A 56,441-nucleotide genomic window follows, 5' to 3' on the forward strand; every position below is an offset into this window, starting at 1 on the left:
CCGGATCGCCCGCTCCGGCTACCGGACCCGGGCGGGGGCCAGCCCGTTCCGTCAGGAGCAGACGGCGGACGGGGTGCGCGGGACCTGGGAATCCTGGAGTGAGCAAGAGGGTGCGAGTGGTGAGATCGCCGAGCGCCTCGGCATCGAACCGGGCGACCGGGTGATGCGTACGAGATACACCTTCCGGGAGGCGGGGGAGCCGATGATGCTCTCCACATCCTGGGAACCCCTCGCCGTGACGGGGCGTACGCCGGTGATGCTGCCGGAGGAGGGCCCATTGGGCGGCTGCGGGGTGGTCGAGCGGATGGCCGCGATCGATGTCGTCGTGGACAACGTGGCCGAGCAGGTCGGCGCGCGCCCGGGACTGGCGGAGGAGCTCCTGGCGCTCGGCGGCGTACCGGGGCATGTGGTGATGGTGATCGAGCGTACGTATTACGCATCGGGTCGCCCGGTCGAGACGGCGGACGTGGTGGTGCCCGCCGATCGTTTCCGGATCGCCTACCACCTTCCGGTCAGGTGACCGGTACCCGGAGGGTGCCGTCCGGCGTCGGCGACGACAAATCAAGGCCCGGTCGGATCCTGTGATCGAGGGGCAATCGTCGACCCTCATGGCTTGTCATGTCCCGCTCCTGCCCTCCCGTTCGTACCCGCACGCCGGAGGGTGAGCGGGCCCCGGTCTCGGGCCGACGTCGACGGTGCATACGGCGACGGGCCGGGGAAGTAACTGCCGCAGGGGGCGCATCCAACCGGGTGCGCCCCCTTTCTCCTGGCCGGATCGGTATCTCTTTGTGTAATTACGTATCCGTTGAGTGAAGGTCAGGCGTAGGCTCCGGCATATGCGTACTGCGGTTTCCTGGGGATCCTTAGAGACGTGCATGCCGTTCGAGGGAGGGGCGCAATGCTGGGGAGGGGCGCGATGAGCGACAACGGTGCCGAGCTCCCCTGGCTGGTGATACGGCAGGACGACAACGGCAATCGCTACCGCGTCGGCAGGTATGCCACACAGGGCGAGGCCCAGAAGACTGCCGACAAGCTCGACAGTCACGGCCACAAGCAGCTCTATTGGGTGGAGCGCATCGGGCAGAGCGCCCGGCCGTAGAGCGTCCGCAAGGAGTCGGGCGGGGCGTTACGCTCCGGCTCATGAACGATCGTGTGGTGGTGGCCGGAGCCGTCTACGACCGGGGCCGCCTGCTGGCCGCGCGCCGCAGCGCTCCGCCCGAGCTGGCCGGCCGGTGGGAGCTGCCGGGCGGGAAGCTGGAGCCGGGGGAGAGTGGCGAGCAGGCGCTCGTACGGGAACTCCGCGAGGAGCTCGGCGTGGAGACGGAACCGCTCGAGCGCATCCCCGGTGAGTGGCCGCTGAAACCCGGGTACGTGCTCCGGGTGTGGACGGCCCGTCTGGTGTCCGGGGTGCCCGCACCGCTCCAGGATCATGACGAACTGCGCTGGCTCGGGCCCGGCGAGAGCGACGCGGTCGACTGGCTGGACCAGGACCTGCCCGCGGTCGCGGAGGCGATGCGCCGCCTGCCGGACGGTGCGCCCCGCTGAGCGGAACGCTGCGGCGAGCGCTGCCGGCGTGGATACCGGTGGCGCGCGCCGATTGCCCCGTGCGCCCCTCTCTCGGCGTGCGCCTGTTCGTGCGCGCGGCCATACACCCGTACGCCCCACGTGTCGACCCCGGCGATAGTTCGCCCCGAATATCGGGTATGTCCTGATTAACCCCCGTAAACAGGACGCTCCTCGTTGCTGGTGTTGGGAAGTGAACGGCGTGATCGACACCGAAGGCGACTGCGCCGAGTGGACCTTTCCGGCTGTGCCGGGCGCCGTGCGTTCCGCGCGGCATGCCGTCCATGAGGCGTTGCGCGGCTGGGGGCTCGACGCTGCCGTCGGGGATATGACGGTTCTGCTGGTCAGCGAGTTGGTGACCAACTCCATGCAGTACACATCGGGCCCCATCGGCGTACGGCTGGTGCGCCCTCATCTCAACGGTCACGCCCCCGCCGCCCGTCCCGGACTGCTCGTGGAAGTCTCCGATCCGCTTCCGGATCCGCCCACCGAACGTATGGCGGGACCCGATGACGAGGGCGGCAGAGGACTGCAACTGGTGGCCTGTTCCGCTCGCCGCTGGGGGACCAGACGCGGAAAGACCGGCAAGACCGTGTGGTTCGAGCTGGCCCTGCCTGGTTAGGAGTGGGGTGGGACGCACAGCGATCACCAGAGGTCGGGCAGAACCTGGCTGAAAGGGACTGAGACCGTGCTGTGATCGTGAACGCCGTGTCGGTAGGGGCCGCAGTGCTGAATACTGCGGGCAGGACCGGTCCGGTGTGTGAGCTGGAGGGGACGGTCGCGTGAGCGAAATACCTGGGACGGCGGGCGGCATTGTGTGGCAGAGCAGCCCGCCTGGCTCGATCTATGACTACATCAGGGTCGCCTCCTTCTCGATCGGCCCCGACGGCCTGATCGAGCAGTGGAGCCGGCGGGCCGCCGGTCTCTTCGGCGTTCCCGCAGAAAAAGCGGTGGGTGTGGATCCGGTCGAGGCGTTCATGCCTGCCGAACTGCGCAGGGACGGCCACCGCCGCGTCGGCGAGATCCTCGACGGCAAGGAGTGGACGGGTCTCGTCCCCTTCCGGATACCGGGCGGGGATCCCGTGCACGGGCTTGCCGAGATCTATGTGATGCCGAGCGAGACCGGGACCGGGGAACGCGCCGCGCTCTGCATCGTCGTGGACGTCCGCGCGCTGCGCCGCATCGAGACGGACCTTGCTGCGTCACAGGCCATATTCGGCCAATCTCCCTTCGGTTTCGTGCTGTTCGGTACGGATCTCACGGTGATACGGGCCAACCAGCGCTTCGCCACCGTCTTCGGCGGCCAGGCCGCCGACCACCGCGGCCGTACGGTCGACGACTACCTCTCCCGCCCCGAGGCGGACCGCCTCACCGCCACGCTGGAGCGCGTTCTGGAGACCGGCGCGTCCGTCACCGATCTCCAGCTCGTCGGCACCGCGCCCGGCGACAGCGACAACCGCCACTGGTCCATGAACCTCTACCGCGTGCACAGCGGATCGGGCCGCCCCATCGGCATCGCCGGACTGGCCACCGATGTGACCCGACGGCACATCGCCGCCCGCGAGGCCGCCAGCGCCCGCCGCAACCTCGCCCTGCTCAACGAGGCCAGTGCCCGTATCGGCAACTCCCTCGACCTGGAGACCACCGCCCGCGAACTCCTCGATGTCGCCGTGCCCGGCTTCTGCGACCTCGCCTCCGTCGACCTCTACCAGGGGCTGCTCACCGGCGACGACGCGCCACCCGGCAGCTGGGATTCGCTCCGTCAGGAGTCCGTCGGCGGCTCCGCCGAACTGCGCCGCGTCGCCCTGGCCAGTGCCGTGTCGGACGCCCTGCCCGCCACCTCCGCACCCGACACGGCCGACACGCCCGCGCTCGGCGCCGTACACCGCTTCTCGTACAACTCGCCCTGTGCCATTGCCCTGCGCACCGGTCGAGTCGAGGATGTGCCCGGCGACGGCCGGGGCTTCGTCCAGTCCACGCTCGCCGTACCGATGGTCGCCCACGACACGGTGGTCGGTCTCGTCCAGTTCTCCCGTACGAAGGGCAGCGAACCCTTCGGCGAGAGAGACCGTGCACTGGCCACCGAACTCGCCGCCCGCGCCGCGGTCTGTATCGACAACGCCCGCCTCTACCGGCGCGAGCACGAGCGCGCGCTGATCCTCCAGCGCAGCCTCCTGCCACCCGGCGACCCCGTGGCCGCCGGCCTCGACATCGCCTGCCGCTACCTCCCCGGCAACACGGCCACCGAGGTGGGCGGCGACTGGTTCGACGTGATCGAACTCCCCGGCCACCGGACCGCCCTCGTCGTCGGCGACGTCATGGGCCGTGGTCTGCGGGCGGCCGTGGCCATGGGTGAACTGCGCACCGCCGTGCGGACCCTGGCCCTCCTGGACCTGGAACCCGCCGAGGTGCTCTCCGCACTCGACGAGGTCGCCCGCGGGCTCGGCACCCCCGGCGGCGGCACCTTCTCGTCCGACGGTTTCGGCGGCGGCACCCAGTGGCCCTCAAGGGCCGCCCACAAGTCCCGCGAGGCAGACCTTTCCGAGGTCTACCTGGCGACCTGCGTCTACGCGGTCTACGACCCGGTCACCCGGCGGTGCACCTTCGCCAACGCCGGCCACCTTCCCCCTGCCGTGGTCGAGCCGGGCGAACCGGCCATGCTGCTCGACGTCCCGCCCGGGATGCCGCTCGGCGTCGGCGGCGAACCGTTCGAGGAGGTCGAGGTCGAGCTGAAGGAGGGCGCCCTGCTCGCCCTCTACACGGACGGCCTCGTCGAGTCCCGCGACCATCCGCTCGACGAAGGACTGGATGCCCTGCGCGGTGCGCTCATCGAACCGGAACGGCCGCTCGAAGACGTCTGCGACCACGTACTGACCACCCTCGACACCCGGCACGGCGAGGACGACATCGCCCTGCTCATGGCCCGCATCCGGGGGCTGTCGGCCGACGCCGTCGGCGACTGGCGGCTGCCCCGCGAACCCCGCTCCGTCGGCCGTGCCCGCGAACTGGCCCGTGGTCAGTTGCTCGCCTGGGACCTCGGGGAGCTGGTGGACACCACCGAACTACTGGTCAGCGAACTGGTCACCAACGCCTTGCGGTACGGGGAGGGCGAGATCCGGCTCAGGCTGCTGCGCGACCGTACGCTCGTGTGCGAGGTATGGGACGCGGGTCTCGTCCAGCCGCGGCGGCGGCGGGCACGCGACACCGATGAGGGCGGGCGCGGGCTGCAGCTGGTCGGGCTGCTGAGTGTGGCCTGGGGGTCGAGGCGTACACCGCGCGGCAAGACCGTCTGGTTCGAACTGGCGCTGCCCGACGGGGAGCCGGCCGCCGAGCGCACGGTCGAGCAGCTGCTGAGCATGTTCTGAGCGGTTCGGGAGGCCGCCGAGGGCTCCTGCCCGCCATGGAGCCGCCGGCGGCGCCGCCCGTCACCAGCCCGCCCGGACCGCGGTCACGAGGCCGTTTTCAGGGCGGCGAGACGGGCCTCGACCTCGGCGCTGTCGCCCAGGCTGTCCAGCTGCTCGAACTGGGCGTCCAGGGACGACGCGGCGAGCTCCTGCTTGCCCAGCGCCTTCGCCTCCTCGCGCCGTACCTTGTCCTCGAAACGGCTGAGTTCACTGGTCGGGTCGAGCACATCGATGTTCTTGACGGAGTCCATCATCCGGTTCTGCGCCTGGGCGGACCTGGCGCGTGCGACGAGCTCGTCACGCTTGGACTTCAGCTCCGTCAGCTTGGTCTTCATCTGGTCCAGGCCGGACTTGAGCTTGTCCACCACCTCGGTCTGCGAGGCGATGGTCGGCTCCGCGGTCTTCGCCTCCTTCTCCGACCGGAGCTGGCGGCCGAGCGCGACCTTGGCCAGGTTGTCGAACTTGTCCGCCTCCGCGCCCGCCCCGCCCGCCCGCAGCTCGTCGGCCTTGCGACTGGCGGCGAGCGCCTTGCCGCCCCACTCCTTGGCCGCGTCCACGTCCTCCTGGTGGTCCTGTTCCATCAGCCGCAGATTGCCGATGGTCGCGGCGACCGCCTGCTCGGCCTCCGAGATATTGGCCGTGTAGTCGCGGATCAGCTGGTCCAGCATCTTCTGCGGATCCTCCGCCTGATCCAGCAACGCGTTGATGTTGGCCTTCGCCAGCTGGGTGACGCGGCCGAGGACGGTCTGCTTGGTCATGGCACCTCTCCTGTGTGTGAACGCGTACGAATGAAGCCTTGAGCCGGTGTCCGCGCCGTCGGCTCAGAAGCGGCCGCCGCCGCCCCGCCGGCCGCGCGTGCCCCCACCGCCGAAACTGCCCGGCCCGCCGCCCCCTCCGAAGCCTCCTCCGTAACCCCCGCCGCCGCGGCCGCCCCCGCCGCCCAGGAGTCCGCCGAGGATGATCCCGCCGAGCACCGCGCCGCCGACCCCACCGCCCCCACCCTGCATACCGCCCGGACCGCTTCGGCCCCCGTACGACCCCACATCCTGTTCGGCCAGGCTCCGGGCCTGCCCGGCCAGGGAATCCGCCTGCTGCGCCTGGGCCAGCGCGCCCTGGGGATCGCCGGTCCCGGCCAGCTCACGGGACCGGTCGAGCCGCCGCTGGGCCTCCGCGAGGCGGGTCCGGGCCTGGCTGCCCACGGCTCCACGGTTGGTGGTGATGCAGTCGACTGCGGCGGCGATCGCCGAACGCGCGGTGAGCGTCGCCTGGTCGAGAAGGGAGCGGGCCCGCCGGTCGCCCTGCTCCTGCTCGCGCGCGCCGGCCAGCGCCTCGTCGAGCGCCGCATCGGCCTCCTCCACCCTGCGCAGTGCGTCGATGGGGTCGTACGGACCCGCCTGCATCTCCCCCTTCACGTCACCGAGCACCGACTCCGCGCGCGCGATCCGGCCCCGCAGGTCCGCCGTCGACACACCCTCCGCGGTGCCTTCGAGCAGCCCGCCCGCATCGGCCAGGTCGGTTTCCGTCTCGGTGAGGGCGGCAGTCAGTCTGCCCGCTGCCTCCGCGAGTTCCCGGCTCCGCCGGTCCACGGCATCGACGAGAGTGGTCGCCTGGTCGACAGCGCCCTCGGTGGCCCGTACATACACTGCCGCTGCGGCGTTGTTCCCGCTGTCCACCGACTGCCGGGCCCGGTTGAGACCGGACGTGGCGAAGACGAGCCGGTCCTTGGCCTGTTCGACGGCGCCGGCGACCGGCGCGGAGGCCGACTCCGCGTACCCGCTGCGCATCGCGGTCAGCGCGGCCTCGGCAGCGCCGACGCGGCCGGCGAGAGCGCGGAAGGCGGTCTCGGCCGTGACCAGGGCCTGCGGAGCGTTATGTTCCAGGGCGCGCAGCCGGTCGAAGTCCTCGGAGACGGCGTCGAGGCGGTTGTTGGCGTCCGTGCAGCGGCTGATGATCTCGTCCAGCATCCGGCGCCGCGTCGCGTCGTCCTCGGGAAAGGCGTCGTCCAGTTGCTGGCGCAACCGGAACGCGGCCGTCAGCTCGCCCTTCGCGTAGGTGACGGCCTCGGTGAAGGGGGCTGCGGCCTCTTCGCCGAACTGGGCGGTGGCAAAACCCAGTTCCTCCTCACTCGTGCGGACCGCGTCGTCGGTGTCCACCAGCAACTCCTTCGCACGGGCATCGAGCTCCGGCAACGGAGTCGGCGGCCGGGACGGCGGGCCCGATCCGGCGGAGCCCGGACCCCAGCCGGTCGCACCGGGCGTGGTGCGGGTCGTGGCTCGCCTCCTGCGCCGGGTGTACGCATAGCCGGCGACCGCTGCCGCCCCGACGACGACGACCACCGGCAGAATCAGGTCCGTGGCACTCGTCCCGCCGGAATTCCCGGTTCCGGGATCGGCGACGCCAGGAGTGATCGTCGGGGTGGGCACGGCCTTGTCGGCCAGCACGGCGGAGTACCCGTTCGCGGCGCCGATCGCCGCGCCGGCCCAGTCGTGCTCCCTGAGCGCGGGCTCGATCGCTGTATTGGCCACGTCCTGGAGCTGGACGTCGGTGAGGCGTGAGCCCTGTTCGACGGTGTACGCGTACTGCCGGTCGTGGGTGGCGACGGCGAGCAGGACGTCCTCGCGGCCGAGGCCGTTGCGGTTGGCCGTCTCATCGGCCCAACTCTGCGCGGACCGGCCGGAGAAGTCCCGTACGTAGACCACGAAGAGCTGGATGCGGCGGTCGGCGTACAGCCGGTCGAGCGCGGCCGTGACCTGGTCCCTGCGGTCCCCGAGCGCCCCCACCTTGTCGGTGATCTGCCCGTCCCTGGACAGGGTGACGGGACCGTCGGCGTGAGCGGTCGGCGCGGTGGGAAGGGCCGGCCCGCACACCGTCAACAGCACGGCGAGAAGGGCCCGGCCCGGTATGGATATCCGGGTACGGCTCACGAGCGGCATCACCTTTGTGAGGCTATGTCCACCCATCGTCACCCGCGACCGGGCGATCGGGCCGGGAGCCGGGAACGATGCCGTTCATACTGCGACGGCACACCGACATCAGGCATTCAGGGGGACGGACGTGCGAACGCGGATGAAGCGCATGACTCAGGCCGTACGGAACCGGGCGGCCCGGTTCCGCTGGAGCGGGCTGTGGGGGACCTGGCCGAGACGGATCGCTCTGGGAGCGGTCCTGGTGATCGTGGTACCGGTCCTCACCGCTGGGATCGCCCTGCGGCTCAACTATTCAGGTGACCCCGGTGACGGCACCCGCACCCGTGGCCGCGATGCCATCTGGCTCGGCCACGCCTGGGTCGACGGGCGCAAGGACGACGCAGACCTCGCCGCGTTCGCCGCCCGGATCAAGGGGACCGGGATCAAGGACCTGTACGTCCACGCCGGGCCGCTGGAACACGACGGCACCCTGCCCGCCACCCGCTACCCCCGGGCGCGGTGGCTGCTCGACGCCGTACACCGCACCCTGCCCGGCATCCGGGTCCAGGCCTGGCTCGGTGACAAGCTCGCCACCGAAGGACCCGACGGGCTGCGCCTGGAGCGGGCCGCGTCCCGAAGCGCTGTCGTCGCATCGGCCCGGCAGATCCTGGACGCCGGGTTCGACGGCGTCCATTTCGACCTGGAGCCGCTGCACTCCGGCGACGGCCACTACCTCTCACTCCTCGACGACCTGCGCGGGCTCACACAGGCCCGCAAGGTTCCCCTGTCGGTCGCCGCCCACCAGATAGACCCGCTGCCGGCGGCGCACAGGGTGGTCGGGGCGCTCAGCGGCCGCCAGAAATGGTGGTCCCAGAAGTTCTTCGCGCAGGTCGCACGCCGGGTCGACCAGATTGCCGTCATGTCGTACGACACCTGGATGCCGCTGGAGGGCATGTTCGGCGGTTACGTCGCCGAGCAGACCGCGCTGGCCCTGGAGGTGACGCCCCCGGAGACCGATCTGCTGATGGGGCTGCCGTTCTTCCACGAGAACGATCTCGGACACCACGAGTCGGCGGAGACGGTCGCGGCCGCGGTCCGGGGCACCAGACTGGGGCTGGGGCGCACGGACCGCGGCCGGGAACGGTTCGGGGTCGCGCTCTACGTCGACTTCGCGGCGCGGGACGGCGACTGGGCGGCGTACCGGAAGGGCTGGAACTGACCTCCGCGCACGCCGCCACGGGGCGGATCAGATGGAGAAGCGCTCCTTGACGAGAAGCGGACGCACCTTCGACTGGAACCCACCGGTCCGGAACGGCCGCTGGTTACGGCTCCGAGGGACAGGGCGGCAGCCCCTGTTCCCGCGGCGGTGAGAAACGTGCGACGGTCCATCAGAACCGTTCCTAACCAGTGTGCATGAGTGAGTCCTGGACCCACTGCTGCGTACTGGGCGCATCCCGAACGGTTTTGGATGCGCTGGGTTCCCGCTTTCTCGTCCCGTTCGGCGGCACGCCTCCAGGGGCGTGATCCGTTGCGGGTGGGCGGGTTCCCTCACGTCCTCGGGTGCCTGGCCCGGCCTGGGCGGTCCGATGCCCCGCACGATCACTCCGGTCGTGCGGGGGCGGTGCCGTCCGACGCCGGACCGGGTGCCCGAGGGCGCGTCGTCCGATCGCGATACCGGCGGCATCGTGACGGGACATCTTTCGCTTGGGGGCGGCCAGCGGTTTCTGCCAGTGCTGGGCACCCCACAGGGAGGTGTAGGCGGGGTCGACCGCGACAATGGCCAGGCCCTGTTCGGCTGCCATGGAGACCAGCCGGGCCTTGAGTCTGCCGGTCGGGATGCCGGAGATCAGCTGCCGGAATTGTTTCCTGCGGCCGTGTTTCTCGCGGGTTTTCTCGGTGGTGAAGTCGAGGTCCTCGATGCCGATCGCGGCGGCACCGGTCTGCTTGGCCCAGTGGATCAGGCGGGTCAGGGCGTGGCGGATCTGTGCGTCGCGGTGCGCGGCGGTGCCGGAGAGGTCGTAGGGGAAGCGGTGCGGGTCGCCGACGGGGTTGCCGTGCCGGTCGAGGTGGTAGGCGGCGAAGTGGTCGGCGTTGGTGTCGACGCCGATCACGCCCCGGGCGCGGGCGGCCTCCAAAGGGATGGTCTGGACGGCGGGGCGTTGCCAGGACGCGGTGAGGTACCAGCGGCCGCGGTCGGTGTCGAGGTGGATGCGGTAGGCGACGGCCCGGTTCGTGGTGATGCGGTCGGCCCACTCCTGGCCCCGGTGCGCGAAGCCGATACGGGCGGTGAGGGTGTACCGGCCGTGTTTGGCGTTGGCCAGGTGGGTGAGTGGGGCGGGCAGCTTGATGGACACTTCACCGTCCGGGGTGACGCGGATCGTCTCGTTCCCGAACCGCTTGCCCGACTCGCCGTCGGCGGCGATGAACCAGCGTTCCGCATCCCAGCGTTCCCGCCACTTGCCTTCGGTCAGCCGGGCCTGGGTGAGGTGGTGGCGGGTGTTGAGGAGACGTCTGCCGCCCCGTACCACCCGGACCCGTCCGGCCTGCCGGTCGGCGACAACGGCCGCATGCCGTGCCTCCAGTGCGGCGAGGCGGCGGGACTTGTGGAACCACTCGCTTTTGGAGCGGTAGCCACCGGCTGCCCGCTTCGTCCCGGGTTCACCGATCGGGAGGGACAGGCGGTGCCGCAGCGTCCTGATCCCGGCTTCCAGCGTCTGGATGTGTGCGGCCTGGCAACGGCGGGCGAGCGCCCACTGGTCGTGCGTGGCCTTGGTGATCGCACCCGCGATCCGCGACGACGACTGCGCGGTCAGGTCCCGCTTGCGCGAGGCCCAGGTGTCCGCGCTGTGCTCCAGAGCATCCGCACAGCGAGCCCTGAGATCACGGGAAGCCAGACGGCCCTGATGCTCACCGACCAAGCGGAGCACGTTCTCGTCCTGGGGCGTGAGGTGCTTCAGACGGTCCCGGACCGCCACCCCGCAAGGCCCCGGCACCACGAACGGTGCCGCCAACTCCCGCAAACCACCCACCACATCACCCCCCCCACCCCAGCCCAACGAGCAGCAGCCGTCAAGGTCACTCATTCGGCCCCAGAACCCCCGTTCCCACCCCACGAACCCACCGACAGGACTCACTCCCGCTCACTACAACTCACTTCAGTGCAGCAAACCAGCAGCAGCTCGCAACCCTCGAAGAAGAGCCACCGACTGTGGGCGGTGGGCGGATTTCGTTCGTCGGTCGTGACTGAGGGCGTGGGGCGCCGTGATACGTGCGGCACCCGCGCGGGCGCCGCACGTGGGCGGGGCTGGAAACGTGCGGCGCCCACGCGGGCGGAGCTGTACGGGAACCGGCGTCCGTCAGGTACCGCCGGTTCCCGTACGGGCGGGAGCGGTCAGGTCGCTCCCGGTCGGGGGGCCGACGTCAGTCGGCGATGCGCGGCAGCGCGCGTGTGCGGCCCATCTCGCCCAGCCAGACGGCGGACGGCTTGGGCAGGCGCTCGAAGGTCTCCGGGTTCCAGCCGATCAGACCGAAGGTCGGCTTGTAGGAGCCCCACTCGTAGTTGTCGAGCGCGCTCCAGGCCAGGTAGCCCTGGATGTTCAGGCCGTCCTCCAGCGCGGACGCGACCTCGTTCAGCGCGCCGGTGTAGTAGTCGATCCGGCGGCTGTCGTCGTCGGTCGCGATGCCGTTCTCGGTCACGATCAGCGGCACGTCGTTGCCCAGCACCTCGGCGGTGTGGCGCAGCGCGTAGCCGACCGCGGAGGGGTAGTACTCCCACTGCGTGAGGGTGCGCTCGGCGTCGTCGGGCGTCGGGATGGGGCCCTCGGGGCCGATCTTGGTCCGGGTGTAGGACTGCACCCCGATCCAGTCGTCGCCGCGCGCGGCCTCGATGAAGACGTCCTCGCGGGGGTGACGGTAGGCCGCGGTGACCTCCTCGGCACCGGGCAGGGCCTGGTAGACCTGGTTGGCGATGGTCCAGCCGACCTTGATGTCCGGGTTGATCGCGCGGACCTGCTCGACGGCCGCGTGGTGCGCGGCGATGACGGCCTCGGTGGTCTCGTCGTCGGGGGTCGGGAGCCCGGCGGGCGGGAAGCTGTTGTCGCCCCGCTTGGCCTGGCCGGCCATCACGGCGATCATGTTCGGCTCGTTGATCGTGCAGACGTGGCTGACGCCCTCGGCGATCACCGGCGCGCAGGCCGCGACGTAGCGGGCGAAGAGCTCGACCGCGCCCTCGGCGGTCCAGCCGCCGCGCGCCTCGAACCACTGCGGCACGGTGAAGTGGTGCAGGGTGATCATGGGGCGCAGGCCGCGCTCGATCGCGCCCTCGACCATCCGACGGTAGTGGGCGAGCTCGGCCCGGGAGAACTGCCCCTCGGCCGGTTCGATCCGCGCCCACTCGATGGAGAACCGGTAGTCGGTGAAGCCCAGACCGGCCAGCGTGTCCATGTCCTCGTGCCAGCGGTGGTAGCTGTCGCAGGCGTCCAGGCTGGGCTCCTGGATGTGGGTGCCCGCGGCGTGCTCCTTGACCCACCAGTCGCTGTTGGTGTTGTTGCCCTCGATCTGGTGGGCGGCCGTGGAGGCGCCCCACAGGAAGCCTTCGGGGAACGGGACCTGGGTGTGAGTCATCGCAAACTGTCTTTCTGGTGCGTGAAGGGGTGTGGCCGGCGGGGTGTGGGGCGCGCGGCCTCGTACGTTTCGGTGGGGCGGCCGGGACGGGCCGGCCTGTCCAGGGGGACGGCTACTTCATGCCGGCCGTCGCGATGCCCTGGGTGAAGTGCCGCTGGAGCGCGATGAACAGGACCACGACGGGCAGGACGACCAGCAGGGACCCGGCCATCAGCATGCCGTTGGATCCGCCCGCCTTGTTGGGGTCGGTGGCGAAGGTGGCCAGGGCGACCGGGAGGGTGTATTTGTCGGGGTCGTTGGTCGCGATGAGCGGCCAGACGAAGTTGTTCCAGGAGCCCAGGAACGTGAAGATCGAAAGCGTCGCCAGGGCGGGCTTCACCAGCGGCATCACGATCCGCCAGAAGATGTACCACTCACCGGCGCCGTCCATCCGGGCCGCTTCCAGCAGCTCGTCCGGGATCGACTGCATGAACTGCCGCATCAGGAAGACGCCGAAGGCTCCGGCGGCGAACGGCAGTACCAGACCGGCGTACGAGTCGATCAGGTGCAGCTTGCTCATCAGCACGAAGAGCGGCAGCAGCATCAGGTTGCCGGGCACCATCAGGGCGCCGAGAACCAGGCCGAAGATCTTGTTGCGTCCGGCGAAGTTCAGCTTGGCCAGGGCGTACCCGAGCATCGAGCAGAACACCAGGTTCGAGACGGTGACCAGCACCGCCACGATGACCGAGTTCATGAAGTACAGCGGCAGATCCAGCTTGTCGAGCAGGTTCCGGAAGTTCTCCAGGGTCCAGTCGGTCGGGATCCACACGGGCGGGCTGGCCGTCAGCTCCGCTTGCGTCTTGAAGGCCGAGAGCGCCATCCACAGGAACGGCGCCGACATGATCAGCAGACCGACCGAGAGCAGGACGTAGACGAGCGGGCGCTTCGGATTGCGGGCCTTCTTCGGCCGGGACGGCTGCATGTCCCCGGGCTTCTGCGACGGCGCCGTCGAGACGGCGCCCGGTGCACTGGTGGCGCTCATTTCGTGTTGTCCTTCAGCAGTCGGAGCTGCAGCACCGTGATGCCCATGATCACTACGAAGAGGACATACGCCATGGCGCTCGCATAGCCCATGTGGAAGAAGTTGAAGCCCTCGCGGTACATGTTCAGCGAGACCGTGAGCGTGGAGTCCGAGGGACCGCCCTGGGTCATCACGAACGGCTCCTCGAAGACATTGAGGTAGCCGATGGTCGTGATCACCGTGGCGTAGAGCAGTGTGGGCCGCAGCAGGGGCACGGTGATGCCCTTGAACTCCTGCCAGACACCGGCACCGTCCAGCCGTGCGGCCTCCCGTACCTCGGTGGGAATGGCCTGCAGACCGGCGATGAAGAGCACCATGACCGTGCCGAGGTTGCGCCAGACCGCCATCGCGATCATCGAGGGCATGGCGAGCGTCTCGGAGCCCAGGAAGTCGGGCGAGGTGAGGCCCACTTCGGAGAAGAGCCCCGCGACCAGCCCGTCGCTCGGGTCGAGCACGAACCGCCAGACCACGGCGACCGCGACGATGGTCGTGACCACCGGGGCGTAGAAGCCGACGCGGAAGAAGGTCCGCGCCCGGTCGATGCCGTTGTTCAGCAGCACGGCGACGACCAGCCCGAGGAAGATCGTCAGGGGAACGCCGATCACCACGAAGTACGCCGTGTTGAAAAGCGACTTGAGGAACTTGTCGTCGCTGAACAGGTTGACGTAGTTCTCGAAGCCGATGAAGTTCGCGTCCATCGGGTGCGTGACATTGCGCAGCCCGAAGTCGGTGAAGCTCATCACCAGCGTCGCGAGGATCGGGAACGCCATGAAGACGAGGAAGAGGACGAGGAAGGGAGTGGAGAACAGCCAGCCGGCCAGGTTCTGCACGCCCATCGAGGACTTCTTGCCACCCCGGCGACCTGCGGGCCCGGTGGCCGGGGACTCGGAAGCCCCCGGCCCGGCCTGCACCTTGGCCGGCTGAGCGGCCTTTGAGGTCATGGTGCGCATGACTCCTACTTCACGAGGCCTTCGATTTCGGACTGGGCCGTCTTGAGGGCGTCCTCGGCGGATGCCTTGCCCTGGGTGACCTTGGCGATGGCCTGGTCGACCTTGTCGGTGATCTCCGTCCACTTGGCCAGCGACGGGGAGGACTTGGCGGTGTCCATCTGCTTCTTGAAGACCTGAAGGTTGGCGTCGTCGGCGAGGTCGCCGGAGGTCCAGGCCGAGGTGTTGGCCGGCAGGTCCTTGGTGCGCTTGTACCAGTCGGCCTGGCCCTTGGTGTCGGTCAGGTACTTGATGAACTCCGTGGCGGCCGCCTTGTGCTCACTGTCCTTGGAGATCACCAGGGAGGAACCGCCGGCCATGGAGACGGAGGACTTGTCGGCGGGCACATTGGCGACCGCCCACTTGCCCTTGATCTGCGGCTGGCCCTCGTTCAGCAGGGTGACGTGCCAGGGGCCGCCGAAGAACATCGGGACGCGGCCGTTGCCGAAGTCCTTCACCACGTCGTAGCCGGGCTGCACGGACTTGTTGGAGAGCCCCTTGTCGAAGTACGAGCCGTACTCCTTGAGCGCCTTGACGGCCTCGGGGCTGTCGATGACGGCCTCGCCCTTGTCGTTGACGATCTCGCCGCCGGCCGAGTACAGGAAGGAGTAGAAGTTCTGCACCGTGTCCAGGCCACTGGGCTGGATGGACAGGCCCCACTTGGTCCCGGCCTTCTTCTGGTAGGCCGAGGCGAGGTCCTGCATCTCCTTCCAGTTGGCCGGAGCCTTGGTGACGCCGGCCTTCTCGGCCAGGTCGGTGCGGTAGTAGAGGACGCGGGTGTCGACGTACCACGGCACGCCGTACGCCTGACCGTCCACCTCGCCCTGCTTCCAGCCGGACTGGAAGAAGTCCTTCTCGTTGAACGTCTTGGTGTCGACCGGCTCCAGAACGCCGAGCTCGGCGAACTCGCCCATGTAGCTGCCGCCCATCTGCGCCACGTCCGGCAGGGTGCCGGCGGCGGCCGCGGAGACCAGCTTCTGGTGGGCGACGTCCCAGCCGACCGGCGTCACCTTGACGGTGATGTTCGGGTTGGCCTTCTCGTAGACCTTGGCCACATCGGCGAGCTTCTCGCCCTCGGCCCCCATGGCCCAGACGGTGATCGTCTGCTTCTTGTCCGCGGCGACGTCGTCGCCACCGGAACTGCCGCACGCGGTGAGACCGAAAGTGAGCGCGCCTGCGACTGCGATACCGATCGAGGCGTTTCTGGCGGTGCGGGGCATGGAGGGCTCCTCCTCGAGCAATCCGAATGTATGCGCTGCCTGTAAGCGCATACATCACTCTGCGACAGAGATTCAGGAATCCGCAAGAGGGTGCTAGGTCACACTCGTGCAACGTGCCGGACATCTGAATGTTCAACTTGGCACGGTAAGCATGACGTTTGTGAAATTGGGAACGATGTGACCTATTTCGCGGCGTTGATCCGCGTGCTCAATGGTCTGCACCGGCATGGGCGGGGGCGATATTGTCGTGATCATGGCTCCGTTCGAACATGGCTTCCCCTTCGATCCGGCATACGGGCGCACGCTCGACGACCTGCTGCTCATTCCCGCCCCCGCCGCCCCGGACGACTTCGACGCCTTCTGGCGGGCCCGGTACGAGGAGGCTCGCAAGGTCGCCACGGAGCCGGAGATCGGCCCGCTGGAGGACGAGCGTGACGGTGTACGGATTCACGGCGTGACGTTCACATCGGTGGGCGGGGTGCGGCTCGGGGGCTGGGTCGCGCTGCCCGCCGAGGGGAGCGCGGAGTACGGATTCGTCGTCGGGCACGGTTACGGAGGCCGGCAGGAGCCGGGCCCCGACGTGCCGCTGCCGTTGCCCCGGGCGGCGGCGATCCTGCCGTGCGTACGGGGCATGGGAGCGCGTGGCCTGCGTCCGGGTATCCCGGACACGGCCGGTGGTCATGTGCTGCACGGCATCGAGTCGCGCGACAGCTATGTCATCGGCGACTGCGTGGCGGACCTGTGGTGCGCGGCGTCGGCGCTGCACGAGCTGGTGCCGGAGCTGACGCCCGGGGAGGGCGACCCGCGGCTCGGATACCTCGGGGAGAGCTTCGGCGGCGGGCTCGGTGCGCTGGCTCTGCCCTGGGACGGCCGGTTCGGGGCCGCGCAGCTGACCGTGCCGACCTTCGGCAACCATCCGTTGCGGCTCACGCTGCCGTGCGTGGGCAGCGGGGAGGCGGTGCGGGGCCATTACCGGGAACACCCCGAGGTCGCTCAGGTGTTGCGGTACTTCGACGCCGCCACGGCCGCGACGCGGCTGGAGCTGCCCACACTGGTGGCTGCGGCGCTCTTCGATCCCTCGGTGCCGCCGCCGGGGCAGTTCGCCGTGTACAACGCGCTGGCCGGTGAGCGCGAGCTGCGGGTGCTGAGCGCGGGGCACTTCGAGTACGAGGGGCTGGCGACGGAGGTGGCGGAGCTGCGGGCGGCCCGGCGGGGGTTCTTCGGGGCGCGGCTGGGGCGGTGACGTGGGCGCGGGTCGGTGACCGGCGGGTGTTTCGTCCTCAATTGCCGGACGGGCGTGATCTGCCCGCGCCTGCGTGTGGCGTCCCCGTCAGCCGCAGCCGCAGCTCGCGCGGCGGATCAGGGATACTGGGAGCATGAGCGACACCGGTTCGCGCCCGCTGTTGCCCAGGCGTTGCACCAGCAACTCGACGGCCTGTTCGCCGAGTTGGCGGATCGGCTGGCGTACGGTCGTCAGCGGCGGCCGTACGATCCGGCTCAGCGGAATCCCGTCGAAGCCGGTCACCGCGATGTCCTCGGGCACCCGCACCCCGCGCCGCTCCAGTGCGCGCAGTGCGCCCACCGCCATCTGGTCATTGGCGAACAGCACGCCCTCCGGCCATTCGGTCTCCCGGTCGAGCAGTGCCTCCGCGGCCCGCGCGCCCTCGGCCTGCGTCATCATCTCGGCCCGCAGGTCCGGTTCGTCCGGCACCGGCAGCCCGGCGTCGCGGCACGCCTCCTGGAAGCCGCGGAAGCGCGCCTCGGCGTCCGGCGAGTCGGCTTCGCCCCCGACGAACGCGAGTCTGCGCAGCCCGTGGTCCTCGATCAGATGGCGGGCGAGCTCACGCTCCCCGTCGGCGTTCGCGACGACGATGTGGTCGAGGTGGTCGATCTCGCGAGGTCCGGCGAGCATCACCACCGGCAGCCGGCGCGAAATCACTTCGAGGTCCTCGGTCGGCACCGTCCGCGCCAGTACGGCGAAGCCGTCGACCCGTCCCGCGACCTTCGCGACGCTCTCGGGTCCGCCCTCCAGCGAGGCGGCGATCAGCAGTGCGTAGCCGTGTCGGCGTGCCGCCCGTTCCATGCCCCGGATGATCTGGTCGGAGTAGAGCATCACCGCGTCGTCGGCGTCGCTGTCGGCCTCCGCGTCGGCCTCGGCATCGGGATCGGCCATGTCGGGGAAGCAGAGACCCAGCACGCCGGTGGTCCGGCTGGCCAGGCCCCGGGCGTTCCCGCTGGGTACGTAGCCGAGCTGGCGGGCGGCTTCGAGGACCCGCTCGCGGGTCTGGGCGCGTACCGAATCGGGAGTGCGGTAGACCCGCGAGACCGTGGCAATGGAGACGCCCGACCGCTCGGCGACGTCGTACACCGTTGGGGCGCTCACTCGACCGACCGTCCGCTTCTTCTTCCGTACCGAAGCACCTGCTGTTGCATGTACCGATCCTCTTTTGAAAGCGCATTCACCCTAGATCGCGGGCCGCGTGACGGGCAAGACCGCCCCAAAAATAGACAGGCAACCTTGCAAGATGGCCTGTGCATCTTTACGCTGGAGGCATGCCGGAACCTACCGAAGCCACCCCCGCCGACCCTCGCGCCGAGCTCTCCGACGAGCCGGGCGCCGAGCAGCTGGCGACGCAGCTCACCGCTGTGGTCAGCCGACTGATCCGGCGGCTGCGCACCACCTCGTCGGACAGCCTGCTCACGCCGACGCAGCGCTCGGTGCTCGCCAGACTGGAGCGTGAGGGTCCGGCCACCACGGCCACGCTGGCCCGTGCCGAGTACGTGCGTCCGCAGTCCATGCGGCTGACTCTCGGCGCACTGGAGAGCCAGGGGCTCGTCGAGCGGGCACCCGATCCGGCCGACGGCCGGAAGTCGGTGATGTCGATGACGGAGGCCGGACTCACGACGCTCGCCGCGGTCCGGGCCGCCAAGCACAACTGGCTCGCCGAGGCCATCGCCGCCGAGCTCGACGGGGCCGAACGCCGCACGGTCGCCGAGGCCGTCGATCTGCTCGACCGACTGGTCGGGAAGTGACCGGCCAACCGCCCGGCCGGGAGACGCCCGGCCGGGCGGCACCCCCGGAGGCGATACGGGAGGCGCCGCCGCCTCCCGTACCCGCACAAGTGACGGCATTCGCACCCGCCCCGCCCGCAGGGGCACCCCTGCCGGACCCCACGGAAAAGCCCGCTCCCGGATTCAGCGCCCGCCTCACCGCCCCGCTCCTCATCGGCTCCCTGCTCAATCCGCTCAACACCACGATGATCTCCACCGCCCTGGTGGCGATCGGACACCACTTCGGCATCGGCGCCGCCGACACCGCCTGGCTGATCTCGGTCCTCTATCTCGCCAGCGCCGTCGCTCAGCCCGTACTCGGCAAGCTCGCCGATGTCCTGGGCCCCCGGCGCGTCTTCCTCGCCGGCCTGGTCGTCGTGATGGCATCCGGCCTGGTCGGGACATTCGCGCCTGACTTCGGGTGGCTCCTGGTGTCCCGGCTGCTGCTCGGTATCGGTACGTCGGCGGCCTACCCGGCCGCCATGGCGGTCCTGCGCGACGAGTCCCGGCGGATCGGCCGCGCAACCCCGCGGCCCGTCCTGGCCCGGCTCTCCTTCGCCGCACTCGGCAGCGCCGCCGTCGGGCCCACCCTCGGCGGACTGCTCGTCATGGTCGTCGGCTGGCGCGGCATCTTCGCCGTCAATGTGCCCGTCGCGCTCATCGCGTTCGGCTCCGCGCTGCTCTGGATCCCGGCGGACCCGCCACGCGGGCGCGCCGCCGACGGCAGTACGCCGAGGCTCGACCTGGACCCGCTCGGCATCGGCCTCTTCTCGACCGCGCTCACCGTGCTCGTCGTCTTCCTGCTCGATCTCTCCCACCCCATGTGGTGGCTCCTCGCACCGTTCGCCGTACTGACCGCCGTCCTCCTGTGGTGGCAACTGCGCAGTCCGCGGCCCTTCATCGATGTGCGGATGCTGGCGGGCAACGGAGCGCTCGCCCGGACGTATCTGCGGCACGGGGTGAGCTATCTGCTGATCTACTGCGTCATGTACGGATACACGCAGTGGCTGGAAGAGGTACGGGGCTACTCCTCCGGGCACACCGGACTGCTGATGCTGCCGATGTCGCTCGCCGCACTGGTCTGCTCGCTGCTCGGTGCCCGTACGAAGGGCATCCGCGGACCACTCGCGCTGGCCTGCGTGCTGCTCACCGTCGGCGCCGGGACGCTGGCGTTCTTCTCCGGCTCCACGCCGCTGGCCGTACTGCTGCTCGCCGGGGCCTGCTTCGGCATCCCGCAGGGGCTGATCGGTACGAGCAACCAGGCCGCCGTCCAGTCGTACGCCCCGCCCGAGGCCATCGGCGCCGCCGCCGGACTCCAGCGCACCGCCCAGTACATCGGGGCCATCACAGCATCCAGCCTGATCGCCCTCGCCTACGGCCGGTCAGCGAGCGACGGCGGACTCCACCTCATGGCCGCGGTCTCCGTCGTGCTCGGCCTGCTGCTGATCGTCCTGACCGTCACCGACCGCGCCCTGCGCATCCGCAACTGAACCCGTTTCCCCCCCCCGTTTACAGGAGCACCACCATGACCGCCACCACTCTGGACCCGAAGACCGCCCTGGTCGTCGTCGACCTGCAGAAGGGCATCGTCGGACTGCCCACCGTCCACCCCGCCGCCGACATCGTCGCGAACTCCGCGACCCTCGCCGACGCCTTCCGCGCCAAGGGCCTCCCGGTCGTCCTGGTCCGCGTCACGGGCGGCGCCCCCGGCCGCACCGAGACTCCCAGGCACTCCGGCACGCCCGCCGCCGACTGGGCCGAGATCGTGTCCGAGCTCGGCCCGCGCGAGGGCGACATCGTCGTCACCAAGCAGCGGTGGGGGGCCTTCTACGGCACCGACCTCGACCTCCAGCTGCGCCGCCGGGGCGTCACCCAGGTCGTGGTGACGGGCGTGGCGACCAGCATCGGCGTCGAGTCCACCGCCCGCTGCGCGTACGAGCACGGCTACCACGTCACCGTCGCCACGGACGCGGTGACCGACATGGACGGCGACGCCCACCGCAACAGCGTCGAGAAGATCTTCCCGCGCCTCGGTGAGACGGACACCACCGAGGCGATCGTCAAGCTGCTCGGCTGAGCGGGATCAGGGAGTCTCCCGCCGCCGGATCTTGTTCCCCAGCCACACCAGCGGGTCGTACGTGCGGTCCACGGCCCGTTCCTTCAGCGGGATCAGCGCATTGTCGGTGATCTTGATGTGTTCGGGGCACACCTCCGTACAGCACTTCGTGATGTTGCAGTACCCCAGCCCGTGCTCCTCCTGGGCCGTCGCCTTCCGGTCGAGTCCCGACTCGGCGGCGGCGTCCAGGGGGTGCATGTCCAGCTCGGCGATCCGCATCAGGAAGCGCGGTCCGGCGAACGCCGTCTTGTTCTCCTCGTGGTCGCGCACCACATGGCAGGTGTCCTGGCACAGGAAGCACTCGATGCACTTGCGGAACTCCTGCGAGCGGTCCACGTCGACCTGTTGCATCCGGTAGTCGCCCGCCCTCATCCCCTGCGGGGGCACGAAGGCGGGTACTTCCCGTGCCTTGGCGTAGTTGAACGTCACATCCGTCACCAGATCGCGGACGACCGGGAAGGCCCGCAGCGGGGTGACGGTGACCGTCTCCTCGCGGCCGAACACCGACATACGTGTCATGCACATCAGCCGCGGCCTGCCGTTGATCTCCGCGCTGCACGAACCGCACTTGCCCGCCTTGCAGTTCCAGCGCACCGCCAGATCGCCCGCCTGGGTGGACTGGATCCGGTGGATGATGTCGAGGACGACCTCGCCGTCGTTCACCTCGACCGCGAAGTCCTCCAGGTCACCGCCGTCCGGGTCCCCGCGCCACACCCTGAACTGCGCCTTGTAGCTGCTCACTCGTACAGCTCCTCTTCGGCCAGGTACTTGACCAGCTCCTCCTTCTCGAAGAGGGAGAGCAGATCCGGACGGATGGGTTCGGTCGTCTTCCGTACGAGTTCGATCCGGCCGTCCGACGCACCTTGGGCAGCCTCGTCGGCCAGCCGGCACAGCAGATTGGCCGGGCGCCAGGAGCGTTCCATCGTCGGACAGTCCTCGCGGGTGTGACCGCCGCGGCTCTCCGTGCGTTCCAGGGCCGCCCGGGCGATGCATTCGCTGACCAGCAGCATGTTCCGCAGGTCCAGGGCGAGGTGCCAGCCGGGGTTGAACTGCCGGTGCCCCTCGATACCGGCGCGCCGTGCCCGTAGCCGCAGTGTGGCCAGTTTCTCCAGGGCCTGTTCCATCTCGGGCGCCCGCCGGATGATGCCGACCAGGTCGTTCATGGTCTGCTGGAGTTCCTGGTGGAGGGTGTACGGATTCTCCGCGGGCTCCCCGGCCGTATCCGGCTCCCCGGCGCTGAACGGACGCAGGGCCTCCGCTGCTGCCGCGTCGATCTGCTCGTTGTCCACCACCGGCGGGGTGCCGATGGCGCCCGCGTACTCGGCGGCGTGCAGTCCGGCCCGCCGCCCGAAGACCAGCAGGTCGGAGAGGGAGTTCCCGCCGAGCCGGTTGGAGCCGTGCATGCCGCCCGCGACCTCGCCCGCCGCGTACAGACCGGGCACGGCGACCGCGGCCGCGGTGTCGGAGTCGACGGCGATCCCGCCCATCACGTAGTGACAGGTCGGGCCGACCTCCATCGCCTCCGCCGTGATGTCGACATCCGCCAGCTCCTTGAACTGGTGGTACATCGAAGGCAGCCGCCGCCGGATCGTCTCCGCGGGCATCCGGGTCGACACATCCAGGAACACCCCGCCGTGCGGCGAGCCGCGACCCGCCTTCACTTCGGAGTTGATGGCACGGGCGACCTCGTCGCGCGGGAGCAGCTCGGGCGGGCGGCGGTTGTGGTCCGGGTCCTCGTACCAGCGGTCGCCCTCCTCCTCCGACTGCGCGTACTTCTCCTTGAACACATCGGGGACGTAGTCGAACATGAACCGCTTGCCCTCGGAGTTGCGCAGCACCCCGCCGTCGCCGCGCACCGACTCGGTGACGAGGATGCCCTTCACCGACGGCGGCCAGACCATGCCGGTCGGATGGAACTGCACGAACTCCATGTTCAGCAGCGGTGCGCCCGCCAGCAGGGCGAGGGCGTGGCCGTCGCCGGTGTACTCCCAGGAGTTCGACGTCACCTTGAAGGACTTGCCGATGCCGCCGGTGGCGAGGATCACCGCCGGGGCTTCGAGCACGAAGAAGCGCCCGGACTCGCGCTCGTAGCAGAAGGTTCCGCAGACCCTCCCCCCGAGCCTTCGGCCGGGGGCGACCCCCACCTCGCCTCGCTCCCCTTCCTTGAGGACGCGAGTCACGGTGCACTCCTGGAAGACCTTCAACCGGGCTTCGTAGTCGCCGTGTTCGCGGTGGTCCTCCTGTTGCAGCGAGACGATCTTCTGCTGGAGAGTCCGGATCAGTTCGAGGCCGGTACGGTCCCCGACGTGTGCGAGCCGCGGGTACTCATGGCCGCCGAAGTTGCGCTGGGAGATCTTTCCGTCCGGCGTACGGTCGAAGAGCGCGCCCCAGGTCTCCAGCTCCCAGACCCGGTCGGGCGCCTCCTTGGCGTGCAGCTCCGCCATCCGCCACTGGTTGAGGAACTTCCCGCCGCGCATGGTGTCGCGGAAGTGCACCTGCCAGTTGTCCCCGGAGTTCACATTGCCCATGGACGCGGCGATTCCGCCCTCCGCCATGACCGTGTGCGCCTTGCCGAAGAGCGATTTGCAGATGACCGCGGTACGCGCCCCGCGCTCCCGCGCCTCGATGGCGGCGCGCAGCCCGGCGCCTCCGGCACCGACCACGATGACGTCCCACTGCTGCCGTTCGAGCTCTGTCATTCAGAAAAACCTCGGATCGTCGAAGGCGCCGGAGGCGACGAGACAGACGTAGAAGTCGGCGAGCGCCACGCTGATCAGCGAGGCCCAGGCGAGCAGCATGTGCCGGGCGTTGAGCCGGCCCACCCAGCCCCAGAGCCGGTAGCGCACGGGGTGCTTGGAGAAGTGCCGCAGCCGGCCGCCGATGATGTGGCGGCAGGAGTGGCAGGACAGGGTGTACGCCCAGATCAGGGTGATGTTGGCCAGGAAGATCAGCGAGCCGAGGCCCATGTGGCCCCAGGCGTAGTGCTCGTCGCGGAAGGAGAGCACGGTGTCGTACGTGAGGATCCCGGCGACCGGTACCGCGGCGTAGAAGAAGTACCGGTGGATGTTCTGCATGATCAGCGGGAAGCGGGTCTCACCCGTGTATTTCGTGTGCGGCTCGGCGACCGCGCAGGCCGGGGGCGATGCCCAGAAGCCTCGGTAGTAGGCCTTGCGGTAGTAGTAGCAGGTCAGCCGGAAGCCGAGCGGGAAGATCAGGATCAGCAGTGCGGGGGAGAGGCCCCACCAGTTGCCGAAGAGCTCCCAGTTCGGGCCGTGCCGCATGGGGGCGCAGTTCTCCGCCAGACAGGGCGAGTAGAACGGCGACACATAGGGGGCGGCGTAGTAGTCGGCGTTCGAGAAGGCCCGCCATGTCGAGTAGACGATGAAGGCGAGCAGCCCGCCGGCCGTCAGAGCCGGCGCCAGCCACCAGCGGTCGGTCCGCAGATGACGGGCCGCGATGGCGGCCCGGGAGGGGTCGCGGACGCCTGCCGCCCGTGGCGCCGTCGTCATCGGTCGAGGTGGTTCCGTACCTGGTTCCGTACCGGTGGCCAAGGAACTCTCCTAGGGGGCGTGCCGGCCCCGGACGCCCAGACCTTCGTCGTCCGATTCCGTCCACAGGGTGGCGTCGTACGGCGCTTCGCTGATCGTGATGACGCCGTCGACGGGTTCGGTGCGACCGGCGGCTTCGAGCGGCTCCGGCCCGGCTTCCGCCTCGCGCAGTCGCGCAAGGCTCCGCTCCAGCCGGCCGACGGTGCGGACCAGGTCGTCGAGGCAGTGCTGAACCGCCGTCAATTCCTCTTGCAGTGACATGACTTGCTCTCACTTCCGCGGTCGCGGGTGGTCATGTTCATGCGCCTGAGAGTGTCGCGCGTCACACCCCGGTTGTGAAGAGTGCGGGCCCTACCGGTCTCGCGGGTGTTCCGCCGCACGGGTGAGGTTCGGGGGTGCTGACGCCGTGTCTGCGCCGCCTCTCGCGCGGGGGCGCCTTCAGTGGACGGACGGAACCAGTGTGATCAACTGCATATTCCACCAGAAACGCACAATCCGGCCCATCCGTGTGCGGGTGGGCCGGGCCGGCCCCGGAGGTATCAGCCATGTCCCACGTCGGCGTCCCGAGGAGGACGGCCCGAAAGCGCCGCTCGCTCGCGCTCCTCACGACGGGTGTGCTGACGCTCCCCGTGCTGGCCGGCTGCAGCTCCGACGACGGCGGCGGCTCCACCGGGGTCGCCGCTCCCCAGGACATCGCGGTCACGGCCCGGAACCTGGTCGCCGCAGGGGGCACGGTCAACTGGGCGATCGACGCCATGCCCACCACCCTCAACGTCTTCCAGGCGGACGCGAACAGCTCCACCACCCGCATCACGGGCGCTCTGCTGCCGACGCTCTTCCCGCTGGACGCCGAGGGCGGGCCGCAGCTCGACCCGGATTATCTGGAGTCCGCGAAGGTGGTCGAGCGCGAGCCCAGGCAGGTGGTGCTCTACCGGATCAACCCGCAGGCGGTGTGGAGCGACGGCCGGGGCATCGGGGCGTCCGACTTCGTGGCCCAGTGGCGGGCGCTGAACGGCAAGGACTCGGCGTTCTGGACCGCCCGCAACGCCGGCTACGAGCGGATCGAGAAGATCGAGCGCGGCGCCGACGACCAGGAGGTCCGGGTCACGTTCGCCAAGCCGTACGCGGACTGGCGCTCGCTCTTCTCCCCGCTGTACCCGAAGGAGGTGACCGGCTCCCCGGGCGCCTTCAACGACGGCGCGCGGACCACCCTCAAGGCCACCGCAGGACCGTTTCAGCTGGGCGGCGTGGACACGGCGAAGGGCGAGGTCATCCTGGTCCGCAATCCGCGCTGGTGGGGCGGCCGGGCCAAGCTCGACTCGCTGGTCTTCCGGGCCGTCAAGCCGCAGGACCGCACCGAGGCCCTGACCGAGGGGAAGGTCGACGTCGCCGACATCGACGCCGCGGCGGCGCACCGGATCGTGCAGGCGGCCGACGACAAGGGCGGCAACGGGCAGCCGATCGCCCAGGGCCCCGGTTCCGGTTCCGGGACGGGCCCGGCCGCCGCGCTGCGCTCCTGGGCCGAGGCGCACGGCTCGGACGAAGAGGCGGCGGCGGCCGCCCAGGCGGCCCGGGAGAAGAACCGGGCAGCCGCCGAGGCGTACGCCGCCGAGCAGGGCAAGCTGCGCGCGTATGCGGTACGCAAGTCGCTGGAGCCCGCCTACACCCAGCTTGCGCTGAACGGCGAGTCCGGGCCGCTCGCCGACGAACGGGTACGCAGGGCGGTCGCCCGGGCCCTGAATCGCCAGGAGCTCGTCGACACCGTACTCAAACCGCTCGGCCTGCCCGCCACGCCGCTCGGCAGCCACCTGGCCCTGGCCGGACAGCCGGCGTACAAGGACAACAGCGGCGCACTCGGCGGCCAGGACACCGAGGAGGCGCAGGCGCTGCTGGCCGACGCGGGCTGGACGCGGGAGGGCGCGGTCAAGAAACCGGACGGCGCCAAGGCGGGCAGCGAGGTGGAGAAGAAGGGCGCGAAGAAGAAGGACGACACCTCCGGGAAGGACGACAAGGCGGCCTCGTCCGAGAAGCCCGGCAAGACCGGCAGCGGCGACGACAACAAGCCCGGCGACAGCGACCGAGTCGGCAACGTCCCCCAGGTCCTCGCCCCCGCCCCCGCCGCCGCGCTCCACAGCGCCGCTCTGCTGCGCCAGGCCGGATACCTGGCCGAGACCGGCACCACCGAGGACGCTGCCCAGGACCAGCGGCCGGGCGGCGCCGCCGGTGCGTACGCCCCCGCGGGCACTGCGGCCCCCGCCCAGGCCCCCGACGGGCGCCGCGGCCCGCTCGGCAAGGACGGCAAGGCGCTGAGCCTGCGCTTCGTCCTGCCGGCCGGTCCCGGGGCGGAGCCGCTGCGCGCCGTCGGGGACAAGATCGCGGCGATGCTCGATTCGGTCGGCATCGGTACGGCCATCACCAAGGTCTCCGACGACAGCTACTTCCAGGACCACATCGCTTCCGGCGACTACGACCTGGCGCTGTACTCCTGGCCCGCCACCGCCTACCCGGCGACCGACGACCGTCCGATCTTCGCCAAGCCGGTGCCGGCCACCGACGGCTCCCTGCTGGTCGAGCAGAACTACACCCGCGTCGGGACGGACCACATCGACCAGCTCTTCGAGCAGGCGGTCTCGGAGCTCGACGAGGGGACCGCCCGGGATCTGATGAAAAAGGCGGACGCCCGGATCTGGGCCGCCGCGGGATCGATTCCGCTTTATCAGCGTCCACAGCTCGTGGCGACCGACAGAAAGCTGGCGAACATCGGCGCCTTCGGCTTCGGCACACCCCACTACCAGGACATCGGTTTCAAGCAGCCGCAGCCCGCCGGAGCTCCGGCAAACAAGAAGAAGTAGCAGGTCAGAACGGCGCCGGAAGCTCAGAACTGGCTCAAGTACCTTGCCCGCCGGGGTCCCGGCGGGCAAGCTCGTATCCCGACCGGACCCGAGCTGCTCACCCCCACATGCCCCCCACGGGACCTTGCGGAGCCCCCACGGATCACCCCACGGATCCCTCCGCATCCCCCCTCCTCCTGCCACGCACGCCCACCTGGCGCACCCGCGGTACTGAGGTAATACCGGCCGAATATCGGTTGAAGAGTGGCTTAAGACCGGTCTCGCGGATCGGGCCGGGAAGCCCGGGACGCGCCAGCCCCGTACCATGGGGGGTAGCCGTGGCGCGTCCGCCCGGCGGGCGTACGAGGACCCGAGAGCGACTGAGACGCCTGATCCCACGATCCGAGAGAAGCGCAAGCCACCCATGCCCACGCGCCACGACATCCGTAACGTAGCCATCGTCGCCCACGTCGACCACGGCAAGACCACGCTGGTCGACGCCATGCTCAAGCAGGCCGGCGCCTTCGCCGCGCACGCCGCCGAGCACCTCGACGACCGCATGATGGACTCGAACGACCTGGAGCGTGAGAAGGGCATCACGATCCTCGCCAAGAACACGGCGGTGAAGTATCACCCCAAGGACGGCGGGGACCCGATCACGATCAACATCATCGACACCCCCGGCCACGCCGACTTCGGCGGCGAGGTCGAGCGCGGTCTGTCGATGGTGGACGCGGTCGTGCTGCTCGTCGATGCCTCCGAGGGCCCGCTCCCGCAGACCCGCTTCGTGCTGCGCAAGGCGCTCTCCGCGAAGATGCCGGTCATCCTCTGCATCAACAAGACGGACCGTCCCGACTCCCGGATCGCCGAGGTCGTCGACGAGACGTACGACCTGTTCCTGGACCTGGACGCGGACGAGGACCAGATCGAGTTCCCGATCGTCTACGCCTGCGCCCGTGACGGCGTCGCCTCGCTGACCAAGCCGGAGGACGGCACCGTCCCGGCCGACAGCGAGAACCTGGAGCCGTTCTTCTCCACGATCCTGGCGCACGTCCCGGCCCCGGAGTACGACGACGAGGCGCCGCTGCAGGCCCACGTCACCAACCTGGACGCCGACAACTTCCTCGGCCGTATCGCGCTCTGCCGCGTCGAGCAGGGTGAGCTGCGCAAGGGCCAGACCGTCACCTGGATCAAGCGCGACGGCACGATGTCCAGCGTCCGCATCACCGAGCTGCTGATGACCGAGGCGCTCACCCGCAAGCCGGCCGAGAAGGCGGGCCCCGGCGACATCTGCGCCATCGCCGGTATCCCGGACATCATGATCGGCGAGACCCTGGCCGACCCCGAGAACCCGATCGCGCTGCCGCTGATCACCGTCGACGAGCCGGCCATTTCGATGACCATCGGTACGAACACCTCGCCGCTCGTCGGCAAGGGCGGCAAGGGCCACAAGGTCACCGCCCGCCAGGTGAAGGACCGCCTCGACCGCGAGCTGATCGGTAACGTCTCGCTCCGCGTCCTGGACACCGAGCGCCCCGACGCCTGGGAGGTCCAGGGCCGCGGTGAGCTCGCGCTGGCCATCCTCGTCGAGCAGATGCGCCGTGAGGGCTTCGAGCTCACGGTCGGCAAGCCGGAGGTCGTCACCAAGCAGATCGACGGCAAGACGCACGAGCCGATCGAGCGCATGACGATCGATTCCCCCGAGGAGCACCTCGGTGCGATCACCCAGCTGATGGCGACCCGCAAGGGCCGCATGGAGACGATGACGAACCACGGTTCGGGCTGGGTCCGCATGGAGTGGATCGTCCCGTCCCGCGGCCTCATCGGCTTCCGCACGGAGTTCCTGACCCAGACCCGCGGTACGGGCATCGCGCACTCCATCTTCGAGGGGCACGAGCCGTGGTTCGGCGAGCTGCGCACCCGTCACAACGGCTCGCTGGTCGCGGACCGCTCGGGTTCGGTGACCCCGTTCGCCATGGTCAACCTCCAGGAGCGCGGTGTCATCTTCACCGAGGCCGGCACCGAGGTCTACGAGGGCATGATCATCGGCGAGAACTCCCGCGCCGATGACATGGACGTGAACATCACCAAGGAGAAGAAGCTCACCAACATGCGTGCGGCCTCCGCCGACACCACGGAGAACGTGGTTCCGGCCCGCAAGCTCTCCCTGGAGCAGTCCCTGGAGTTCTGCCGCGAGGACGAGTGCATCGAGGTGACCCCGGAGACCGTGCGTATCCGCAAGGTCGTCCTGGACCAGAAGGAGCGCGGCCGCGCCGCTTCGCGCGCCAAGCGCTGACCAGCGCATCTCCCGCAGCAGGACGGCCCGTTGCCTCAACTCGGTTGAGGCAACGGGCCGTTGCCTTTTTGAGCCACGGAGCTCCACTGCACCGAACCGAAGCTCAAGATTTGCTCAATCCTCATCCGTTTGCGTACGCAAGGCGATAACTTCTTTGTGTTGCCGTACCGCAGGGGGTGGCCGATACGGGGAGGGATTGCATGTCGACTCTGGTGCCACGAAAGACGGCTCTGGCCAGTGCCGCAGCAGCCTCGGCGCTACTTGTTCTCTTCGGTGCCGGGACCGCGAGTGCGGGCATGACTCCTGGGACCACCACGTATGCCAAGGTGAAGTCCGGGAAGCAGACACTCCGCTCGGGCGTTGCTGGAGTGGCCCCGGACGGTCGCAAGCCGGGCCGCCTGGCCTCGCCCGGCAGTGGGCGAGGCCGGGCTGCTGCATGTCGCGGCCGAGGAGTGGGACGCCTCGGCGTCATCGGAAGCCCTCGGCGTCAAATCCATTTCGGGTGGCATGTGTCCGGAAAGCGGTCATCACTCTCCGGGGGTTGCGTTAACAGTCCGTTTCGGGCGTGTCTGTCTGGGATCACTTTGTCCGGATTTCGGTCAACCGCGCCCTGTTGATGTTGTCAAACCGAGACCCTTTAAGTGTGGTTTACGGCCCGCTCGTACTCAATAGTTGGCTCCATTGAGCTCGGGTCAATGGGTCACGCACTGTGGGGAGTGCCGACTCACGAGCACACTCAGGGCACTGAAACGATCACCGTCAGGGGTGTCGGTGTATCACTCCAGTGCCCTTCTTGTAGTCAAAAGTGGACTCATGAGGAGGAAACCCATGCGTGGTGCCAAGAGCGCCAAGTGGGTCGCGGGGGCGGCAATCATCGCCCTGGCCGCGACCGCCTGCGGTGGTAGCGACAGTGGCAGCGGCAAGGACATGAACTCGGGCAAGGCGGACCCGAACGGGATCCTGACCGCCCAGCTCAGCGAGCCGCAGAACCCGCTGCAGCCGGCGAACGCCAAGGAGAGCCAGGGCAGCCGTGTCCTGCGCGCCATCTTCTCCGGACTCGTCGACTACGAGCCCGGCACCGGCAAGCTCACGTACGTCAACGCCGAGTCCGTGACGCCCAACGCGGACTCGTCCGTGTGGACCGTCAAGCTCAAGCCGGGCTGGAAGTTCCACGACGGCACCACGGTCACCGCCAAGTCCTACGTGGACTCCTGGAACTGGTCCGCCAACGTCAAGAACAACCAGACCAACTCCAGCTGGTTCCAGGACATCAAGGGCTACGAGGATGTCCACCCGGCCAAGGGTGACCCGAAGAAGACCGAGATGGAAGGTCTGAAGGTCGTTGACGACAACACCTTCACGATTTCCCTGGTCGGTCCGGTCTCGTACTTCGCGTACAAGCTGGGTTACGACGTGTGGGCGCCGCTGCCCGAGTCCTTCTTCAAGGACCCGAAGGCCGCCGGTCAGAAGCCGATCGGCAACGGTCCCTACAAGTTCGTCTCGTGGGACCACAACAAGATGATCAAGGTTCGGAAGTTCGACGGCTACCAGGGCCCGAACAAGGCCAAGAACGGTGGCATCGACTTCAAGAACTACACCACCGCCGAGGCCGCCTACTCGGCCCTGCGCTCGGACCAGCTCGACTGGATCGAGCAGGTCCCCGTGACCGCGCTGAAGAACTACAAGCAGGACCTCGGCGACCGTGCGATCGACCAGGAGTACTCCGCGGTCCAGTCGATCGTCCCGGCGTTCTACACCAAGCAGTTCAAGAACATCAACCCCAAGGTCATCCAGGGCCTGTCGATGGCGATCGACCGTGACACGATCACCAAGACCGTCCTCAACGGCACCCGTACCCCGGCCGACTCGTACGTCGCCCGCGGTGTGCTCGGCTACAAGCCCGGCGCCCTCGGCGACATCGTGAAGTACGACCCGGCCAAGGCCAAGGCCCTCATCACGGAGGGTGGCGGCGTCCCGGGCAACAAGATCTCGATCCAGTTCAACGCGGACCAGCCGCACAAGGCGTGGGTCGACGCGGTCTGCAACAGCATCCGCCAGGCCACCGGTGTCGAGTGCGTCGGCGACTCCAAGCCGGACTTCGCGACCGACCTGAACGCCCGTGACGGCAAGAAGGTCAAGTCCATGTACCGCGGTGGCTGGGTGCTCGACTACCCGGTCAACTCGAACTTCATGCGCGACCTGTACGGCACGACGGCCGCCGGTAACACCAGTGGCTACTCCAACAAGGCGTTCGACGAGCTGGCCTCCAAGGCCGACAAGGCGAAGACCTTGGACGAGACCGTGAAGATGTACCAGGAGGCCGAGCAGCTCCTGGCGAAGGACATGCCTTCGATCCCGCTGTGGTTCTACAAGGTCAACTCGGGGCAGTCCAAGAACGTATTCGGCAAGATCGTTTACGGTCAGGACGGCGACCCCATCTTCACCGACGTTCAGGTGAAGTCGAAGAAGTAAGTTTCGGGACCTGCCGGCCGGTGCCGCCCTCCGGAACGGATGGCGGCACCGGCTCGCGGGCGTTGGCCCGGCAACCTCCCCCCACAACCCCGCGGTGGAGACCATGTGTAGGCCATCGCCGACCCCTCACGGCATGGAGGCATGATGGGGCGTTACGTCGCTAGGCGACTGCTCCAGATGATCCCGGTTTTCATCGGGACTACTCTGTTGATTTTCCTTATGGTCCACATCCTTCCCGGTGATCCCATCCGGGCGATGTGGGGTGACAAGGCGGCCGACCCCGCACAGGTCGCGGAGCTGCGTCACAAGTTCGGGCTGGACCAGTCCCTTCCCATGCAGTACATCAACTACATGAAGGACCTGTTCCACCTGGACTTCGGCGAGACCTTCGGCGGCCGTCCCGTCTGGGACGAGATGTCGAGGGCCTTCCCCGTCACGATCCGTCTCACCATCGTCGCGATGGTCATCGAGATGATCGTGGGTCTCAGCCTCGGCGCGTGGGCCGGACTGAAGGCGGGCAAGGCGCCGGACACCGGCGTGCTGATCTTCACGCTGGTCGTCATCTCGATCCCCGTGTTCATCCTCGGCTACGTGGCCCGGTTCGTCTTCGCGGACACACTGCACTGGGTCGCGCCGAACGTCGAAGACTCGATGGACATCACGCAGTTGTTCCTGCCGGGCTTCGTCCTGGCCATGCTCTCCATGGCGTACGTCGCTCGACTGACGCGTACGACCTTCGCCGAGAACCTGCGCGCGGACTACATGCGCACGGCGCTCGCGAAGGGGCTGCCGCGGCGTCGCATCGTCGGGGTGCACCTGCTGCGCAACTCGCTGATCCCGGTGGTCACGTTCCTCGGTACGGACGTCGGCGGCTTCATCGGCGGCGCGGTCGTCACCGAGGGCATCTTCAATGTCCAGGGTGTCGGCAACCTTCTCTACCGGGCGCTGCAGCAGCGTGAAGGTTCCACCATCGTCGGTGTCGTCACCGTATTCGTACTGATCATTCTCGTGATCAACCTGATTGTCGACCTGCTGTACGCGGTCCTGGACCCGAGGATCCGGTATGCCTGACGTGACCAAGGACCAGAGCATCAAGGACGCCGAAGTGGACGCGGTCGCGTCGGCGACGGCGGACGCGGAGAGCCCCGTCGGGGAATCCACCGGCAAGCCCCGTGGTCTGTGGGGTGACGCATGGTTCGACCTGCGCCACCGCCCCATGTTCTGGATATCGGCGAGCCTGCTGGTTCTGCTGCTGGTGATCGCGGCCTTCCCCGGCCTGTTCACCGGCGCCGACCCGCGGGCCGGCGATCTGACTCACCACTACCTGACGAAGCCCGAGTTGGGGCACTTCTTCCAGGCGGACTGGTTCGGCTACGACGTTCAGGGCCGCTCGATCTACGCCCGGGTGATCTACGGAACCCGCGCCTCGATCCTCGTCGGCGTCGGCGTCACCGTGGCGATCACCATCGTCGGCGGTCTGCTGGGTCTGCTCTCCGGCTACTTCGGCGGCTGGCTCGACGCGATCATCTCCCGCATCACGGACATCTTCTTCGGTCTGCCCTTCCTGCTCGGCACGATGGTCGTCCTGAACGCCTTCGCCGAGCGCAAGGTGTACGTCGTGATCGCGGCCCTCGCCTTCCTGGGCTGGACCTCGATCTGCCGTGTGATGCGTGCATCGGTGATCACCGCGAAGCAGGCGGACTATGTGACGGCGGCACGCGCTCTCGGCGCGGGGACCGGCCGGATGCTGTTCCGCCATGTCCTGCCCAACGCCCTCGCGCCGACCATCGTGGTCGCCACCATCGCTCTCGGTGGCTTCATCTCGGCCGAGGCGACGCTGTCCTACCTGGGCCTGGGTCTCGCCGACCCGACCATCTCGTGGGGCATCGACATCGCGTCGGGCAGCGAAGAGATCCGTAACAACGTGCATGTGCTGCTGTTCCCGGCAGGAATGCTCAGCCTCACGGTCTTCGCGTTCATCATGCTCGGCGACGCGGTGCGCGACGCCCTCGACCCGAAGCTGCGCTGAGGAGGGCGTACGACGTGACCATCATGGACAAGACAGCAGACATCCCGGCGCCCCGTGCCGGAGGGTCGGACGACAGCCCGCTCCTCGAAGTGCGCGACCTGCACGTGGAGTTCCACACCCGTGACGGAGTCGCCAAGGCCGTCAACGGTGTGAACTACAGCGTCGACTCGGGCGAGACCCTGGCCGTGCTCGGCGAGTCCGGCTCCGGTAAGTCCGTGACCGCTCAGGCGATCATGGGCATTCTCGACATGCCGCCCGGCAAGATCCCGCAGGGCCAGATCCTGTACCGCGGCCAGGACATGCTCACCATGAGCTACGAGGAGCGGCGGAAGATCCGCGGCCAGAAGATCGCGATGATCTTCCAGGACGCGCTCTCCTCGCTCAACCCCGTGCTCTCGGTCGGCTACCAGCTCGGCGAGATGTTCCGTGTCCACCAGGGACTCTCCAAGAAGCAGGCGAAGGCCAAGGCCATCGAGCTGATGGAGCGGGTCAAGATCCCCGCAGCCAAGCAGCGCGTCGGCGACTACCCGCATCAGTTCTCCGGTGGTATGCGCCAGCGCATCATGATCGCCATGGCGCTGGCCCTGGAGCCGGACCTGATCATCGCGGACGAGCCGACCACCGCGCTCGACGTGACGGTCCAGGCGCAGGTCATGGATCTGCTCAAGGAGCTTCAGACCGAGTTCAACATGGGTCTGATCCTGATCACCCACGACCTCGGCGTCGTCGCCGATGTCGCGGACAAGATCGCGGTCATGTACGCGGGCCGGATCGTCGAGACGGCGCCGGTGCACGAGCTGTACAAGCGGCCCGCGCACCCGTACACCCGCGGTCTGCTCGACTCGATCCCGCGGCTCGACCAGAAGGGCCAGGAGCTCTACGCGATCAAGGGCCTGCCGCCCAACCTGCTCAAGATTCCGTCCGGCTGCGCCTTCAACCCCAGGTGCCCGAAGGCGGAGGACATCTGCCGCACGGAGATTCCGGCCCTGGTGCCGGTCTCCGAGCAGGACGGCAGCGAGCTGCCCGGCCGCGGCAGCGCCTGCCACTTCTGGAAGGAGACGATCCATGGCTGAGCTCGACAAGACGGACGGATCGTTGGACAGCACCCCGAACGTCACCGACGTCGTGGCGGTCGAGGCCGCCGACGAGACGGCGGCGGTCGCGGCGATCGAGGCCCCGGTGGAACGCGGTGAGCCGATCCTTCAGGTGCGCAATCTGGTCAAGCACTTCCCGCTGAGCCAGGGCATCCTCTTCAAGCGCCAGGTCGGCGCCGTCAAGGCCGTGGACGGGGTCTCCTTCGACCTCTACCAGGGCGAGACGCTCGGCATCGTCGGCGAGTCGGGCTGTGGCAAGTCCACGGTCGCGCGGCTGCTGATGACGCTGGAGACGGCCACGTCCGGCGAGGTCTTCTACAAGGGTCAGGACATCACCAGGCTGTCCGGGCGCGCGCTGAAGGCGGTGCGCCGGAACATCCAGATGGTGTTCCAGGACCCGTACACCTCGCTGAACCCGCGTATGACGGTCGGCGACATCATCGGCGAGCCCTTCGACATCCATCCGGAGGTGGCCCCGAAGGGGGACCGGCGCCGCAAGGTCCAGGAGCTGCTGGACGTCGTCGGTCTCAACCCGGAGTACATCAACCGCTATCCGCACCAGTTCTCCGGCGGTCAGCGCCAGCGCATCGGCATCGCCCGCGGCCTCGCGCTCAACCCGGAGATCATCGTCTGCGACGAGCCGGTCTCCGCGCTCGACGTGTCGGTGCAGGCGCAGGTCATCAACCTGATGGAGAAGCTCCAGGACGAGTTCAACCTCTCCTACCTCTTCATCGCGCACGACCTGTCGATCGTCCGGCACATCTCCGACCGGGTCGGCGTGATGTACCTCGGCAAGATGGCCGAGATCGGTACGGACGCCGAGATCTACGACCACCCGACGCACCCCTACACCCAGGCGCTGCTGTCGGCGGTCCCGGTCCCGGACCCCGAGGCCCGTGAGCGCGGCGAGCGGATCATCCTGACCGGTGACGTCCCGTCGCCGGCGAACCCGCCGTCGGGCTGCAGCTTCCGTACGCGGTGCTGGAAGGCCCAGGACAAGTGCTCCACGGAGGTGCCGCTGCTGGCGATCCCCGAGCGCTTCAAGGGCTCGGACGGCCCCGCGGCGCACGAGTCGGCCTGTCACTTCGCCGAGGAGAAGGACATCGTCGGCGCGGCCTGACGTCCGTTGAACGGTTGCACCCACCCGCCGGACCCCTTGGAAGCCTGCTCGGGCACCCAAGGGGTCCGATGCGTGGGGCGTGGAGAGCGCCTCCCACCGTGATGCGGCTTTGTTGGAAGGCCGGTGGCTGCTCTGTTGTGGGCCGGAACCGTTCAAGCACGTCGACGGCGCGTGTGCAGTCATTCGCTGGCGCGGCATGAGGGGCTGGCTGCCACGCGGCGGGCCGTATTGCCCGACGCGTGGAAGAAGCAGCCCTCGACCGGCACGGCGCCGCCGGCGTCGCCGACACAGAGCAAGCGCGAATCGACGCCCCGCCAATGATTCCATTGAGGGGCGTCGACTCCGTTCGGGCCGGTGACGGTCTCCCACAGCCGAGAACAGGCGCCTTTCGGCCTACCGTCAGTACCTCATGCGCGGGGGTCAGGCGATGAACTTCCAGAGGTCGCGGTTTCCGCTGACGCGCTTGCCCACGACGACCTGGCCCGACTTGACTACCTTCAGATACCCGCCAGAAGCGCTGCCGATTACACCCTTGGCATTCGGAGCTGTCGAAAGAATCGCCCAACCAATGTACTTGCGCTGCTGATCCGAGCAGACCCTTCCGTACGCGCGGCCCTCGTGCTTTTTCGGCGCGGTGAGACATCCTTCGCCGATCAGCCCGGTGCCCATGCTCTGGACCATGGTGCCAGCCTTGCCCCAGTACTGTTTCATCGTTTTCTTGCATGTCACCTGGGAAACCGGCTTGTCGTAGCCATTCCACTGGAGGCACTTACCCGTGGTCATATTCTTGACCCGGAACTCCAGCAGAGTCCCGGCGTGAGCCTGGGGGGCACTGAAACCCAGAGTTGCTGTAGCGAATGTTACGGCGACTGCTGCCAGTGAAGCGATCCGCATGGTTCTCCCTTAGTTTTCCGGTGGTCGGTCTGGCTACGGTGAAGTATTTCGGGGAGGCTCTCCGATTGGCTGTAACTTGAGGAGAACTTGAGGTACAGGCGGTTCTCTCTCTCATGCGACACCTCTGTCCGGCGGGACGCGGAACGGGCCCCTCATCCGAAGTCCTTGCGGGTTGGCGGGCAACCGGTGCCAGCCGCTCACCCCTTGCGGAAGCCGGGTTCGCATTGCAGATGCGATGGAAAGCACTTGCCTGCCTCGCGAGGGGGCGTCTCTGGCGGCGGAGCGCAATCCCTCTGGCCGAGACGGCTGTCAGAGCGTGCCCGAAATGTGTCGATTACGGTAGTCATGTCCGGACCGGCCCGGATATCCTCAATGGGTACTGTCGCCCCACGGGAATCGCTCTGCGGGCAAAGGGGAGCGCCCGGAACCGATTGATTCCGGGCGCCTTTCCCGTATACCCGGGAACCGGGCTCGCAGGTGGCCTCGGGTCAATGGACCGACGTGCTCGATTCCTTGGGTCGGGGGGAACTCCGCCTTTCTGGGCCGATCAGGTCGGTGTCGGCGAGGGCGCCCCCAGGGCCAGGGGTGTCAGGCCTCGGTCTTGGGGCTTTGAGTGGCCTTGTCGAGCGTCAGCCCCTGAGAGGCGCTACGAGCCTGCGGGACGGGCGACGCGGTCTGCGGGTCCTCGGGGTAGTGGCAGGCCGTCAGATGACTGTCCCGACTGCCCTCGACCCGTACCAGCGGCGGAGCCTCGCTCGCGCACTTGTCCGTCGCCTTCCAGCAACGGGTGCGGAAGCGGCAGCCCGAGGGCGGATTGACCGGGGAGGGCACATCGCCGGTGAGGAGGATGCGTTCCCGGGTCGGCGCCTCGTCAGCCGTCGCCTCGGGTACGGCCGAGAGCAGCGCCTTGGTGTACGGGTGACGCGGGTTGCCGTACAGGTCCTCGCGATCGGCGATCTCCACGATCCTGCCGAGGTACATGACCGCCACGCGCTGCGAGAAGTGGCGTACGACGGCCAGGTCGTGGGCGATGAACAGGAACGCGATGCCGAGTTCCTTCTGCAGCTTCTGCAGCAGGTTCACCACCTGGGCCTGGATCGACACGTCCAGCGCCGAGACCGGCTCGTCGGCCACGATCAGCTTCGGCTCCAGGGCGAGCGCGCGGGCCACCCCGATGCGCTGGCGCTGGCCGCCGGAGAACTCGTGCGGGAAGCGGTTGTAGTGCTCCGGGTTGAGCCCGACGATCTCCAGCAGTTCCCGCACGCGCGCCTCGCGCCCGCCCGCCGGGTCGATGTCGTTGATCTCCATCGGCGCGGTGATGATCTTGCCGACGGTCTGCCGCGGATTCAGCGAGGCGTACGGGTCCTGGAAGATCATTTGGATCTCGGAGCGAACCGGGGCCAGCTCCTTGCGCGAGGCGTGGGTGATGTCCTGACCGCGGTAGGAGATCGTGCCGGCCGTCGGCTCCAGCAGTCGGGTGATCAGCCGGCCCGTCGTCGACTTGCCGCAGCCGGACTCGCCGACCAGGCCCAGGCTCTCGCCCTCGGCGAGGGTGAAGTCCAGCCCGTCGACGGCCTGGACCGCGCCGACCGTCCGCCGGATCGGAAAGCCGCCCTTGATCGGGAAGTGCTTGGTGAGTCCGGAGACGTCCAGGAGGGGATCTGTGCTGCTCATCGTAGGGAAGTCCCGTCTCTTGTACGTCAGTTGGGCCGGGTGCCGGCGAAGTCTGCGAAGAACTCGGTGCGCTGCTCCGCGGTGAGGTGGCAGGCGGCGCCGCGCCCGGCGGTGAGCTCCAGCGGCGGCTGATCGGTCGCGCAGCGCTTGCCGCCGACCTGCTCGGCGAACGTGCACCGCGGGTGGAAGCGGCAGCCGGTCGGCGGGTTGAGGAGGCTCGGCGGAGTGCCGGGAATCGGCGACAGCGGTACATCAACCGGACCGTCCAGGCTCGGCATGGAGCCCAGCAAACCCCAGGTGTACGGGTGCTGGGGTGTCCGCAGCACCTCCCTCTTGGTCCCGCGCTCGACACAGCGCCCGCCGTACATCACCAGCACGTCGTCCGCGATGTCGGCGATGACACCGAGGTCATGGGTGATGAAGATGATCGAGGTGCCGGTCTCCTGCTGGAGGTCCTTGAGCAGGTCCATGATCTGGGCCTGCACGGTGACGTCCAGCGCTGTGGTCGGCTCGTCCGCGATCAGCAGCTCCGGGTCGCAGACCAGCGCCATGGCGATCATCGCGCGCTGGCGCATACCGCCGGAGAACTGGTGCGGATAGTCGTCCACTCGCAGATCGGGCTGCGGGATGCCCACCTTGGTGAGCATCTCGACGGCCCGCGCCCTGGCGTCTCGCTTGGAGGCGCCGGTGTGCTTGCGGTACGTCTCGCCGATCTGCCTGCCGATGGTGTGGTATGGCGACAGCGAGGCCAGCGAGTCCTGGAAGATCATGGCCATCTTGTTGCCGCGCAGCCGCTCCAACTCGCGCTCCGACGCGGCCAGCAGATCCTGCCCATCGAGGAGGATCTCGCCCTCGATCTCGGTGTGATCGGGGTGGTGCAGGCCGAGGATCGTCAGGTTGGTGACGGACTTGCCGGAGCCGGACTCGCCGACGATGCCGAGCGTCTTGCCCTTCTCGATGTCGAAGGACAGCCCGTCGACGGCCTTGACCATGCCGTCTTCGGTGGAGAAGTGCACGCGCAGATCGCGTACGGAGAGGAAGGGGGTGCTCACTGGATCTCTCCCTAGGCGAGGCGGACGCGTGGGTCGATGAGGGCGTAGACGGCGTCGACGATGATGTTGAAAACGACGATCGCTCCTGCCGCGACCAGGACGACGCCGAGCAGCAGGGGCAGGTCGTTGTCGCCGACCGCCTTGACGGAGAGCGCACCGATGCCGTGCAGACCGAATGTCTTCTCGGTGATGATCGCGCCCCCGAACAGCACACCGAGGTCGAGGCCGAAAATGGTGACGATCGGGCCCATGGCCCCGCGCCAGGCGAATCTGAAGAACACTGTCCGCCGGGAGAGGCCCTTGGCGCGTGCGGTGCGCACGTAGTCCTCGCTCAGCGTCTCGACGAGCTGGGACCGGGCCATACGCGTGTAGTTGGCGGTGAAGATCAGCGCCAGCACCAGCCAGGGCAGCAGAAGCCCGGAGAACCAGGCGGACGGGCTCTCGGTGAAGGGCACGTCCTTGGGGCGGCTCAGGATGTGCCACTGGTCAGCGAGGTAGTACATGGCGACCACGCCGACGATGTAGATCTGCATCGAGGAGCCGATCAGCGACGCCGAGGACGCCACCTTGTCCAGTGCCTTGCCCTGCTTGACCGCGGCGAGCATGCCGGTGCCCACACCGAATACCACGAAGACGACCGCGCTGCCGAGGGAAAGGGAGAGCGTGGTCGGGAAGCGGTCCAGGATGGTGCCCAGGACCGGCTCGCGGTTGTGGAACGAGTAGCCGAGGCATGGCGCGGGGCAGTGCCCGAACGACGCGTAGTCCCTCCCGACGAACACCGCCTGGAGCCAGTGCCAGTACTGCACGGGCAGCGGGTCGGAGATGCCGAGGTTGCGCCTGACCAGTGCCAGCGTCTCGGGCGTGCACACCTTGCCGCAGGCCACACGAGCTGGGTCGCGGGGCGCGACGTAGAAGAGGACGAAAGTGATGGCACTGATGATCAGCAGGATGACCAGTGCGCCGATTGCCCGGCGGATGAGGAAGCGGAACATGGCGATGGATTTCCCTGGCAGACGCCGACGAGGGGGAGGGGGAGGGCGGGGCGCCGCAGGGGCGCCCCGCCTCAGAAGTGTCGGCGTCAGGCCTTCACGAACAGCTTGTAGAAGACGGCCGAGGACCACAGCGGGTGGAACATGGCGCCGCCGACCTTCTCGCCGTAGAGGTAGAAGCGGCGCTGGAACGTCTCGGGGATGATCGGCGCCTCCTCCGTCATGATCCGCTTGTCCAGTGCGGCCCAGGCCTTGCCGGCCTCCGCCGGGTCGGCGATGGTGACGTTCTTCTTGATCGCCGCGTTGACCCAGTCGACGTTCAGCTGCGAGATGTTGTTGGCGCCGTTGGCGATCGTGCCACCGTCGAACAGCGGCTGCATCAGCGTGTAGCCGGTCGGCCAGTCCGGGGACCAGCCGAACCACATCACGTCGAACTGGTTGTCGATCTGCTGGATCTGGTCGTAGTAGCTGGTGGAGTCCAGCGGCTTGATGACCGGGTCGAAGCCGGCCGCCTTGAGGGCGTTCTCGATGACGACCTTGGTCTTGTTGTAGTTGTTGCCCTGGGGGAAGGCGTAGACGATCTTCTGGCCTTCCTTGCCGGCTTCCTTCAGCAGCTTCTTCGCTGCCTCCGGGTCGCCCTGCGGCTTCTTCAGCTTCCCGTAGACGTCGTCCTTGGCGTAGCCGAGGATGTCGGGGCTGAGGATGGACGTCGCGTAGTCACCGGCCGAGGGGCCACCGTAGATCTTGCGGATCTGCTCCAGCGGCCAGGCGTGGATGAGTGCCTGACGCACCTTCAGGTCGGTGACCCGCTTGGTGTTGATCGCGTAGTAGTAGATGCCGGTCAGCAGGCCGTTGAAGGTGCGCTTCTTCAGCTCGGGGTCGGTGAGGACCTTCTGGATGCGCTCGGCCGGGACGCCGCTGTACGCCATGACCGCGTACTTGTCGTCGCCGTCGTCGGCGATCAGACGGTCCGCGGCCTGGAGGGCCTCGGGGCCGAACTCGTAGACGAAGCTGTCCGGGTACGCGTTGCGGATCGAGTCGGTGTTGGGGTCCCAGTGCGGGTTGCGCACCAGCGTCATCGACTTGTCGACGGCGTGCGCCTTGATGCGGTACGGACCGGCCGAGACCGGGTCCTTGTCGTACTTGTCCTTGGTGTCGCCCGAGACCGGGACGGCACCGTAGGAGGTCATGGCCAGGGTGAAGTTGAGGTCCGGACGGGGCTCTGCCAGCTTGAAGGTGATCGTCTTCGCCTTGGCGTCCGTCACGATCGAGTCGAGGTGCTTGCCGCTGAACGGGCCCTTGTACTTCGAGCGGAAGTCGGCCGTGCCGGTCAGCGCGGTCTGGGCGTAGCCCGCGCCTTCGGTGGTGAAGCTGGCGAAGCCGCGCTCGATGCCGTGGCGCACGTCCTCGATGGTGAGCTCCTTGCCGTCCTCCCACTTCAGACCGTCCTTCAGAGTGAAGGTCCAGGTCTTGCCGCCGTCGGCCATGGTGCCCGCGTCGGTAGCGAGGTCGCCGACCAGCTTCATCGAGCCGTCCGCCGCGATCTTGTAACCGGTCAGGCTGCGAATGAAGAGGTCACCGACCGCGGAGTTCCACGAGAAGTAGATGCGCTGCGGGTCGAGGTGCGAGAAGTCGTCCGGAGCGATGCCACGGATCGTGCCGCCCTTCTTCGCGCCCGGGATCTCGGCGGCGGGACCGGTGGAGTCCTCCTTCGTGCCGACGACGACCGAGCCGGTGTACTTGTCGGCACCGCCGTGTCCGGAGCCCTTTTCGCCCTTCTTGGTCGAGCTGCCACTGCTGCATGCGGAGAGGACCATCGAACCGCCGGCTGCGACCGACGTGGCGATGACGAAGTTTCTGCGGGAGAGGGACATGGCTTCCTGCTCTGGTCGAGGGAGAGAAACGATCGATCCGGTGGGCCCCGTCGCCCGGCCGGAGGAAGTGCGGTTCAGCGCTTGGTCTTCGGGTCCAGTGCGTCACGCACCGAGTCGCCCAGCAGGTTGAAGGCGATGACGAAGATCACCATCGAGGCGCCGGGGAAGAGCATGAACGTGATGTCGCTCTGGTAGACCTCCGACCCGCGCTGGATCATCACGCCCCAGTCGGGTGTCGGGTCGGTGAGACCGACGCCGAGGAAGGCGAGGCCCGCCTCCGCGGTGACGTAAGCGGGCAGCGCGAGCGTGGCCTGGATGAGGATCGGCGTCCAGAGGTTGGGCAGCAGTTCCTTGAAGATGATCCGCGCAGGGGAGGCGCCGGTCACCTTTGCCGCCTCGACGAACTCGCGCTCGCGCAGGGCGAGCACCTCGCCGCGCAGCAGTCGTGCGATGGACGCCCAGCCGAAGGCGGTCATGACCAAGATGAGGCTGACGACGGTCAGCCAGATCGGGGTGTTCTCGTCCGGAGCGACCAGGATCGAGAGCATCACCGGCCAGAAGGCGATGAAGAAGAGCGTGGAGGGGAAGGCCAGCAGGATGTCGATGACCCGGCCCACGAGGTAGTCGGTCTTCCCGCCGAGATAGCCCGCAGTGATACCGATGACGATGCCGATCACGGTCACCAGCAAGGTGGTTGCCGCGGCGATGAGCAGCGAGTTTCGCATGCCGTAGAGCAGGAAGGTGAAGACGTCCCGGCCGAGTCCGGGCTCGATGCCGAACCAGAAGTCGCTGCTGATACCGCCGTTGGGCAGCACCGGTGAGCTGAACTCGTCCAGCAGGTCGGGGTCGTTCTGCCCGTACGTCGTGTAGGGGTCCTTGCCGTACAGCTTCGCGATCAGCGGCGCGCAGATGGCCACCACGAAGAAGAAGATGACGACATAGGCCGAAATCACGCCTGTGCGGTCGCGTTTGAAGCGCCGCCAGGCCATCTTGCCCGGTGAGCGGCCGGCGCCGCCCTTGGGCGCGGACGGGTCCGGCATCGACTGCGGCTTCGCATCCTCCACCTCAACGGGCGCGGATGCTTGCGGTGTTGGAATCGTCATGGTGCTCCTGGCCCGGAGGGTCGAAGGACTCCGCAGGCACACCTACGGGCTACCCGGACTTTTTCAACGCAATTCATGCAGGGTCAATGAATGTCTGCCCCCCTTGAGGCGCTCTTTGGAAAATTGACCAACTCATGACCTTGAGAGGGGCGTATCTTTGCCTCCGTTTACTTCTTTCGAGGGCGCGTTTGCGGTCATTCGTGAGAAATCCGGCAATGAGTTCGTTATTCGGTCGCCGTTGTCTCGGAATTCGTACATCCGGCCAGGTGGGTGCGTGATCGATGTGCGTTCGATGCGGGGTCGTTATCGCCCGGCCCTTGCAGGGGTCGGCGTCCGGAGATGGTCCTCCGGCCGGCTTCCAGACATGTGTCGGCTTCGATCCGCGCGGAGCGGATCGCGGGCAGGGCCTTCGGCCCGGCCGCTGCGGGGGTGCTGGTGAGCCGATGGGCCGTCAGGTCGGAGGTCACGGGGAGTCGAACGCGGCGGGCTCGTCGCTGTTCTGTGCGAACCGGGCCCTCCAGTGCCACTCGAGACGGCTCTTCTGCGCCCGAATGGGTGGAGGAAATGTGTGCAATGCGCTTTATCCGGTGATATTTGACTCCACGTGAGACGGAGCACAACGAGGAGGCACTCCATGCGCGGAGCCACACCGGCCAAGTGGGCCGCATGTGCGGTGGCCGTCGTCCTGGCGGCGACGGCATGCGGCGGAGGGGGCAGCAGCGGCGGTGGTGGCGGTGGGGCCAATGGAATCGTGAGCTCCTCCTGGGGCGACCCGCAGAACCCGCTGGAGCCCGCCAACACCAATGAGGTGCAGGGCGGCAAGGTCCTCGACATGATCTTCCGGGGACTCAAGAGGTACGACCCGAAGACCGGCGCGGCCATCAACATGCTCGCCGAGAAGATCGAAACCAAGGACAACCAGAACTTCACGATCACCGTGAAGGACGGCTGGACCTTCAGCAACGGCGAGAAGATCACCGCGAAGTCGTTCGTGGACGCCTGGAACTACGGGGCCCTGCTGAAGAACAATCAGAAGAACGCCTATTTCTTCGGATATATCGACGGATACAGCAAGGTCCACCCCGAGTCGGGCAGCTCCAGGGCGAACACGCTCTCCGGCCTCAAGCTCGTCAACGACAAGACCTTCACGGTCAAGCTGATGCAGAAGTTCTCCCTCTGGCCCGACACCCTCGGCTACCCGGCCTTCGCCCCGCTGCCCAGGGCCTTCTTCACCGACCACGCCGCCTGGGTGTCCAAGCCGATCGGCAACGGTCCGTACACCATCGACAACTACACCAAGGGCTCGTCGATGAACCTGCGCAAGTGGGACAAGTACCCAGGGGCCGACAAGGCGCAGAACGGCGGCATCGACCTCAAGGTCTACACGGACAACAACACCGCCTACACCGATCTGACGGCCGGCAACCTCGACCTCGTCGACGATGTGCCCGCCTCGCAGTTGAAGAACGTCAAGGCGGACCTCGGCGACCGGTACATCAACACCCCGGCCGGCATCATCCAGACCCTCGCCTTCCCCTTCTACGACAAGAAGTGGGACACCCCCGGCGGCATCAAGGTCCGCCAGGGCCTGTCGATGGCGATCAACCGCGATCAGATCACCAGTCAGATCTTCCAGAAGACCCGCACCCCCGCCTCCGACTGGACCTCCCCGGTCCTCGGCGTGAACGGCGGATTCAAGAAGGGGTTGTGCGGCGCGCCCTGCGAATACAACGCGGCGAACGCCAAGAAGCTGATCCAGGAGGGCGGTGGCATCCCCGGCGGCCAGCTCAAGATCTCGTACAACGCGGACACCGGTTCCCACAAGGAGTGGGTCGACGCCGTCTGCAACAGCATCAACAAGGTGATGGGCAACAACAGGGCGTGCGTCGGCGCCCCGGTCGGCACCTTCGCCGACTTCCGCAGCCAGGTCTCCCAGCAGAAGCTGACCGGCGCCTGGCGGGCCGGCTGGCAGATGGACTACCCGCTCATCCAGAACTTCCTGCAGCCGGTGTACTACACCGACGCCTCGTCCAACGACGGCAAGTGGAGCAGCAAGCAGTTCGACGGCCTCGTCGACAAGGCCAACGCCGAGTCCGACAAGGCCAAGGCCGTCTCGGCCTTCCAGGACGCGGAGAGGGTCCTGGTCGCTCAGATGCCCGTGATCCCGCTCTGGTACCAGAACGGCAGCGCCGGTCACTCGGAGCGGATCACCAACGTGTCGCTGAACCAGTTCAGCGTCCCGGTGTACGAGCAGATCAAGGTCAAGTGATCCGTTGAGGCCGGGTGGCCGGTGCGTTCCTGGCACCGGCCGCCCGGCTTCCGCATCCCGTCGACGCGTCACTCCCCAGCCCCGCGCCTTTGACCCCCGCGACCCCCGGAGCCCCTCATGGGACGTTATGTGATCCGGCGGCTGCTGCAGATGATCCCGGTCTTCTTCGGCACCACGCTGTTGATCTTCCTCATGGTGAACGTGATGGGTGACCCCATCGCGGGCCTCTGCGGCGAACGCCAGTGCGATCCGGCGACCGCAGCCCGACTCCGCTCGGAATTCGGCCTCGACAAGCCCGTCTGGCAGCAATACCTGACCTACATGGGCAATGTCTTCACCGGCGACTTCGGCACCGCGTTCAACGGGCAGAAGGTCACCGATCTGATGGCGACCGCCTTCCCCATCACCATCCGGCTCACCATCGTGGCGCTCTTGTTCGAGATCGTCATCGGCATCAGCCTCGGCGTCGTCACCGGTCTGCGCCGCGGCCGCCCCGTCGACACCACCGTGCTGATCCTGACCCTGGTCGTCATCTCCATCCCGACGTTCGTCACCGGTCTGCTGCTCCAGCTCCTTCTCGGCGTGAGGTGGGGGATCATCCGTCCGTCCGTCTCCTCGCAGGCGCCGCTCAACGAACTCATCATCCCGGGGCTCGTCGTCGCCTCCGTCTCCCTGGCGTACGTCACCCGGCTCACCAGGACCTCGATCGCCGAGAACGCCCGCGCCGACTATGTCCGTACCGCCGTCGCCAAGGGCCTGCCCAGGCGCCGCGTGATCACCCGGCATCTGCTGCGCAACTCCCTGATCCCCGTCGTCACCTTCATCGGTACGGACGTGGGCGCCCTGATGGGCGGGGCGATCGTCACGGAGCGGATCTTCAACATCCATGGCGTCGGCTATCAGCTCTACCAGGGCATCCTGCGTCAGAACTCCCAGACCGTCGTCGGGTTCGTCACCATTCTGGTCCTCGTCTTCCTGGCGGCGAACCTGATCGTCGACCTGCTGTACGCCGTACTCGACCCGAGGATCCGCTATGCCTGAGCAGACACCGGACGAGGCGATCTCGGCGGCCGGAGCGGGAGGTGTGATGGACCTCGCCCTGGAGGAGGGGGCAACCCTCGAAAGGACACCGGGCGGTCCCGAAGGCACCGGCCCCGCCGAGAAGCCGCGCAGTCTGTGGTCCGACGCCTGGCGGGACCTGCGCCGCAACCCGGTCTTCATCATCTCCGCCCTGATCATCCTCTTCCTGGTGATCATCTCGATCTGGCCGTCACTGATCGCGGACCAGGACCCGCTCAACTGCAACCTGGGCAAGGCCCAGGAGGGCTCACAGCCCGGCCACCCGTTCGGCTTCGACGGACAGGGCTGCGACGTCTACACCCGGACCGTCTACGGGGCCAGGAATTCGGTGACCGTGGGCGTCTGCGCCACCCTGGGCGTCACCCTGCTCGGCAGCCTCCTGGGCGGCCTGGCAGGCTTCTACGGCGGCCTGTCGGATTCCTTCCTCTCCCGTATCACCGACATCTTCTTCGGCATCCCGGTGGTCCTCGGCGGCCTGGTCTTCCTCTCCGTGGTGCCGAGCTCCACCGTCTGGCCGGTGATCGGCTTCATCGTGCTGCTGGGCTGGCCGCAGATCGCCCGTATCGCACGAGGCTCGGTCATCACCGCCAAGCAGAACGACTACGTCCAGGCCGCCCGCGCGCTCGGCGCCTCCAACTCCCGGATGCTGCTGCGCCACATCGCGCCCAACGCGGTCGCTCCGGTGATCGTCGTCGCGACCATCGCCCTGGGTACGTACATCGCTCTGGAGGCGACTCTCTCGTTCCTCGGCGTCGGCCTGAAACCGCCTGCCGTCTCCTGGGGCATCGACATCTCCGCCGCGGCCAACTACATCCGCAACGCCCCGCACATGCTGCTCTGGCCCGCCGGAGCGCTGGCGATCACCGTGCTCGCCTTCATCATGCTCGGCGACGCGGTGCGCGACGCCCTCGACCCCAAGCTGCGCTGAGGAGCCCGTTGCCATGTTGCTCGAAGTGCGCGATCTGCACGTGGAGTTCCACACCCGCGACGGGGTGGCCAAAGCCGTCAACGGGGTCAACTACTCGGTGGCCGAGGGCGAGACGCTCGCCGTCCTCGGCGAGTCCGGCTCCGGCAAGTCGGTCACCGCACAGGCGATCATGGGCATTCTCGACATGCCCCCGGGAAAGATCAGCGGTGGCGAGATCGTGTTCAAGGACCGTGATCTGCTGAAGATGAAGAAGGAGGAGCGCCGGAAGATCCGCGGCCAGGAGATGGCCATGATCTTCCAGGACGCGCTCTCCTCCCTCAACCCCGTGCTCAGCGTGGGGGAGCAGCTCGGCGAAATGTTCGTCGTCCACCGCGGGATGTCGCACAAGGACGCCAGGCTCAAGGCCGTCGAACTGATGGACCGGGTCCGCATCCCGGCCGCCAAGGAACGCGTCGGGAACTACCCGCACCAGTTCTCCGGCGGCATGCGTCAGCGCATCATGATCGCCATGGCGATGGCGCTGGAACCTTCGCTGATCATCGCGGACGAACCCACCACCGCCCTCGATGTGACCGTCCAGGCCCAGGTGATGGACCTGCTCGCCGAGCTCCAGCGCGAGCTCAACATGGGACTCATCCTGATCACCCACGACCTGGGCGTGGTCGCGGACGTCGCCGACTACATCGCCGTGATGTACGCGGGCCGGATCGTCGAGTCGGCCCCCGTCCACGAGATCTACAAGGCCCCCGCCCACCCGTACACCAAGGGCCTCCTCCAGTCGATCCCGCGCCTGGACCAGAAGGGCCAGGAGCTGTACGCGATCAAGGGCCTGCCGCCCAACCTGCTGCACATCCCGCCCGGCTGCGCCTTCAACCCGCGCTGCCCGATGGCCCAGGAGATCTGCCGAGGTGAGGTACCGCCTCTCTTCGAGGTGGCCCAGCACCGCGAGAGCGCCTGCTACTTCTGGAAGGAGACGCTCGATGCACGCTGAACCGGGGAGCACCCGCGTGGGCGGCGAACCCATTCTGCAGGTCCGCGATCTGGTCAAGCACTACCCGCTGACCCAGGGCATCCTGATCAAGAAGCAGATCGGCGCCGTCAAGGCGGTCGACGGGGTGTCCTTCGACCTGGCGGCGGGCGAGACGCTCGGCATCGTGGGGGAGTCGGGCTGCGGCAAGTCGACCGTGGCCAGGATGCTGGTGCATCTGGAACAGCCGACGGCCGGTGCGATCAGGTACAAGGGCGAGGACATCACCAAACTGTCGGGGCGCGCACTGAAGGCTGTGCGCCGCAATATTCAGATGGTGTTCCAGGACCCGTACACCTCGCTCAACCCCCGGATGACCGTCGGGGACATCATCGGGGAGCCGTACGAGATCCACTCCGAGGTGGCCCCGAAGGGCGACCGGCGCAGAAAGGTCCAGGATCTGCTGGACGTCGTCGGACTCAACCCGGAGTACATCAACCGCTATCCCCACCAGTTCTCCGGCGGCCAGCGCCAGCGCATCGGCATCGCCCGCGGGCTGGCCCTGAACCCCGAGATCATCGTCGCGGACGAACCCGTCTCCGCCCTCGACGTCTCCGTACAGGCGCAGGTCGTCAACCTGCTGGACCGGCTCCAGGCGGAGTTCGGGCTCAGTTACGTCTTCATCGCGCACGACCTGTCGATCGTCCGGCACATCTCCGACCGGGTCGGCGTGATGTATCTGGGCCGGATCGTCGAGATCGGCACCGACGAGCAGATCTATGACCACCCCACGCATCCCTACACCCAGGCGCTGCTGTCCGCCGTCCCGGTGCCGGACCCGATGGCCCGCGAGCACCGGGAGCGGATCATCCTGCACGGCGATGTCCCCTCGCCCGCCAACCCCCCCTCCGGCTGCCCGTTCCGCACCCGCTGCTGGAAGGCGCAGGAGCGGTGCGAACGGGAAGTTCCGCTGCTGGCGGTTCCGGCGGTCTTCCGGTCGGCGGACACACCGGCCGGGCACGACTCGGCCTGCCACTTCGCGGAGGAGAAGCAGGTGGTGCCGCCGGAGGGGCTGCTGGAGACGCCGGGGGAGACGGTGGTGGGGGAGGCGGTCCTGCAGGAGAAGGCGGACGAGTCCGGCCGGGAGGACGTCCTCGGCCCGTCCGACGCCATGGGTGAGGACGGCGGGCCGCCGCCTTCCGGGAGCAGCCGGGCCGGCTGACGCAGACACGTTAACGTGCGGGCAACTCGGCCGTCTCACGTCCGATATACGAACGCGCCACCATGGTCGGCGTACGGCCGTGCGGGTGCCGTGGACCGGCCGGGGTTCGTCAAGTCTCCCCGGCCGGTTGCCCGTTCGCGCACCACCTGGACAACTCCCTTGTCCGGCAAGCGGCGACGGTGGAGTATCGCTCGCGTGATACTCACACGGGGGGCCAGGATCACCGGCGCCGTTCTCTGCGTCCTGCTCGCGGTGATCGTCGCCGGCTGGCTCGTACGGGATGTCAAGGCCGTCGAGGAGCCCGCGGATCTGGTGCGGTACTGGGCCGGTTACTACGACGTGCGGCTCTCCGCGGTGCCCACCACCTCGGCCGATGATGTGGCGCTGCTCGTGGTGTATGTCGTTGCCGCCTTCGCGGCCCTGCGGTCCTCGGTGGCTGCCACCGCCCTGGTCGCCACCGGAGTGGTGACGCTCGCCATGCGGCTGCCCGGACTCTGGACCATCGGCGAGTCCGCGATGAGCGCCCGCTTCGCCGACGACCTCCGCACCCGCGCCCTGATCTGCGCCTTCGCGGCCCTCGCGGCGGCCCTCGCGCTCGTCATCACCGCGGGGGCCGGACGCAGACCGCCGCGTGACTTCTCCGAACGCACACCGACCCGGCCGGGCCCGGGCGCGAGTGTGACCGCCTTTCTGCTGCTGGGCGCCTCGGGGGCGGTAGTGATCGCCTGGGAGATCCGTCAGGTGGTGCGATTCCCCGACATCTTCCCGGAGTGGTACGTGGGCGGGGAGCGGCTCTTCCAGGGGCTGATCGACCCGCCGCCCGGCTGGGGCGACGCGGTCATCGCGCTGCTGTGTCTGTTCACGGCGGTGAGCGCGCTCTCCCGTGCCGTGCACGCACGGCCGTTCGGCCTGATCGCCGTCGGTCTGCTGCTGACCGGCGGGGTGACGGGAGTGTCCCGCGCCGTGCACTACAAGATGCTCGACCACTTCGGCGATCTGCCGATCGAGGACCAGCTCACTGTGGTGACCTGGTTCTTCGAGGCGGCCGTCGCCATGGTGGTGCTCATCGTGCTGGCCCGGCGCGGCTCCGCCGACGCCCCCGACCGGCCCCACCGGGGCCATGGGCAGGGGTACGGCCCACCGCTCGGCGTCTTCGGCCCGCCGCCCCCGTCCCAGCCACCGCCCGGCTGGTGACGGGCGCGGCCGGAAACGATCAGCGGGCGCCGCCGGTCAGGTCACCCCCGCAGCCCCAACGACCGCTTCAGGAAGTCCACCTGGAGCAGCAGCAGATTCTCCGCCACCTGCTCCTGCGGCGTCATGTGCGTCACCCCGCTGAGCGGCAGCACCTCGTGCGGACGCCCCGCCGAGAGCAGCGCCGACGACAGCCTGAGCGAGTGCGCGACCACCACGTTGTCGTCCGCCAGACCATGGATGATCAGCATCGGCCGGACCTGGTCCGCGGCCTCGGAGAGCCCCTCGTCCGTCAGCACCGAGTTGTGCGCGTACACCTCCGGCTGCTTCGCCGGGTCGCCGAGATAGCGCTCGGTGTAGTGGGTGTCGTACAGCCGCTGGTCGGTCACCGGCGCGCCCACCACCGCCGCGTGGAAGACATCCGGCCGCCGCAGCACGGCCAGGGCCGCCAGGTAGCCGCCGAACGACCAGCCCCGGATCGCCACCTTGCCGAGGTCCAGCGGGAACCGCCCGGCGAGCGCGTGCAGCGCCTCGATCTGGTCGTCGACGGTGAGGACGAGGTTGTTCTTCACAGCCTTCTCCCAGCCCGGCGAACGCCCCGGCGCGCCCCGGCCGTCCGCGACGACCACCGCGAAGCCCTGATCGGCGAACCACTGCGACGTCAGATGCGGATTGTGAGCGGCGAGCACCCGCCGGCCGTGCGGACCGCCGTACGGATCCATGAGTACCGGAAGCGGGCCATCCGACTCCTTGTACCCCTCGGGGAGCAGCACGGCGCACGGAATCCGCCGTGCGCCCCCCTCGGTGAGGTGCACCCGCGCCGACAGAACCGGCTCTTCCGCATGGCTTGCGACGGTGGCGATCCGCTTGCCGTCCCGGAGCACGTCGGCACGGGCCCCCGGCCGCGCCGGCGAGTGGGAGACCAGCACCGTCACGTCGCCCGCGCGGACGGCCGAATGCACCCCCGCCCCCTCGGAGACCCGCTCGACGCCCAGCTCATTGACCCGGTACACATGGCTCTCGCCGATCTCCGGCGCCGCCGCCTCCTCGCCCGCCGACGCCGAGACCAGGACATCCGACTCACCGATGTCCAGGACCGCCTGGAGCTGCAACTGCGCCCCGGTCAGCAGCCGGTCGCCGACCGCGAGCACCCGCGCCCCGCCCTCGTCCGCGATCCGCACGAGCCGCCCGTCCGGCGCCCAGGCGGGCACACCGGGGAAGATTTCCAGCCAAACCGGGTCCTCGTCGACATGTACCGTCCGCGTCGTACCCGTCTCCGTGTCCACCGCGAGGAAGACCTGGCTCTGCTGGTCCCGGGCCTGCACGAGCAGCAGGGGAGCCCCGGCCGACGACCAGTGCACCTGTGCCAGATACGGGTGGCGGGCCCGGTCCCACACCACTTCGGTACGCGAGCCGTCCAAGCCCATCACGAAGAGCCGCACCTCGGCGTTGGGCGTCCCCGCCGCCGGGTAGGCGACCTCGGCAGGCCTGCGGTCCGGGTGTGCGGGATCCGCGATCCACCACCGCTGGACGGGGCTGTCGTCAACCCTGGCGACCAGCAGCCGGTCCGACTCCGGTGACCACCAGAAGCCCCGCGAGCGCTGCATCTCCTCGGCCGCGATGAACTCCGCGAGACCGTAGGAGATGTTCGCGCCCTCCGGCTCCGCGAGCGCCCGGTCCCCGTCGCCCTCGGCGCCCACGACGCGCAGCGCGCCCTTCGACACATACGCGATGCGGCGCCCGTCCGGCGACGGCCTCGGGTCGATCACCGGGCCCGGCACCGGCAGCGCACGCGCCGTACCCGCCCGCAACTCCGCGACGTACACCTTCCCGGAGAGCGCGAAGGCGGCCAACTCGGCCGCCGCGTCGACCGCGTAGCCGACGATCCCCGATGAACCCTCACGGCTGCGCTCGCGCCGGGCCCGCTCCTGGGCCGACAGCCGCTCCGCCGAACCGCCGAGCAGCGTCTCGGGGTCGGCGACGACGCGCTCCTTCGGTGTACCGCCCGCAGGCAGATCCAGCACCCACAGCCGGCCCGTCCGGTCCGTGCCGGAGCCCGACCGCAGGAAGATCACCCGCTCCCCGTCGGGTGAAACGGTGAACGCACGGGGGGCGCCGAGGGTGAATCGCATCGTCCTGGCGTGCTGACGGGGAAACGAGATCTTCTGCGAAGTCATGAGCTCGAACCTAGTCCCCGACCGCCCGGTCGTGCGCCCCTCGTGCTGCTGTGCCCCGATCAATGCGGTGCCACGGATAGTTATGATCCGTAGCGCTTGGTGGGTATGAACCTGCTGGCTCCATGTGTGCTGCCCGTCCCGACCGTACTGATGGAGGTGAACCGCCGTGGCACTCTCGATTTCGGCGGTGGTGCTGCTGGCGATCGTCGTCTTCCTGCTGATCCGGAAATCCGGACTGAAGGGCGGACATGCGGTGGTCTGCGCACTGCTCGGTTTCTATCTCGCCAGCTCGTCCATTGCGCCCAGCATCTCGAACCTGACCACGAATGTGGCCGGGATGATCGGAAGCCTCAAGTTCTGAGAGCCGGCTCGTCGGCGGCTCGTGCGCGGGCGCGGTCGGACCAGGGTCTGCCCGGCTCGTAGGCTGGTCCCCATGACGGACCATCCCGCCCGGCGTCTGCTCCTGGTGCACGCGCACCCCGACGACGAGTCGATCAACAACGGCGCCACCATGGCCAGGTACGCGGCCGAGGGTGCCCAGGTCACCCTGGTGACCTGCACGCTCGGCGAGGAGGGCGAGATCATTCCGCCCGCGCTCGCCCATCTCGCGGCAGACCGGGACGACACCCTGGGCCCCTACCGCCAGGGTGAACTGGCCGCGGCGATGAAGGAGCTCGGGGTCGCCGACCACCGGCTCCTCGGCGGCCCAGGGCGCTTCCGCGACTCCGGAATGATGGGCGCCGGGCAGAACCACCGCCCCGGCGCCTTCTGGGACGCGGACGTGGACGACGCAGCCCGGTACCTCGTGGAGGTGATCCGCTCGGTGCGCCCGCAGGTCCTCGTCACCTACGACCCCGACGGCGGTTACGGGCACCCCGACCACATCCAGGCGCACCGCGTCGCGATGCGCGCGGCTGAGCTCGCCGCCGATCCCGCGTACCGCACCGGGGCGGGCGCGGTGCACACCATCGCCAAGATCTACTGGAACCGGGTGCCGCGTTCGGTCGCCGAGGAGGGCTTCGCGCGCCTGCGGGATACGGTGCCGGACGCCTTCCCGGGGATCGCCGCCATCGACGACGTACCGGGTGTGGTCGACGACACGAGGATCACCGCGCAGATCGACGGCTCCGCCCATGCGGCGGCCAAACGCGCGGCGATGCGGGCCCATGTCACGCAGATCGCCGTGGACGGCCACTTCTTCGCCCTCTCCAACGACCTCGGCCAGCCCGTCTTCACCACCGAGTACTACGAGTTGGTGCATGGCGTCTCCGGGGCGCCTCAAGGGGTGCGCGAAGACGACCTGTTCGCCGGTGTACCGGGGGCGGAACGATGAGCGGCAAGCAGCGCACACCGCGCACCGGTGCACCCTCCCGGGACGTTCGGGCCACCGGTCTCGCCGCGCCCCTCAACCCCGGGCGGATCGCCGCCCATGTGGGCCTCGCCGTTCTCGGCGCGCTCGTCGGGATCGCCGGGGCGCTCGTCCAAGCCGCCTGGTTCCCCGGCGGGTTGCTGCTCGCGCTGGCCGCCTGTGCCGGGCTGTTCTACGGCGGGCGCTGCGTCTTCGGCACCCAGCTCGGCGCCCTGGCACCCGCAGCGGGCTGGCTGATTTCGATCCTTCTTCTGCTCGGTGGACGACCGGAAGGCGACTATGTCTTCGGTGATGAAACGGGCCTCACCCTTTTCATGCTGGGCGGGATGGCGATCGCTGTGATCTGTGCCACCATGTCGCGGTCGCCTCAACCGGGCGCCGACAGCGGCCGACCTGGCAAGTAATGTGCCACGTCCGATCCCGTAATGCCCCTTGTCCGTTCGGTGGTCACGCAGTCGTTTCCCCCGGTCGCGGGGTGTCTGTCGGCGGCGGCCAGTATGGTGGTTCGCGCGCCGAGCCGTCCCCTGGCCTGCGGCATGGGGGAAGTACGGGCGGCGGAGCCAATCGGGAGAACCTGCTTTGAGTCGTGAAACTGACAGTTCGTCCTCCGGGCCCCAGGGGCGCGGGGGAGCCGCGTACCCCTCGGGGACGCCGCCGTACGGATCCCGCCAGTATCCGTCGCTGCACCCCTCGCAGGACGCCCCGGAGGGGGCCCCGGAGCCTGCGGACCCGCCTCAGCCCGAGGAGCCGAGGACCGAGACGACGCTGACGACGCGCATCCGGATCAACATTCCGGGCTCGCGTCCCATCCCGCCGGTTGTCATGCGTACGCCCATGAGCGACGCCGACACGGCCGAAGGCGAGCGCACGGGCAGCATCCCGCGCCCCGGCTCGCCCGCGCCGGGCGGTGCTTCGGGTGTGTCCGACGCCGGCCCGGGCGCCGAGGCGAGAGCCGGTTCCGCGCCCGCGGAACCGGCTGCCGACAAGCCGGCCAGGGAGAAGAGCGGCAGCGACTGGTTCGCCCCGCGCAAGGCCCCCACGAACACCTCGGTCGTCGGCGGCAGCGGCAGCGTCGCCGGTGGCGCCGACGGCCCCAAGGGCGAGGCGCCCACCCCGCCCCGCGCCGACCTTCCGTACTTCTCGGACGGCCCGCAGCGCACGGGCGACCAGGACGCACCCCGCCCCGGTGGCAGCGCCCTCGACGAGCTCGGCCACGGCGGCCCCGCAGCCGGCCCGCGTCCCACGCCGAACCTCGGGGTGCGTACGCCGGGCCCCTCCGGGCCCACCACGGGCCCGGTCACCGGCACCTCGTCCCGTCACCCCGGAACCTCGA

45 protein-coding genes and 1 pseudogene (1 of these 46 only partly in view) are annotated in these 56,441 nt (G+C 68.6%); 27 read left to right on the plus strand and 19 right to left on the minus strand.

The features are described from left to right. The 5 genes from GA0115254_RS21140 to GA0115254_RS21160 all read left to right on the plus strand — a co-directional run. Positions 1-520, plus strand: the 3' portion of a protein-coding gene (locus GA0115254_RS21140) for a GntR family transcriptional regulator (RefSeq protein ID WP_093896844.1). It extends 233 nt beyond the left edge of the window; 520 of the gene's 753 nt are visible here — the last part of the coding sequence; its start codon lies off the left edge, out of view; the stop codon is at positions 518-520. A 396-nt stretch (positions 521-916) separates the two neighbouring features. Continuing rightward, positions 917-1,099, plus strand: coding sequence for an SPOR domain-containing protein (locus GA0115254_RS21145; RefSeq protein ID WP_256102713.1), 183 nt, complete (start codon positions 917-919; stop codon positions 1,097-1,099). Between the two features lie 41 nt (positions 1,100-1,140). After that, the gene (locus GA0115254_RS21150) at positions 1,141-1,545 is read left to right on the plus strand and encodes a (deoxy)nucleoside triphosphate pyrophosphohydrolase (protein WP_093896846.1); all 405 of its coding nucleotides are present in this window, start codon (positions 1,141-1,143) and stop codon (positions 1,543-1,545) included. A 211-nt stretch (positions 1,546-1,756) separates the two neighbouring features. Continuing rightward, entirely contained in the window at positions 1,757-2,185 is a 429-nt protein-coding gene (locus GA0115254_RS21155) for an ATP-binding protein (RefSeq protein ID WP_093896847.1), read from the plus strand. Between the two features lie 193 nt (positions 2,186-2,378). Further along, positions 2,379-4,928 (plus strand): SpoIIE family protein phosphatase, encoded by a 2,550-nt coding sequence (locus GA0115254_RS21160; RefSeq protein WP_093896848.1) that lies wholly within the window; start codon positions 2,379-2,381, stop codon positions 4,926-4,928. A gap of 83 nt (positions 4,929-5,011) precedes the next feature. Here GA0115254_RS21160 and GA0115254_RS21165 read toward each other — a convergent pair whose 3' ends face one another. Together GA0115254_RS21165 and GA0115254_RS21170 are read right to left on the minus strand one after the other, a co-directional pair. Next, positions 5,012-5,725: a PspA/IM30 family protein gene (locus GA0115254_RS21165; protein WP_093896849.1), complete on the minus strand. Its 714-nt coding sequence runs from the start codon at positions 5,723-5,725 to the stop codon at positions 5,012-5,014. Between the two features lie 63 nt (positions 5,726-5,788). Continuing rightward, entirely contained in the window at positions 5,789-7,891 is a 2,103-nt protein-coding gene (locus tag GA0115254_RS21170) for a TPM domain-containing protein (RefSeq protein WP_093896895.1), read from the minus strand. A 151-nt stretch (positions 7,892-8,042) separates the two neighbouring features. On the opposite strand from GA0115254_RS21170, the gene GA0115254_RS21175 reads away from it, so the two are divergent. Further along, entirely contained in the window at positions 8,043-9,092 is a 1,050-nt protein-coding gene (locus GA0115254_RS21175; RefSeq protein ID WP_256102714.1) for a glycoside hydrolase family 18 protein, read from the plus strand. 181 nt (positions 9,093-9,273) lie between these two features. On the opposite strand, the gene GA0115254_RS21180 is transcribed toward GA0115254_RS21175, so the two are convergent. The 5 genes from GA0115254_RS21180 to GA0115254_RS21200 form a co-directional block, all read right to left on the minus strand. Next, positions 9,274-10,902: a transposase gene (locus GA0115254_RS21180; protein WP_176740228.1), complete on the minus strand. Its 1,629-nt coding sequence runs from the start codon at positions 10,900-10,902 to the stop codon at positions 9,274-9,276. A 391-nt stretch (positions 10,903-11,293) separates the two neighbouring features. After that, entirely contained in the window at positions 11,294-12,496 is a 1,203-nt protein-coding gene (locus GA0115254_RS21185; protein WP_093896851.1) for a glycoside hydrolase family 1 protein, read from the minus strand. Positions 12,497-12,608: 112 nt separating this feature from the next. Continuing rightward, positions 12,609-13,457 (minus strand): carbohydrate ABC transporter permease, encoded by an 849-nt coding sequence (locus GA0115254_RS21190; protein ID WP_176740232.1) that lies wholly within the window; start codon positions 13,455-13,457, stop codon positions 12,609-12,611. 56 nt (positions 13,458-13,513) lie between these two features. Next, positions 13,514-14,506, minus strand: coding sequence for a carbohydrate ABC transporter permease (locus tag GA0115254_RS21195; protein WP_093896853.1), 993 nt, complete (start codon positions 14,504-14,506; stop codon positions 13,514-13,516). Between the two features lie 5 nt (positions 14,507-14,511). Then, complete coding sequence (locus GA0115254_RS21200) at positions 14,512-15,762, minus strand: sugar ABC transporter substrate-binding protein (protein ID WP_093896854.1); 1,251 nt, start codon at positions 15,760-15,762, stop codon at positions 14,512-14,514. Between the two features lie 253 nt (positions 15,763-16,015). Here GA0115254_RS21200 and GA0115254_RS21205 point away from each other — a divergent pair, with 253 nt between their 5' ends. Beyond that, complete coding sequence (locus GA0115254_RS21205) at positions 16,016-17,005, plus strand: acetylxylan esterase (RefSeq protein WP_093896897.1); 990 nt, start codon at positions 16,016-16,018, stop codon at positions 17,003-17,005. A gap of 87 nt (positions 17,006-17,092) precedes the next feature. Here the strand turns inward: GA0115254_RS21205 and GA0115254_RS21210 are convergent, their stop codons facing one another. Further along, a complete protein-coding gene (locus GA0115254_RS21210) occupies positions 17,093-18,145 on the minus strand; it encodes a LacI family DNA-binding transcriptional regulator (protein WP_093896855.1) in 1,053 nt (350 codons plus the stop codon). A gap of 170 nt (positions 18,146-18,315) precedes the next feature. On the opposite strand from GA0115254_RS21210, the gene GA0115254_RS21215 reads away from it, so the two are divergent. The 3 genes from GA0115254_RS21215 (at position 18,316) to GA0115254_RS21225 (ending at position 20,890) form a co-directional block, all read left to right on the plus strand. After that, positions 18,316-18,795: a MarR family winged helix-turn-helix transcriptional regulator gene (locus GA0115254_RS21215; protein WP_093896856.1), complete on the plus strand. Its 480-nt coding sequence runs from the start codon at positions 18,316-18,318 to the stop codon at positions 18,793-18,795. Between the two features lie 89 nt (positions 18,796-18,884). After that, positions 18,885-20,303, plus strand: coding sequence for an MFS transporter (locus GA0115254_RS21220; RefSeq protein WP_370740915.1), 1,419 nt, complete (start codon positions 18,885-18,887; stop codon positions 20,301-20,303). A gap of 35 nt (positions 20,304-20,338) precedes the next feature. Further along, positions 20,339-20,890, plus strand: coding sequence for an isochorismatase family protein (locus tag GA0115254_RS21225; RefSeq protein ID WP_093896857.1), 552 nt, complete (start codon positions 20,339-20,341; stop codon positions 20,888-20,890). 6 nt (positions 20,891-20,896) lie between these two features. Here the strand turns inward: GA0115254_RS21225 and GA0115254_RS21230 are convergent, their stop codons facing one another. Genes GA0115254_RS21230 through GA0115254_RS21245 form a run of 4 tightly spaced genes read right to left on the minus strand, consistent with a single transcriptional unit; the run spans position 20,897 to position 24,738 of the window. Then, positions 20,897-21,670, minus strand: a complete 774-nt coding sequence (locus tag GA0115254_RS21230) for a succinate dehydrogenase/fumarate reductase iron-sulfur subunit (protein ID WP_093896858.1) — start codon at positions 21,668-21,670, stop codon at positions 20,897-20,899. After that, positions 21,667-23,628: a fumarate reductase/succinate dehydrogenase flavoprotein subunit gene (locus GA0115254_RS21235; protein WP_093896859.1), complete on the minus strand. Its 1,962-nt coding sequence runs from the start codon at positions 23,626-23,628 to the stop codon at positions 21,667-21,669. Before GA0115254_RS21235 ends, GA0115254_RS21230 begins: the two co-directional genes overlap by 4 nt. After that, positions 23,629-24,480 (minus strand): hypothetical protein, encoded by an 852-nt coding sequence (locus tag GA0115254_RS21240; RefSeq protein WP_093896860.1) that lies wholly within the window; start codon positions 24,478-24,480, stop codon positions 23,629-23,631. Between the two features lie 9 nt (positions 24,481-24,489). Then, positions 24,490-24,738: a hypothetical protein gene (locus tag GA0115254_RS21245; RefSeq protein WP_093896861.1), complete on the minus strand. Its 249-nt coding sequence runs from the start codon at positions 24,736-24,738 to the stop codon at positions 24,490-24,492. Between the two features lie 284 nt (positions 24,739-25,022). Here GA0115254_RS21245 and GA0115254_RS21250 point away from each other — a divergent pair, with 284 nt between their 5' ends. The 7 genes from GA0115254_RS21250 (at position 25,023) to GA0115254_RS21280 (ending at position 36,319) form a co-directional block, all read left to right on the plus strand. Then, positions 25,023-27,329 (plus strand): ABC transporter family substrate-binding protein, encoded by a 2,307-nt coding sequence (locus GA0115254_RS21250; RefSeq protein ID WP_093896862.1) that lies wholly within the window; start codon positions 25,023-25,025, stop codon positions 27,327-27,329. Positions 27,330-27,732: 403 nt separating this feature from the next. Beyond that, positions 27,733-29,604, plus strand: a complete 1,872-nt coding sequence (gene typA, locus GA0115254_RS21255) for a translational GTPase TypA (protein ID WP_093896863.1) — start codon at positions 27,733-27,735, stop codon at positions 29,602-29,604. Between the two features lie 828 nt (positions 29,605-30,432). Beyond that, positions 30,433-32,076 (plus strand): peptide ABC transporter substrate-binding protein, encoded by a 1,644-nt coding sequence (locus GA0115254_RS21260; RefSeq protein WP_093896864.1) that lies wholly within the window; start codon positions 30,433-30,435, stop codon positions 32,074-32,076. A 144-nt stretch (positions 32,077-32,220) separates the two neighbouring features. After that, positions 32,221-33,147, plus strand: a complete 927-nt coding sequence (locus GA0115254_RS21265) for an ABC transporter permease (RefSeq protein WP_093896899.1) — start codon at positions 32,221-32,223, stop codon at positions 33,145-33,147. After that, on the plus strand, positions 33,140-34,105 hold the full coding sequence (locus GA0115254_RS21270; RefSeq protein WP_093896865.1) for an ABC transporter permease: 966 nt from the start codon (positions 33,140-33,142) through the stop codon (positions 34,103-34,105). The genes GA0115254_RS21265 and GA0115254_RS21270 overlap by 8 nt, the downstream gene beginning before the upstream one ends. Before the next feature lie 14 nt (positions 34,106-34,119). Continuing rightward, the gene (locus GA0115254_RS21275; RefSeq protein ID WP_093896866.1) at positions 34,120-35,178 is read left to right on the plus strand and encodes an ABC transporter ATP-binding protein; all 1,059 of its coding nucleotides are present in this window, start codon (positions 34,120-34,122) and stop codon (positions 35,176-35,178) included. Then, positions 35,171-36,319, plus strand: a complete 1,149-nt coding sequence (locus GA0115254_RS21280) for an ABC transporter ATP-binding protein (protein WP_093896867.1) — start codon at positions 35,171-35,173, stop codon at positions 36,317-36,319. Before GA0115254_RS21275 ends, GA0115254_RS21280 begins: the two co-directional genes overlap by 8 nt. A 420-nt stretch (positions 36,320-36,739) precedes the next feature. Here GA0115254_RS21280 and GA0115254_RS21285 read toward each other — a convergent pair whose 3' ends face one another. The 6 genes from GA0115254_RS21285 to GA0115254_RS21310 form a co-directional block, all read right to left on the minus strand. Then, positions 36,740-37,213, minus strand: a complete 474-nt coding sequence (locus GA0115254_RS21285; RefSeq protein WP_141720885.1) for a hypothetical protein — start codon at positions 37,211-37,213, stop codon at positions 36,740-36,742. A 588-nt stretch (positions 37,214-37,801) separates the two neighbouring features. Next, on the minus strand, positions 37,802-38,887 hold the full coding sequence (locus tag GA0115254_RS21290) for an ABC transporter ATP-binding protein (RefSeq protein ID WP_093896869.1): 1,086 nt from the start codon (positions 38,885-38,887) through the stop codon (positions 37,802-37,804). A gap of 26 nt (positions 38,888-38,913) precedes the next feature. After that, positions 38,914-39,879 (minus strand): ABC transporter ATP-binding protein, encoded by a 966-nt coding sequence (locus tag GA0115254_RS21295; protein WP_256102717.1) that lies wholly within the window; start codon positions 39,877-39,879, stop codon positions 38,914-38,916. A 71-nt stretch (positions 39,880-39,950) separates the two neighbouring features. Further along, positions 39,951-40,931 carry an ABC transporter permease gene (locus GA0115254_RS21300; RefSeq protein WP_093896871.1) on the minus strand — a complete coding sequence of 327 codons (981 nt, stop codon included), beginning with the start codon at positions 40,929-40,931 and terminating at the stop codon, positions 39,951-39,953. Between the two features lie 86 nt (positions 40,932-41,017). Continuing rightward, positions 41,018-42,802, minus strand: a complete 1,785-nt coding sequence (locus GA0115254_RS21305) for an ABC transporter substrate-binding protein (RefSeq protein ID WP_093896872.1) — start codon at positions 42,800-42,802, stop codon at positions 41,018-41,020. A 74-nt stretch (positions 42,803-42,876) separates the two neighbouring features. Next, positions 42,877-43,905: an ABC transporter permease gene (locus GA0115254_RS21310; protein WP_176740230.1), complete on the minus strand. Its 1,029-nt coding sequence runs from the start codon at positions 43,903-43,905 to the stop codon at positions 42,877-42,879. Positions 43,906-44,539: 634 nt separating this feature from the next. Between GA0115254_RS21310 and GA0115254_RS21315 the strand changes: the two genes are divergently transcribed. The 6 genes from GA0115254_RS21315 (at position 44,540) to GA0115254_RS21340 (ending at position 51,565) form a co-directional block, all read left to right on the plus strand. Next, complete coding sequence (locus GA0115254_RS21315; RefSeq protein ID WP_093896873.1) at positions 44,540-46,174, plus strand: peptide ABC transporter substrate-binding protein; 1,635 nt, start codon at positions 44,540-44,542, stop codon at positions 46,172-46,174. Positions 46,175-46,291: 117 nt separating this feature from the next. Further along, positions 46,292-47,215, plus strand: a complete 924-nt coding sequence (locus tag GA0115254_RS21320) for an ABC transporter permease (RefSeq protein WP_093896874.1) — start codon at positions 46,292-46,294, stop codon at positions 47,213-47,215. Further along, entirely contained in the window at positions 47,208-48,182 is a 975-nt protein-coding gene (locus GA0115254_RS21325; protein ID WP_093896875.1) for an ABC transporter permease, read from the plus strand. The genes GA0115254_RS21320 and GA0115254_RS21325 overlap by 8 nt, the downstream gene beginning before the upstream one ends. A gap of 13 nt (positions 48,183-48,195) precedes the next feature. Beyond that, positions 48,196-49,173, plus strand: a complete 978-nt coding sequence (locus tag GA0115254_RS21330; RefSeq protein WP_093896876.1) for an ABC transporter ATP-binding protein — start codon at positions 48,196-48,198, stop codon at positions 49,171-49,173. After that, positions 49,163-50,371 (plus strand): ABC transporter ATP-binding protein, encoded by a 1,209-nt coding sequence (locus tag GA0115254_RS21335; RefSeq protein WP_093896877.1) that lies wholly within the window; start codon positions 49,163-49,165, stop codon positions 50,369-50,371. The genes GA0115254_RS21330 and GA0115254_RS21335 overlap by 11 nt, the downstream gene beginning before the upstream one ends. 195 nt (positions 50,372-50,566) lie before the next feature. Then, on the plus strand, positions 50,567-51,565 hold the full coding sequence (locus GA0115254_RS21340) for a hypothetical protein (RefSeq protein WP_256102715.1): 999 nt from the start codon (positions 50,567-50,569) through the stop codon (positions 51,563-51,565). A gap of 41 nt (positions 51,566-51,606) precedes the next feature. Here GA0115254_RS21340 and GA0115254_RS21345 read toward each other — a convergent pair whose 3' ends face one another. Continuing rightward, positions 51,607-53,739, minus strand: a complete 2,133-nt coding sequence (locus GA0115254_RS21345; protein WP_093896878.1) for a S9 family peptidase — start codon at positions 53,737-53,739, stop codon at positions 51,607-51,609. A 166-nt stretch (positions 53,740-53,905) separates the two neighbouring features. On the opposite strand from GA0115254_RS21345, the gene GA0115254_RS21350 reads away from it, so the two are divergent. From GA0115254_RS21350 to GA0115254_RS21370, 4 genes and pseudogenes are all read left to right on the plus strand, one after another. Continuing rightward, on the plus strand, positions 53,906-54,100 hold the full coding sequence (locus GA0115254_RS21350; protein ID WP_093896879.1) for a hypothetical protein: 195 nt from the start codon (positions 53,906-53,908) through the stop codon (positions 54,098-54,100). A gap of 72 nt (positions 54,101-54,172) precedes the next feature. Continuing rightward, positions 54,173-55,072 carry an N-acetyl-1-D-myo-inositol-2-amino-2-deoxy-alpha-D-glucopyranoside deacetylase gene (gene mshB / locus GA0115254_RS21355; protein ID WP_093896880.1) on the plus strand — a complete coding sequence of 300 codons (900 nt, stop codon included), beginning with the start codon at positions 54,173-54,175 and terminating at the stop codon, positions 55,070-55,072. Further along, positions 55,069-55,512, plus strand: coding sequence for a DUF6113 family protein (locus tag GA0115254_RS21360; protein ID WP_093896881.1), 444 nt, complete (start codon positions 55,069-55,071; stop codon positions 55,510-55,512). Before mshB ends, GA0115254_RS21360 begins: the two co-directional genes overlap by 4 nt. Positions 55,513-55,930: 418 nt before the next feature. Further along, positions 55,931-56,441: pseudogene (locus tag GA0115254_RS21370) on the plus strand (hypothetical protein); the annotation flags it as partial.

The sequence above is a fragment of the Streptomyces sp. Ncost-T10-10d genome (assembly GCF_900091955.1).
Lineage (GTDB): Bacteria > Actinomycetota > Actinomycetes > Streptomycetales > Streptomycetaceae > Streptomyces.

Coding starts and splice junctions, on each gene's coding strand:
- GA0115254_RS21145 (WP_256102713.1), top strand. CDS start 917: ATGAGCGACAACGGTGCCGAGCTCCCCTGGCTGGTGATACGGCAGGAC.
- GA0115254_RS21150 (WP_093896846.1), top strand. CDS start 1,141: ATGAACGATCGTGTGGTGGTGGCCGGAGCCGTCTACGACCGGGGCCGC.
- GA0115254_RS21165 (WP_093896849.1), bottom strand. CDS start 5,725: ATGACCAAGCAGACCGTCCTCGGCCGCGTCACCCAGCTGGCGAAGGCC.
- GA0115254_RS21175 (WP_256102714.1), top strand. CDS start 8,043: ATGACTCAGGCCGTACGGAACCGGGCGGCCCGGTTCCGCTGGAGCGGG.
- GA0115254_RS21185 (WP_093896851.1), bottom strand. CDS start 12,496: ATGACTCACACCCAGGTCCCGTTCCCCGAAGGCTTCCTGTGGGGCGCC.
- GA0115254_RS21190 (WP_176740232.1), bottom strand. CDS start 13,457: ATGCAGCCGTCCCGGCCGAAGAAGGCCCGCAATCCGAAGCGCCCGCTC.
- GA0115254_RS21195 (WP_093896853.1), bottom strand. CDS start 14,506: ATGCGCACCATGACCTCAAAGGCCGCTCAGCCGGCCAAGGTGCAGGCC.
- GA0115254_RS21200 (WP_093896854.1), bottom strand. CDS start 15,762: ATGCCCCGCACCGCCAGAAACGCCTCGATCGGTATCGCAGTCGCAGGC.
- GA0115254_RS21205 (WP_093896897.1), top strand. CDS start 16,016: ATGGCTCCGTTCGAACATGGCTTCCCCTTCGATCCGGCATACGGGCGC.
- GA0115254_RS21215 (WP_093896856.1), top strand. CDS start 18,316: ATGCCGGAACCTACCGAAGCCACCCCCGCCGACCCTCGCGCCGAGCTC.
- GA0115254_RS21225 (WP_093896857.1), top strand. CDS start 20,339: ATGACCGCCACCACTCTGGACCCGAAGACCGCCCTGGTCGTCGTCGAC.
- GA0115254_RS21235 (WP_093896859.1), bottom strand. CDS start 23,628: ATGACAGAGCTCGAACGGCAGCAGTGGGACGTCATCGTGGTCGGTGCC.
- GA0115254_RS21245 (WP_093896861.1), bottom strand. CDS start 24,738: ATGTCACTGCAAGAGGAATTGACGGCGGTTCAGCACTGCCTCGACGAC.
- GA0115254_RS21250 (WP_093896862.1), top strand. CDS start 25,023: ATGTCCCACGTCGGCGTCCCGAGGAGGACGGCCCGAAAGCGCCGCTCG.
- typA (WP_093896863.1), top strand. CDS start 27,733: ATGCCCACGCGCCACGACATCCGTAACGTAGCCATCGTCGCCCACGTC.
- GA0115254_RS21260 (WP_093896864.1), top strand. CDS start 30,433: ATGCGTGGTGCCAAGAGCGCCAAGTGGGTCGCGGGGGCGGCAATCATC.
- GA0115254_RS21265 (WP_093896899.1), top strand. CDS start 32,221: ATGGGGCGTTACGTCGCTAGGCGACTGCTCCAGATGATCCCGGTTTTC.
- GA0115254_RS21270 (WP_093896865.1), top strand. CDS start 33,140: ATGCCTGACGTGACCAAGGACCAGAGCATCAAGGACGCCGAAGTGGAC.
- GA0115254_RS21280 (WP_093896867.1), top strand. CDS start 35,171: ATGGCTGAGCTCGACAAGACGGACGGATCGTTGGACAGCACCCCGAAC.
- GA0115254_RS21285 (WP_141720885.1), bottom strand. CDS start 37,213: ATGCGGATCGCTTCACTGGCAGCAGTCGCCGTAACATTCGCTACAGCA.
- GA0115254_RS21290 (WP_093896869.1), bottom strand. CDS start 38,887: ATGAGCAGCACAGATCCCCTCCTGGACGTCTCCGGACTCACCAAGCAC.
- GA0115254_RS21295 (WP_256102717.1), bottom strand. CDS start 39,879: ATGGTCAAGGCCGTCGACGGGCTGTCCTTCGACATCGAGAAGGGCAAG.
- GA0115254_RS21300 (WP_093896871.1), bottom strand. CDS start 40,931: ATGTTCCGCTTCCTCATCCGCCGGGCAATCGGCGCACTGGTCATCCTG.
- GA0115254_RS21305 (WP_093896872.1), bottom strand. CDS start 42,802: ATGTCCCTCTCCCGCAGAAACTTCGTCATCGCCACGTCGGTCGCAGCC.
- GA0115254_RS21310 (WP_176740230.1), bottom strand. CDS start 43,905: ATGACGATTCCAACACCGCAAGCATCCGCGCCCGTTGAGGTGGAGGAT.
- GA0115254_RS21315 (WP_093896873.1), top strand. CDS start 44,540: ATGCGCGGAGCCACACCGGCCAAGTGGGCCGCATGTGCGGTGGCCGTC.
- GA0115254_RS21320 (WP_093896874.1), top strand. CDS start 46,292: ATGGGACGTTATGTGATCCGGCGGCTGCTGCAGATGATCCCGGTCTTC.
- GA0115254_RS21325 (WP_093896875.1), top strand. CDS start 47,208: ATGCCTGAGCAGACACCGGACGAGGCGATCTCGGCGGCCGGAGCGGGA.
- GA0115254_RS21330 (WP_093896876.1), top strand. CDS start 48,196: ATGTTGCTCGAAGTGCGCGATCTGCACGTGGAGTTCCACACCCGCGAC.
- GA0115254_RS21335 (WP_093896877.1), top strand. CDS start 49,163: ATGCACGCTGAACCGGGGAGCACCCGCGTGGGCGGCGAACCCATTCTG.
- GA0115254_RS21345 (WP_093896878.1), bottom strand. CDS start 53,739: ATGACTTCGCAGAAGATCTCGTTTCCCCGTCAGCACGCCAGGACGATG.
- mshB (WP_093896880.1), top strand. CDS start 54,173: ATGACGGACCATCCCGCCCGGCGTCTGCTCCTGGTGCACGCGCACCCC.
- GA0115254_RS21360 (WP_093896881.1), top strand. CDS start 55,069: ATGAGCGGCAAGCAGCGCACACCGCGCACCGGTGCACCCTCCCGGGAC.